The organism is Kutzneria sp. NPDC051319 (genome assembly GCF_040682195.1).
Lineage (GTDB): Bacteria > Actinomycetota > Actinomycetes > Mycobacteriales > Pseudonocardiaceae > Kutzneria.
On record NZ_JBFBAM010000079.1, the window covers coordinates 1 to 43,876 of the forward strand.

The following is a 43,876-nucleotide window of genomic DNA, read 5'->3' on the forward strand; positions in this document are numbered from 1 at the left end:
GGTGGCTTTCGCCACCGGGCCGCGGTTTTGTGCTGGTGTCTACGCTCAGACGGCGTTGACGGCCTGGGCCTGCGGGCCCTTCTGGCCCTGGCCGACCTCGAAGCGCACGCGCTGGTTCTCCTCGAGCGACTTGAAGCCGTTGCCCTGGATCTCCGAGTAGTGCACGAACAGGTCGGCGCCACCGTCGTCGGGGGAGATGAAGCCGAAGCCCTTCTCCGAGTTGAACCACTTCACGGTGCCCTCAGCCATGTTGTCTCCTCTACAGGGTGCCTATCGGTCCGCCGCGGCTGCCACGGACCGAGCCGCTTGCGGCGGGAAGCTCTTCCTGGAGGAAAACCAATATGCCCGCAACACTTGTTTCGCGAGCGCGTGGATGAACACGAACACAAAACCAACGACCATGGATATCCAACCACAGCCGCCGCCGCGCGCCAAACCGACACCCGCTCACGGCCGCCGCCGGCCGAAATCCGCTGGTGGTGGCTGGGAGCATGACCGTCATGGAGCTCTTCCGCACCGACCGCCGCGTCCGCATCTGGCTGCAGACCGTGACCCACGGGCAGCTGCTGCTGTCCGTCGTCGAGACGGGCGCGCCGACCCGGGTGGACCTGCTGTTCAAGGTCGTGGAGCGGCAGTGCGTCCGGTCCGAGTACGACGGCCTGGTGGTGCGGCGGCCGCACGAGAATGAGGACTTCCCGCCGGACGCCTTCGTGCTGGAGTCCGGCGACATCCGGGACTACGTGTGCGCCGCCGGCTTCGTCTGGCAGGAGGACGAGCAGACCGACTTCGGCCCGGCGGCGATGGTGGCCAAGATGATGCCGCTGCCCTTCGACCCGCCGTTCCCGGTCCGCGCGGCCTTCCCGGACTGGGCGCCGACCGGCCCCGCGATCCCCCTCGGCGACCTGATCGACGCCCTGTCCTCCGACACCCCCGAGCCGCCGGCCGGCTTCCGGCACCTGCACGCCGTCGTGGTGCGAATCACGCCCAGCGTCGGCCGCGAGATCACCGCCCCGGTCGCCGTCTACCTCACTCGCGGCGAGGCCGAGGCGGCGATCCGGGCCGAGGTCACCGCCAAGGCGGAGGTCATGGCCCGCGGCGCCGAGCACGACGCCCGCATCCAGGACCGGCTCATCGCCCAGACCCTGTCCGACACCAGCATCGAGCGCTGGATCGTCCCCGTGCCGGTCCGTCTCTGAGCGGCCATGTCCTCATTCGAGGGCATGGCGTCCAGATGTGGGATTGACTTCTATTCACCGAGGTCGACACGACATTCGGCGTGCACGGATAATTGCATCAACAGCCCGTGGCGCTGGATCGGAGCAAATACCGGAGCCTACGGTTCGACTTGTCCGCAACAATCGACAGGACTCGAACCCGGGAGTGAGCAGTGCAGGATCGAAGCGGTATCACATTGCCGGAAAACCACGCCCGTTCGCGCCGCCGACTGCTCGGCGCGGTCGGTGTGGTCGCGCTGGCACTGACCCTGTCCAGCGCGGTGACCACGGGGACGGCCACCGCGAGACCGGCGGGGTGCGCACGGTCCGCGACGTTCGACGGCACCGAAATCCAGGTCGACAACTGCGCGGGAAACGACGGCAAACACGGCTGGGTCTGGATCCACACCGGCAACGCGGCCAAGATCCATTGGGCCGATGTCACGGTGACACTGGACACCGGCGTGTTCAACAGCATTTCCGCCGATCGCAACAAAACCAACACGGACATCTTCGTTCAGCACATCACCAAGGCGAAGATCTGCAATTTCGTTTCGCCGCCCATCGGCTTTCCCCGGGTCCCGGTGCCGTCCTGCTCGGTCGACATCCCGTTCTAGCGCCGGATCACAGCACCTCGACGGCCTCGTCGAACTCCAGGCGGGGCAGTCGAGGGAACCAGGCGTCCGGGCCGGGCTTGCCGATGTTCACGATGACCAGGGGCTCCTGGGTGCCGTCGGCGAAGAACTCCTCGCGCACGCCCGCGGCGTCGAAGCCGGTCATGGGGCCGGCGGACAGGCCTGCGGCGCGGACGCCAAGGATGAAGTAGCCGACCTGGAGAAGGGCGTTGAAGCGGGCCATCTCCGCACGTTTGCCGGCGTCGGGGAAGCGGTCCTTGGCGTTGGGCACGTGCGGGAAGGTGCGGTGCAGGTGCTCGTGGAAGTCGCTGTCGGCGGACAGGATCGCCACCACGGGGGCGGTGCCGGTCTTGCCCCGGTTGCCCTCGGACATGTGCGGCAGCAGCCGCGCGCGGGCCTCGGCGGAGCGCACGAGGCTCACGCGCAGGGGCTGGATGTTCATGCTGGTCGGGGCCCACTTGACCAGGTCGTAGATGGCCCGCAGCTGCTCGTCGGAGACGGGCTCGTCGGCGAAGGTGTTGGCGGTTCGCGCCTCGTGGAACAGCAGCTCCTGGGCGGAGCGCTCGAGCTCGAGGACATCGGTCAGCGTCGCGGTCATGCCTCGGTCAACATAGTCAAGCGCTCAACTATTTCGGCTCTGATGGTTGAGTGTTCACCTTCACACCGTTGAAGAGCAGGTTGAGCAGCACGGCGGCGATGCTGCCGGCGCTGATGCCGGAGTTCATGACGGTCTGGAACCAGCCCGGGAACTGGGCGTACACGGTGGGCGCGGCCACCGGCACCAGGCCGATGCCCAGGGCGACGGCGACGACCATCAGGTTGGAGTTGCCGTCGAACGACACCTGCCGAAGCATCCTCACACCGCCGGCCGCCACGGAGCCGAACATGACGATCCCGGCGCCGCCCAGCACGGGCATCGGCACCGAGGCGACGATCTCCCCCAGCACCGGGAAAAGCCCCAGCAGCATCAGAATCCCGCCCGCGGTGGCCACCACGTACCGGCTGCGCACCCGGGTCAGCGCCACCAGGCCGACGTTCTGCCCGAAAGCCGTGTACGGGAACGTGTTGAACACACCGCCGAGCAGGCTGGACAGGCCGTCGGCCCGCAGCGCCCTGGTCAGGGTCACGCTGTCCACCGGCCGGTCCACGATGTCGCCGACGGCCAGCACGCTGCCGCTGGTCTCGGTCATCGTCACCAGCATGACGATCACGAACGCCACGATCGCGCCCGGCTCGAAGGTCGGCAGTCCGAAGTGGAACGGCGTGGTGATCTCCAGCACCGGTGAACCGCCCACACCCGAGAAATCGGCCAGCCCCAACGGAATCGCCGCCACCGTGCCGATCACGATGCCGACCAGCACGGCGATGCGGCCGATCAGCCCGGGCACGAACCGGTGCACCAGCACCACGAGCACCAGCACGCCGAAGGCCACCGCGAGATTGACCGGCTTGCCGAAACCGGGCGCCCCGACGCCGCCGGCGGCCCAGCCGACCGCGACCGGCAGCAGCGACACCCCGATCACCAGGATGATCGTGCCGGTGACCACCGGCGGGAAGAACCGTGTCAGCTTGGCGAAGTACGGCGCGATCAGCACCACCATCAGGCCGGACACGATGATCGCGCCGTAGCCGGCGGGCAGCCCGCCGCCGGTGGTGCCGATCATCACCATCGGCGTCACGGCCGCGAACGTGCACCCCTGCATGATCGGCAGCCGCGCGCCGAACACCCAGACTCCCAGGCACTGCAACAGGGTCGCCACGCCGGACACGAGCAGGTCGGCGTTGACCAGGTAGCCGATGTCCGCAGTGGACAGATGCATCGCGCCGCCGACGATGAGCGGCACGGCCACCGCGCCCGCGTACATGGCGAGCACGTGCTGGAGGCCGAACGTGAGCAGCTGACCGGCGGGGAGCCGCTGGTCGACAGGGTGCACGGTCATCGGCGGAGTCTAGGTCCGCCGCGTTACCGCGACGTCACGTCGTGTCCTATGCGGCTGGGGCGGTCTCGGCCATCTTCGCGGTCACGCGGTGCGTCACCTTGCGCTCGGCCACGAAGGACAGGAACGGGATGGTGCCGGCCAGCAGCACGCCGAGCGTGTACAGCGGCGCCCACTTCGACTTGAGCGACAGGTCGAAGGCGCAAACCAGGTAGATCATGTACAGGAAGCCGTGGATCGGACCGACCACCGCGACCAGCGTCGGCGCGTCCGCGGCGTACTTCAGGATCACGCCGACGGTCAGCACGAGCAGGCCGACACCGGTCAGGTAGGCCATGAACCGGAAGCGGGCGAGGGACCCCTTCATCGACTTACTCTCCGTCTCTCGCGCTCAACGCCGCGAGGTAGCTGTTGTACTGCGCCATCGCGTCGTCCGGGCCGTCGGCGGGCGCGGCGGTCCGCCACTCGGTCGGCGAGCGCCGCGGCTTGGCCTCCGGCACGTCCTCGACGGCCGGGGCCTGCGCCACCGACTGCTCCGACGCGCGGCGTTCCTTGTCCAGCTTCCACATCCGCCAGTACATGAACGGGATGAACAGGCCGAACAGGGGCCACTGCAGGGCGTAGCCGAGATTCTGGAGGGTGCCGGACGACTCCTGCGACCGGTCCCACTGCCACCAGCCGAGCCGGAAGCACACGAACACGGCCGCCAGGGCCAGCAGATGCACCAGCAGCCAGCGAGGGGCGAGCAGACCGCGAACCACGTCGTCGACGGTAACACTGGTGGGTCGGGGGCCGGTCAGGGCCTGGCACTGGCCTTGGCGGCCGCATCGGCCACCGAGAAGACCTTCTGTCCGTATTCCACCGAGTTGTTGTACGACAGCACGGCCGCCCACCAGCCGGCGGCGGTGGCCAGGTCGCGGCCGCCCGCGCACAGGTAGCGCGCCGCGGACACGGTGGCGTCGTCGATGTTCTGTGGGTTGGCGACCCCGTCGCCGTTGCCGTCCGAGGCCCAGTTCCGCCAGGTGGACGGGATGAACTGCATGGGGCCGACGGCACGGTCGTGCACCGGGTCGCCGTCGAGGCCGCCGCCGTCGGTGTCGGAGATGTCGGCCACGCCGGATCCGTTGAGCGGCACGCCGACGACGGGCCGGGTCTCGTCCCCGTTCGCGGCCAGCGTCGCGCCGCCGAAGCGCCCGTGGTCGGACTCGATGCGGCCGATGCCGGCCAGGAAGGTCCACGGGATGTGGCAGCCGGGCTGCACCTTGGCCATGGTGAGGTCGGCATTGGCGTACGCGCGCAGGGCGCGGGCCGGGATGCCGGTGGCGCCGGACACGCGCGCCAGCCAGACCTCGGCGGTCTCCTGCCTACCGGCGGCACTGGCCTGGGCCGAGGGCTGCGCGGCGTCGGCGGCCGGGGCCGCCGCACCGACCCGCACCGGTGCCGGCGCGACGTGCAGTGCGGGGAAGTCGACCGCCACGGGATGAGGCGTGGGCGTGCTGGCCCGATCGACCAGCCACAGCGCCGCGCCCGCCACCGCGAGCACAAGAAGGACAACCAGCAGCCGGAACACCACCTTCGGCGGGCGAGCGGACGGCTGCGCCGTCGGCTCGGACTGCTGGATCGCCATCACCACAGGCTACCCACAAGTAGCCACAAAACCACTGGCTGCCGGCGGCGACTCACCGCCGGTTCGCCTGATTCAGGGACGCTGCTGCCGGTTCAGCCGGGCCACGCACCACGCTGCCGCACTGCCCCGACGCAGATGCTCCAGCACGGTGAGCGGGCCGAGTCGGCGCGCAAGGTCGGACGGCGCGAGGCCGGCCGCACGGTAGTCCAGGGCACGCTGGTCGAGCGGGCTGATCCCCGCGTCCCACCAGGCCTCGGCCTCTTCGACGGCGCCGGCCAGCTGCCAGCACGTCGCGACCTCGGTGAGCAGCTCGTCGGGCACCCCGGGCAGCCGCTTGCGCATCGCGGCCAGATAGGCCGGATCCACCGCGTCCACCTCGAACATGCCCCGCGCACTGCCCCGCCCGCCCCGCTGCGCGGGAATTCCGGACCGCTGCCGCGGCACGGACGGTGTCTCGGCCAGCCACTGGGACTTGATCCGATTCACCTCTTGAAGCTCGGCGTCCTGCGACCGCTCGGCAGTCCACTGCCTGACGAGCTCGTCGACCCCGGAGTCTTCGACCATCCGTGCCTCCTCATGGCTGATGATCACCCAACGCCTGCGCACCGTATTGCGTTCCGCCGGAGCACCGCTAGACCCGATTCCCGTTACCAGGGCGTGATCGGGGTTAATGCACCCGGTCGGTGGAACTGTGCCCGGATCCGACTACTTTGCGCAATCGGCCGAGCAGGTGTCATGAGGGCACGAGTTCTCGCACGAACGTGATGATCGCCTGCGCTGCGTTACCAAGGCCGCCCACGATCTCCTTGACCCAGCCCGCGGATGCCGCCGGTTGGGCTATCAGCGCGAACAGGACCAGCGCCGCGCCGGCGATGATGAGTACCCTTTTCATCCCTCGTGCACCTTCTTCGTTCGCGGACCCGCCCTCGAGGCCCATGATCGACCATGCTGCGGCCGGCGTCGCCCAGCGCGACCGGTGTGTCGCCGGTTCCCGGTTCGGGGTAACACCGTCGGGGTCCCGGTGAACGTTAGCGTACACAGCGATGATCGCAGGTCAGACTGCGCAAAGGTGTCAACTCGGGCACGTGGCCAGCATGTTCGCCAGCGCGTCGTGCTCGGCCGTGGTCACGAACAACTGGTAGCTGTGCTTCACGATCACCCAGTTGGTGGCATAGGTGCACCAGAAGGCCTGGTTGGCCGGCTTCCAGCTGGCCGGGTCCTGGTCGCCCTTGCCGCGGTTGCTCGACGCCGAGACGGCCAGCAGCTGGGGCGCCGTGAGGTCGTTCGCGAACTGCGAACGCCGCTCGTCGGTCCACTTGTCGGCCCCGGTCCGCCACGCGTCGGCCAGCGGCACCATATGGTCGATGTCCAGGTCGGAGGCCTTGTTGATCTCCTTGTTGTCGTACGGGCTGGTCCAGTGCCCGCTGGTCGCCCGGCACGAGGCGTCCTTGCGCACGCCCTTGCCGTCGCGCGCGATGACCACCTCCCGGGTGTCGCACCCGTTACCCTGCGTGACCCAGTGCTTGAACCGGTCGCGGGAATAGCCGGCCATCGGATGCCAGGTCCCGATCGGCAGCTCCGCCAGCTGCACCTGAGCCGGTGAGGAACCACTGGCGGTGGTCGGTCCGGAGATGTCCTTGACGACGAACGCCGCTATCACGAGAACGACAACTCCGGCAAGGGTCAGCACCCATCGGCTAGCACGCATGGCGAGATCATTTCTTGTCGCCATGCAATTTCATGGCAACCTGGCCGCAGCGTCTTTGCCGCGCGTTCCGCGCGGGGCTCGGCCCCCGAGTAGCCGATGCAGTGTCTTTGGCGCCGCCTTCGGCGTCGCGGGCTCGGCCCCCGGGTAGCCGATGCCTCGCCCTTGCCGGATTTAGCCCGCCGCATCGGCGTCCGTAGGTGGGCGCGTCGGGTGGCGGCGACCGAAATCCGGCAACCGGGCGAAGCACCGGCGGGGCCTCGCACTCTCCTGCGCTGATGGCGCCAGCAACCGTCACCGCAGCGCCACCGTCAGCGGGCACGCCGTCGCAACGACCGCCTGTCGGCCCGGGACCAGCACGGACTGTCCGAAGTGGACTCCACTGCCCAGGAGTTCCGCTACGGCAAGGACTCCTGGGCCACGGACACCCTCGCCGCGGCCAGTTTGATGCAGGGAAGGACGCCTTACCCTCGTTGAACGCGGGTAAGGCGTCCTTCCCCGCATGGGGGAATGCGGTCAGCTGGACTGGGCGGTGGGCATGATGGTGACCTGCTCCAGGTTGACGTGGGCGGGCTGGGAGGCGAGGAAGCCGACCAGGCGGGCGACGTCCTCGGCGGCCAGCCACTCCAGGCTGTGCTTGACGCCGTCCAGCCAGTCGTTGGCGCCCTGGTCGGTGACGTGGTCCTGGAGCTCGGTGCGCACCAGCCCGGGCTCGACGGCCGACACCCGGACGCCCTTGGCCCCCAGCTCGGCCCGCAGGGTGCGGGACGTGTGCGTGACGAAGGCCTTGGTGCCGGCGTAGACGGCGAAGTTGGGGTAGATGTTCTTCGCGCCGATGGAGGACGTGTTGACCAGGTCGGCGACGCCCTTGTCAGCGGCCGAGGCGACGAGCTGGGGCACGAAGGCGCGGATGGCGTTCATCAGCCCGGTGATGTTGGTGTCGATCTCCCGCTGCCACAGGTCGGACCGCAGCGTGTCGACCGGCGCGGGCAGCATGACGCCGGCGTTGTTGAACAGGAGGTCGGCCCGGCCGAAGTCGGCGGCGACACGGTCGGCGGCGGCCTGCACGGAGGCGGCGTCGGACACGTCGGCGGCCAACGCCAGCGCCCGCCCGCCGTTCTTCTCGATGCGGGTGACGAGCTCGCTGAGCCGGTCGGTCCGACGGGCCAGCACGACGACCCGGGCGCCCAGCTCGGCCAAGTGCTCGGCGGTGGCCTCGCCGATGCCGCTGGACGCACCGGTGACCACGGCGACGCGACCTTCAAGAACCTTGGACATCTCGGTTTCCTTCGTCTGGAGTGGGATGCCTCAACATCACCACCGGCCGGAGGCCACAACCAGACCCGCCGCTGACTGGTACGCGGAGGGCCACCCTCGGCCGGCCGGGTTCGGCCACACTGGGACACATGGACCGCAGCGCCGAGATCGCCGACTTCCTGCGCACCCGCCGGGCCCGGATCAGCCCGGACGCCGCCGGGGTGCCGGCGGACGGCCGCGCCCGTCGTGTGCCGGGGCTGCGCCGGGACGAGGTGGCGCGGCTGGCCGGCATCAGCATCGAGTACTACACGCGCCTGGAACAGGGCCGTGGCGGCAATCCGTCGCCGGAGATCATCGACGCCGTCGCCGGCGCGCTGCGGCTGGATCCCACCGAGCACGAGCACCTGACCAACCTGCTCACCAAGCCCGGCGGGGCGGCCCGCCGCGCATCGGCGTCCGGCCCGCAACGGGTGCGGCCGGGCCTGTACATGCTGTTGCAGACCCTGGATCACGTGCCCGCCTTCGTGCTGGGCCGCCGCACCGACATCCTGGCCTCCAACGCGCTGGGCCGGGCGGTGCTCACCGACTTCGAGGCGCTGCCGCCGTCCGGCCGCAACCTCGCCCGCTTCCTCCTGCTGGATCCCGAGTCCCGCTCATGTAGCGACGAATGGGAGCGCTACGCCTCGGAAACCGTGGCCATGCTGCGCCTTGACGCCAGCCGCCACCCCAATGACAAACAGCTGGCCGACCTGATCGGCGAACTCACCGTGCGCTGCCCGGAGTTCTCCGGCTGGTGGCACGATCACAAGGTGCTGCAACGCACCCACGGCCTCAAGACCTACCGCAACGCGCTCGTCGGCGACCTAGAGTTCCACTACGAGGCTCTCACCCTCCCCGGCGACCCCGACCAGACCCTGTGCGTCTACAACGTGGAGCCGGGATCGCCAACAGCGGAGCGCGTCCAACTCCTACGCAACTGGACCGCCCCCAACCCAGCCCGCACCTCCGCCCGCACCGAAGTCTGACCCCCCAACCCAGCCTCACTGCCGCTCCAACTCAGCTTCACTGCCCCCCAACCCAGCCTCACTGCCCCTCCAACCCAGCTTCACTCCCCCCAACCCAGGTCGGCTGACCCTCCAACCCAGGAGAGCGCTCGGCCCCGCCCCTGCTTCGCCCGGTTGCTGGATTTTTCGAGGTCCGCCACCCAACTCGCCCACCATCCGAGCCAACGCGGGCCTCGAAAAATCCAGCAAGGGCGAGGCAGGGGCTTAAAAGGGGCCGAGCCGCGACGCCGAAGGCGGCGCCATCAAACACAGCACTACCGGCTGTAAGACTGCAAACCCGGCCGGATGGTCTTGTCGTCCAGGAACTGCTGCAGACCCTGCTGCCGCCCCTGGGTCTTGTCCAGGAACTGGGACTGCTCCAGCTTGGCGTACAGGTAGTCCAGCGCGCCGTCGGTGTCCATGTTGCGGGCGTTGCGGAAACCGACCTTGGCCGCACGCAGGACGACGGGGTTCTTGTCCAGCAGCTCGCGGGCCAGGGTCTCGACCTCCGAGCGGAGCTGGGCCAGGGGCACGCTCTGGTTGACCAGGCCCATGCGGGCGGCCTGCTGACCGTCGAACAGGCGGCCGGTCATGATGTAGAACAGCGCCTCCCGTGAGCCGACGGTCTCGGCCAGGGCCCGGGACACGAGGCCGCCGGGCGGGATGCCCCAGTTGATCTCGGACAGGCCGAACTGGGCCTCGTCGGCGGCGATGGCCAGGTCGCAGCCGATCAGCGGCACGAAGGCGCCGCCGAAGCACCAGCCGTTGACCATGGCGATGGTGGGCTTGGCGTAGGTGCGCAGCAGCCGCCAGTGCCATTCGAACGAGTCGCGGCGCACCCGGGCCTGCAGGGCCTCGTCGCCGGACTCGTCGACCTCGCGGAAGTACTCCTTGAGGTCCATGCCGGCCGACCACGCGTCGCCGGCGCCGGTCAGCACCACCACGCCGCACGAGCGGTCGGCCTCCAGCGTGTGCAGCACGTCGATCATCTCGGCGTTCAGCGTCGGGCTCATGGCGTTGCGCTTGTCGGGCCGGTTCAGCTCGACCCAGCCGATTCCGTCGACCACCTCGACATTGACCGTCGTCCATTCAGCCATTGCTACCTCCCGGGTAACGTCTGTTGTCGTGTTTTCCCAGCAAGCGCCGGAGCCGCGGCTGAGCTACCTCGTGGGGCGACTGGACCGCGCCCTGCGGCTGCTCATCGAGGACGCCGTGCGCCCGCATGGCCTGACCGTGCCGCAGTACACGACCCTGTCCGTGTTGCAGCGGCAGACCGGGCTGTCCAACGCGCAGCTGGCCCGGCGGGCGATGACCACGCCGCAGTCGATGAGCGAGGTGATCGCGGCGCTGACCAAGGCCGGCCTGATCCGGCGTGAGGCCGATCCGGCGCACGGCCGGATCATGCGCACCGAGCTCACCGCGGCCGGCGAGGCGGTGCTGGACAAGTGCGAGCCGCTGATCAACGAGATCGAGACGCGGATGCTGGCCGAGCTGTCCACCGGCGACCGCGACCGCCTGCCCCTGCTGCTGCGCAGCTGTGTGCGCATGCTCAGCTCCGGTTCGGAGAGCTGAGCCGGGCCCGCAGCGCCTTCTTGTCGTGCTTGCCGACGGTGGTCAGCGGCAGCGCCTCGACCAGCACGATCCGCTCCGGCAGCCACCACCTCGGCACGCGTTCGGCCAGGAACTCGGCCAGTTCCTCCTCGCACGGCGACGACCCGTCGGCCGCCACCACGGCCGCGGCCGGCCGCTCGCCCCACCGGTCGTCCGGTATCGCGACGACGGCGACGTCGGCGACGCCGGGATGGGCGGCCAGGGCCTGCTCAAGGGCCAGCGAGCTGATCCACTCACCACCCGACTTGATCACGTCCTTGACCCGGTCGACGATCTCCACCGTCGAATCCGGGTGGATCACCGCCAGGTCGCCGGTGCGCAGCCAGCCGTCGTGGAAGCGAGCGTCGTTGCTGTCGTCGTCCGGGTCGAGGTAGGCCCGGATGACCCACGGGCCGCTGGCCTCCAGCTCACCGGTGGTCCTGCCGTCCCAGGGCAGCACGGATCCGTCCGGGCCGACCAGCCGTACCCGCACGCCGGCGGACGGCTTGCCGACCCGGGTGATCGCCCCGGCCGGGCTGTCCAGGTCGAGTTCGGGCGGCTGGACCTGCATGGTGCCGCTGGGCAGCATCTCGGTCATGCCCCAGCCCTTGTGGAACGCCCAGCCGCGCCGGGCGATCGCGTCCAGCAGGGCGCGGGTCGCGGGGGCTCCGCCGCACAACACGCGGCGCATCGAGTTCATCTCGCGCGGCTGGCCGACCAGGTCCACCCACACTGTCGGCACGGCTGCGCCGACGGTCACGTGCTCCGCCTCGATCAACGCCGCGAGCGCGGCGCCGCTGGCGTCCCGGCCGGGCAGCACGAGCTTGGCGTTGGCCAGGGCGCTCGTATAGGCCAAGCCCCAGGCGTTGACGTGGAACAGGGGCGTGACCGCGAGCAGGACGTCCTCACGGGACACCGCGTGCGAGTCGACGGTCATGGACGACATGGAGTGCAGGACGCACGCGAGATGTGAGGACACCACGCCCTTGGGCATGCCGGTCGTGCCGCTCGTGTAGCAGATCCAGGCGGCATCGTCCGGCCGCGCGCGGTGGACCGGCTCGGCCTCGGGCACCGCTTCGAGCAGTGCTTCGTAACGGCGCGAGCCGGCGAACACCGGATTGACCGGTGCGCCGTCGTCGAGGACGACGACCTCCCGGACCGGCAGCCGATCGGCGAACTCGGCCAGCCGGTCGGTCAGCGAGGCGTCGACGAACAGCACCTCGTCCTGGGCGTTGCGCAACTGGTAGGCGATCTCGTCGGCGGTCAGCCGGACGTTGACGCCGTGCACGACCCGGCCCGCGCAGGGCACGCCCAGGAACAGCTCGACATGCCGGTGGGTGTTCCAGGCGAAGGTGGCCACCCGGCCGCCCGGCGCGACGTTCAGCACGTCCAGCACACCGGCCAGAGCGGTTGCCCTACGGCCGATCTCGCCCCAGGTCGTGCGCACCGTTCCGGCCGGTGTCACCGACACCACCTCGACGTTCGCCCCGGTCTCGCGGCAGCGGCGCAGCACCATGTCGAGCGTGAGCGGGACGTCCTGCATCAACGACTTCACGGCGGCCCTCCGGACTCGGCTACGACACCGACAATATCAGGTAACCTGATATTGTGGAAGGCGGCAACGGTGAACTCCCTGTGACGTCCACGCCGCTGCGCGCTCACCTGGTCGGAGGTTGTGGGACGATGGACGGCGCGATGCCCGCGACGCCTTCCATCCCCCGCTCCAGCGCCGACCCTGCACCGGTGCCGCTCGGCCCTACGCGCCTGACCCCGGTGGTCGCGGCCGAGCCGACGCCCGAGCCCGAGCGCGAGTGGCCGTTCCCGATCAGAACGGCCCTGCTCGGCCTGGCCGGCATGGTGCTCATCGCCGGCGGCGGCATGGGCGCCGGGGCCACCCTGATCCACGACCCGCTGCTGGCCAACGGGGCCTTCAACTGGATCCGCTACGGCCACGGCATGATGCTGGCCACCTGGCTGCTCTACATGGGCCTGGGCCTGGCCATCTGGGCCTGGATCCGGCTCGGCCGGCACGCCAGGGCCGGCCGCGTGAACCACGCGTACATGATCCGGGTCATCGTCATCTGGATCGCGCCGCTGCTGATCGCGCCGCCGCTGTTCAGCAAGGACGTCTACAGCTACCTCGCGCAGGGCGACCTGGCGCTGCACGGCCTCGACCCCTACGGCGTCGGCCCGTCGGCCCTGCCCAGCGCCCTGTCGGACAACGTCAGCATCGTCTGGCAGAACACGCCCTCGCCCTACGGGCCGCTGTTCGTGCTGCTGGCCAAGGGCATCGTCGCCATCACCGGCGACGGCCTGACCAGCCTCATCAGCGGCGTGCTGCTGATGCGCCTGGTGCTGGCCGTCGGCTTCGCCATGCTGTGGTGGGCGCTGCCGCGGCTGTGCGCCAAGCTCGGCGGCAACTCCTCCATCGCGCTGTGGCTGGTCGGGGCCAACCCGCTGCTGGTCGTGCACCTCATCGGCGGCGCGCACAACGACATGCTGATGATCGGCCTGATGGCCGTGGGCGTGGTGTTCGTGCTGGACCGCAAGCACGTCGCCGGCATCGCCCTGGTCGCCGTGGCCTTCTCGGTGAAGGCCACGGCCGTGATCGCGCTGCCGTTCCTGATCTGGATCTGGATGTCGCACATCCCCCTGGGCACCCGCAGCTACCGGTTCGTCCGGGCCGCGTTCCCGGCGGTCGGCGTGTTCGGCGGCGTGTTCGTGCTGTGCACCCTGGCCGCGGGCGTGGACCTGGGCTGGATCTCCGCGCTCGGCGGCTCCTCCATCGTGATCAACTGGCTGTCGCTGCCCTCGGGCGTCGGGCAGGCCTTCTTCACGGTGCTGAGCTGGTTCGTCGGCCTCGGCGACGTGCAGCCCTTCGTCACGGTCACCCGCACCCTGGGCTGGCTGCTGCTGATCTACATCCTGGTCCGGCAGTGGTGGCTGGCCCGCGAGGGCGGCAACGACGCCATCCGGCGGGCCGCGATCTGCATGGCCGCCTTCGCCCTGCTCGCGCCGGTGACGCTGCCCTGGTACTTCAGCTGGGCCCTCGTGCTGGCCGCCGGCTTCGCGTGGGGCACCGCCGGGCTGACGCTGGCCGCCTGCGGCTCCGTGTGGCTGCTGCTGATCACCTATCCGTCCGGCGGCACCGCGCTCTACGACTGGGGCTACCTGTTCGTCATCCTCGGTGTGTCCGTGCTGGCCGCCGTGTCGCTGCTCAAGCCCGATCCGCTCAAGCTGTCGCTGCGGTACATCAAGGACGCCCCGGAGAAGGCGCTGAGGCACCACTCGTGAGCCTGGAGGCCGCGTACGCCCAGTGCCGACAGCTCAACGCCCACCACGGCAAGACGTTCTACCTCGCCACCTTGCTGCTGCCGGCCGACCGGCGGCCCGCCGTGCACGCCCTGTACGGCTTCGCCCGGCTGGCCGACGAGGTCGTGGACAGCCCCGGCTCGGCGCCGGCCCGTGAGCTCGACGAGCTGGAACGGCAGCTCAAGGCCGCCCTGACCGGGGTTGTGGAGCATCCCGTGCTGGCCGCGCTGGCCGACACCGTCGCCCGCTACGGCATCGAGCCCACGCTGTTCGAGGACTTCCTGGCCTCGATGCGGATGGACCTGCACCAGCGCGAGTACGCCACGTACGGCGAGCTGCGGGCCTACATGCGGGGCTCGGCCGAGGTCATCGGCCTCCAGATGCTGCCCGTGCTCGGGGTCGTCGCCGAGGGGGCCGAGCCGTACGCCGCGGCCCTGGGCGAGGCCTTCCAGCTGACCAACTTCCTGCGCGACGTCGCCGAGGACCTCGACCGGGGCCGGGTGTACCTGCCGGCCGACGAGCTGGCCGCCTTCGGCGTCGACCGTGCGCTGCTGGAGTGGTGCCGGGCGTCGGGACGCCGGGACCGCCGGGTTCGGGCCGCCCTGGCCCATCTGGCGGCTCGCACGCGGGCCGTGTACCGCACCGCCGCCCTGGGGATCCCGCTGCTGGCCCCCGAGTCCCGGCCGTGCGTGTCCGTGGCCTTCACCCTCTACCAGGGCATCCTCGACGAGCTGGCGGTCCGCGACTACGACGTCTTCGGCCCGCGGGCGGTGGTGCCGACCAGCCGCCGGCTCGCCGTGGCGCTGCCGGGGCTGGTCAGGGCACTGCTGTCCCGCTAGTGCTCGCCGGCCAGCCGGCAGGCTTCCTTCGCGTCCGCCGCCGGCACGCCGTTGCTGGTCATGTCGCTCGCGCACGTCGCCTTGGCCAGCATCGCGCCGAACGCGCAGCCGACCACCACCTGCTGGTTCATGTGGTCGCTGTCGTGCGCCTGGAGGTACTGGAGGCAGTCCTGAGCCGCCGCCTGCGCCGGGGCCGCGGTCAGCAGCGGCACCGCCGTGCCGGCCAGCAGGGCCACCGCGATGCCGGCGGTACGGGCCATCCGTGACATGGGGATCCTTCCGATGGGGTGCGGCCACCCCACCGCTGCCCGCACCCCCGCTTCAAGCCCGCCCACCCCTTCGAGCGACCCCGGTCACCCGGTCGAGGGCCCCTTGACGCAGGGAAGGACGCCTTACCCTCGTTCAACGCGGGTAAGGCGTCCTTCCCTGCATGGGGGTCAGGTCAGAAGGCCGACGCCTGGGCGCGGCGCTTCACCTCGCGGCCCCGGTCGCCCCGCAGCGCGTCGACGGGCGTGCCGGGCAACGAGTCGTCCGCGGTGAACAACCAGGTCAGGATCTCGTCCTCGGCGTAGCCCGAGTCCTTGAGCACGGTGATGGTGCCGGACAGGCCCTTCACCACCTCGCCCTCATCCGACAGGAACAGGGCCGGCACGATCAGGATCCCGTCGCGTCGGCAGGCCAGCAGCAGGCCGTCGCGCAGCATCTGGTGCACGCGGGTGATCGGCACGCCGAGCCGCTCGGCGACGTCGGGCAGGGGCAGGACTTCCAGGTCGGGGCCGAGCACGTCGGCAGCGACAGGTATGGCACTCACGCGGTCACGATGCCACAGCACGGGCCCCTCTGCCGAGTCCGATACGCCGCCTTCACAGATCCTGTCGGGGGACTCCCCTACCATCGTGACCCGTGGGAACCCAGAGCGCGAACCTGATCGGGGGGCTGCTGGAGCAGCGGTACCGGGTCAACACCCTGCTGGCGCGCGGCGGGATGTCCACGGTCTACCGGGGTGTCGACACCCGACTGGAACGGCCGGTGGCCATCAAGGTGATGGATCCGAGGTTCTCCGACGACCAGTCGTTCATCGACCGCTTCGTCAGAGAGGCCCGCACCGCTGCCCAGCTGCACCACCCCGGCGTCGTCGGCGTCTACGACCAGGGCGTCGACCGGTCGCCGACCGGCGACAACGTCTTCCTGGTCATGGAGCTGGTCGACGGCGGAACCCTGCGTGACCTGCTGCGCGAGCGCGGGGCGCTGGAGCCGGCCCTGGCGCTGAGCGTGCTGGAGCAGGTGCTGTCGGCGCTGGGCGCCGCGCACCGGGCGGGCCTGGTGCACCGGGACGTGAAGCCGGAGAACGTGCTGATCGGCCGGGGCGGCGCGGTCAAGGTGGCCGACTTCGGCCTGGTGCGGGCCATGGCCAGCGCCAACACGACCAGCGACGACATGATCCTCGGCACCGTGGCCTACCTGTCGCCGGAGCAGGTGGCGACCGGGGCCTCGGACCCCCGCAGCGACGTCTACTCGGTCGGCATCCTGCTGTACGAGATGCTGACCGGCGTGCCGCCCTACACCGGCGACAACCCGATCTCGGTGGCGTACCGGCACGTGAACGACGACGTGCCGCCGCCGAGCGAGGCCGCCACCGGCAGCATCCCGCCCGCCCTGGACGACCTGGTGCTGCGCGCGACCCGGCGGGACCCGTCGCTGCGTCCGCTGGACGCCGACGGCCTGCTGCTGGAGGTGCAGCGCACGGCGGCGTCCCTGGGCCTGGCCACGGTGCCGGTGCCGATGGTGGCGGCCGGCCGGCTGCCGGACGCCACGATCCGGGTCCGCGACGACGGGCCGCCGACGGAGAAGTTCAGCCCGATCACGGCGGCCACCCCGCCGCCGCTGCTGTCGTCGTCGATGGCCGCCCCGATGGCGCCGCCGCTGAACCCGCACTCCCTGGGTCCCCAGCCGATGGGACCTCAGGGCACCAGGGCGATGTCGCGGGCCGACATCGACGCCAACGCCGTCACCGCGCGGCACGCCCCGATCCGGGCGCAGTCGCCGGCCGACCGCTACCAGCAGCAGCGCACCAAGAGCCGCCGCGCCTTCTACATCTGGATGGCGATCATCATCGTGCTGGCCGCGGCCATCGCCACCACGGCGTGGTGGCTGGGCTCGGGCCAGTGGGCGCAGGTGCCGACGGTGAAGGGCCTGCCGGCGGCCGCCGCCGAGCAGAAGCTCCAGGACGCCCATCTCCAGTTCACCGAGAAGAACGTGCACAGCAACGACGTGCCCAAGGGCACCGTGGCCGACGTGGCCCCCGGCGAGCAGCAGCAGGTCCGCCGCGGCTCCACGGTCGAGCTGAGCGTGTCGCAGGGCAAGCCGGTGGTGCCGACCGTGCCGCCGGGCGCCGACCAGGCCGTGGCCAACAAGCTGCTGGGCGACGAGGGCCTGCAGTCGCTGCGGGACGCCGGCAAGGACGACTTCAGCGACAACATCCCGGCCGGCAAGGTGCTCAAGCTGGTGCCCGACGCCGGCACCCAGGTCAACGTCGGCTCCGGGGTCGTCGTCGTGCTCAGCAAGGGCCCGGCCCCGAAGAAGGTGCCCTCGGTCGTCGGCCAGACGCACGACCAGGCCTTCCAGACGCTGCAACAGGCCGGCTTCGAGCCGGTGGACGGGCCCGGCGAGTCCAGCGACACCGTCGATCCCGGCAAGGTGATCCGCACCAACCCGCCGGCCGGCACCCAGATCGCCGGCGGCGGCAACAACCAGGTGACGGTCATCGTCTCCAACGCCGTGGTGGTGCCGGACCTGAAGGGCATGAGCGCCGACGACGCCCGCAACACGCTCAAGGCCCTCAATCTGGACATCGACGTGCAGGGCTTCTTCGGCGGTAAGAACGGCAAGGTCTTCGCCCAGGATCCGCCGCCCGGCACCCGGGTCAAGACCGGGACGAAGATCACCGTGCAGGTGTTCCCGTGACTAGACTCGGCTGATGATCGGGACTCGGGGACGCGTCACGGGGCGGATCGGCCCCGGGTTGGTCGGCGAGGTGATGATCGCCGTCCGAGGTGGGGCCGAGGCGTTCTACGCGCACCCGATCGAGCCGCAGGAGACGATCGAGCCGGGCGTTCAGGTGCTGGTGGTCGACTTCGACCCGCCCCGCACCGTCTACGTCGAACGCTGGCGCCCGCTGCTCGCCCCCTGACCGTCCTCCTGAAACGGTGCCCCCCTTTCGGGTGAAGGGTGCGCCGCGCTATTGCCGTTGGGCGGCAACAAGAACGCCCGTCTCCGGATCGATCCCTAAGTGTGTGTCAAGTGACATGTACGCGGAGGGAACCGAGGAATAGCGTGAGGCCTCCAAGGTGCGCCGGGAAGTCTGGTCGGCAACCACGACAAGGTCGTGGGGCGCACTGACACGCCCCGCGAGCAGAGGGGGCGTTTCAGAGAGATGAACGCGAACATATTGGCCATCATCGGCGCGGCTGTCGTCGCCGTCATCGTGCTGTTCATCATCCTGCGGGTGCTCTGGCGGGTGGCCGAGCCCAATGAGGCGATGATCATCTCCGGTCTTGGCGCCAAGAAGATCCAGGTCGGCGAGGACAGCCTCGGGTTCAAGATCGTCACCGGCAAGGGCACCCTGGTGCTGCCCGGCTTCCAGACCGCGCGCCGGCTGTCGCTGGACACGCGGTCGGCCGAGATCGTGGTGTCCTGCGTGACCAAGCAGGGCATTCCCGTCCGGGTGCAGGGCGCCGTGATCTACAAGGTGGGCGACGACTTCGTGTCCATCGCCAACGCCGCCCGCCGCTTCCTCGACCAGCAGAACGCCATGGACACCCGCATCCACAGCGTCTTCGCCGGCCACCTGCGCTCCATCATCGGCGCGCTGACCGTCGAGGAGCTCATCCGCGACCGCGAGCGGCTGACCGCCGAGGTGCGCAGCTCGTCGGCCAACGAGATGAGCAAGCTGGGTCTGGTCGTGGACTCGCTGCAGATCCAGGAGATCGACGACGCGTCCGGCTACATCGCCAACCTGGGCAAGCCGCACGCCGCCGCCGTCGCCGCGCAGGCCCGCATCGCCGAGGCGCAGCGGGACCAGGAGGCCACCGAGGCCGAGCAGGTCGCCGCGGCCAACAAGGCCTCGGCCTGGCGCGACAGCCAGATCAAGCAGTCCTCGTACCAGGCCGAGATCGACCAGGTGTCGGCCCGCACCAAGCAGGCCGGCCCGCTGGCCGAGGCGACCGCCCGCCAGGAGGTCGTCGTGCAGGAGACCAGGGCGGCCCAGCTGGAGGCCGACCTGTCCGAGCAGCGGCTGCAGTCGCAGGTCCGCAAGCCGGCGGACGCCAAGGCGTACGAGACCAGGACCCTGGCCGACGCCGACCGCGACGCGCAGATCGCCAAGGCCCAGGCGCACGCCAAGGAAACCGAGCTGCGGGCCGTGGCCGACGCGACCAGCGTCAAGGCGGCGGCGCTGGCCCAGGCCGAGGCGACCAAGGCCCGTGGTGAGGCCGAGGCGTCCGCGACCAAGGCCAACGGTGAGGCGCAGGCCGCATCGGCTCGGGCGCAGGGTCTGGCCGAGGCGGAGGCCGCGAAGGCCAAGGGCCTCGCCGAGGCCGAGGCGATCAAGGCCCGCGCGGCGGCGCTGGCCGAGAACCAGGAAGCCGTTGTGGCGCAGGAGCTCGCCGAGAACTGGCCGGCCATCGTGGCCGCCGGCGCGCAGGCGTTCTCCAACGTCGACAACATGGTGGTGCTCAACGGCGCCGAGGGCGTCACCGAGCTGTTCACCAAGGCCCTGTCGCTGGGCGGGGCGGGCTTCGGCATGGCCCGTCAGCTGATGGACTCCATGCAGCTGGCCAAGCCGGTGACCGACAAGGCGGCAACCAACGGGTCCGTGGACGACGACTTCGGGCTTTCCCTGCCGAAGGCGGAGAAGTAGCCGTAACGTCGGCTGTGTGAAGGGACTGGTACTGGGCGGCGGTCTGGCCGGCACGCTGGCCGCCGCCGCCCTCGCCTCGCACTGCGACAGCGTGGTCATCGTGGAACGGGACCGGATGCCCTCGGATCCCGAACCGCGCAAGGGAGTGCCGCAGGGCCGGCACGTGCACAACCTGATGTCCAGCGGCGCCCGGGCCATCGACGACCTGCTGCCCGGCACGATCGATGCGCTGGAGGCCGCCGGCGGGCAGCGCATCGACGTGCCTCGCCGCTTCGTCTCGTACGTGTTGGGCACGTGGAACCGGCGTTACCCCAGCAACCAGACCTTCGTGTCCGCCTCGCGGCCTCTGCTGGACTTCACCGTGCGGCAGCAGGCTTTCTCGTCCGGCCAGGTCGAACTCATCGAGGGCACCGATGTCGTCGGACTCACCGGCGGCGCCGACCGCGTCACCGGCGCCGTGGTCCGGGACCGCGAGTCTCGGCAGACTCTGGAGCTGACCGCCGACTTCGTCGTCGACGCCACCGGTCGTTCCACCGCGACACCCGGTTGGCTCACCGACCTGGGCCTGCCGGCCGTGCCCGAGGAGCGCTTCGGGGTCGGCGTCGGCTACGCCAGCCGCACCTTCCAGTCGCCGCCCGGCACCGATCCCTCGTTCCCCGTCGTCAACATCGCCTCCGAGCCCCGCCTCGACCGCTACTCCCGGGGCGGCGTCCTGATGCCCGTCGAGGACGGCAAGTGGATCGTCACCGTCGCCGGTCTGCCCGGCGGCGAGCCCCCGACCGACGAGGCCGGCTTCATGGCCTACGCCCGAAGCCTGAGCCATCCTCTCCTTGCCGATCTGATGGCCGGCGCTTCGCCACTGGGCCCGGTTTTCGGTCACCGCACCGCCGACAACCGTCGGCTGCGCTACGACCTCGTTCAGCCTTGGCCCGAGGGTTTCGTCGTGGTCGGCGACGCCGCCAGCGCCTTCAATCCCGTTTACGGGCACGGCATGTCCGTCGCCGCCCGTAACGCACTGTCCATTCGCAACGGTCTCCGCCGGCACGGTGACGCCGCCGGCGTCGCCCGCATCATCCAGGCCTCCGTCACCGCGGGTGGTCTCGACGCGTGGCAGCTCGCCGTCGGTCAGGACCTCCGGAGCCAGCAGCGCCTGGAGGGTCGGACTCCCGACCTCAAGTCCCGGCTGCTGTACGCCTACGGCGACCGCATGGCCCGGGTCGCCCGTGGGCGGCAGGACCTGTTCGCGTTGCAACTGGACGTCTACACGCTTTCCTCCCCGACCAGCCGGGTGTTCTCGCCTCGCGCCGTGTTGGCGACGCTGCTCGGGCCGGTCGATCCGCCGCTGGCGGAGCCGCCTTTCACGGCGGCGGAGCAGTCGGCACTGGCCTACTAGCTGCGGGCGTCGATGGCGGCCTGCAAGGACTGGGCGTAGGCCTCGCTGGTCGCGGTGGCGCCGGAGACCGTGTCGATGCGGGCGCTCTGGGACGTGAGGGCCTCCTGGCGGAGGGTGGGGGCGGCGGATTCGGCGATGCGCTGGCTCCGGCGGTCCGAAGGGGTCTCGACCATCTGGACGTCGGTGATGGTGCTGCCGTTGAAGGTCACCTGCACGCGGTAGGGGCCGAACTCGGTGTCGACCTCGGAGCCCGTGACGGTGCGGATGGCGGACCCCGACGGAGTCGAGCCAGTGGTTGGGGAACTGCCGCTACTAGCAGTGCTAGGTGTGCTGCCACCGCTAGAAGTGCTAGCGGCGCTAGGAACGGTGGCGGTACTCGGGTGATAGCGGAGCAGCGGCACAAGGCCGGCGGCGGTGAGCACCAGGGCTATGGCGGCGCGGCGCATGGAGGGGAATCCCTTCGGGTCAGGCGGCGAACGCGAAGCGCTCGGCGTGGCACTGGGCGGCTGGCACGTCCAAGGCCCGCAAGGTGGACAGGACGGCGTCGGTCATGCCGGGCGGACCGCAGACGAACACGTCCCGCTCCCGCACGTCCGGCACCAGCGAGACCAGGTGGGCGGCGCTGAGCAGGTTGGCGTCGACCGGGCCGACGACCATGTGCAGCTGGGCGCCGGTGTGCTGGGCCAAGTCACGGAGTTCCGTGGCGAGAACGGTGTCCTCCCACTGGTTGGCCCGGTACACGGCGACGACATCCCCGCGCAGCTCCTCCAGCAGCGCGCGGACGGGCGTGATGCCGACTCCCCCGCCGATCAACAGGGCGCCCCGGCGACCGCGCCGGCTCGACGTGAACGAGCCGTACGGGCCTTCGGCGAAAACCCTTGTGCCGGGCCGAATCGTGCGCATCCAGGCGCTGCCGTCGCCGAGAGCCTGCACGGTGATGCGCAGGGAACGACCGTCGGGCATCGCGGACAGCGAGTACGGATGCGCTTCCCACCAACGATCCTTGGTCAGGAAGCGCCACAGGAAGAACTGCCCGGCCCGGGCCGGCAGCTCGCCCAGACGCCGGCCGGTGACGTGCACCGACACGACGGTCGGCGACTCGGCGACCACCCGCTGGACCCTCAGCTGGTGGCGAGCGTTGCGCCACAACGGAAGCAGCACCCTGGCCACCAGAATCGCCGCCAGGGCAAGGCTGTAGAGGGTCCACCAGTAGGCCGTCGCGATAGGTGAGCCGATGAAGTCACGGCCGGTGGTGACCTGGTGCAGGAAGCCGAGAATCACCGCCAGGTAGGCGTACAGGTGCACAAAATGCCAGGTCTCGTACCGCATCCGGCGACGCGCCGCCCGCGCCGAGGTCACGGCCACTCCGACAAGCAGGATCATCGCCACCGTCGCCTTGAGCACGTCGTCGGTGTCGAACACCAACGTGCCCAGCTCACCCAACACCGGGCTGCCGTCACTCGCCGCGTAGCCCAGGGTGATGAACACGACGTGGGCCAGCAGCAGCCACAACACCCAGAAGCCCGTCCAGCGGTGCCACCGGGTCATCTGGTCCATGCCGAGGCCGCGTTCCAGCCAGGGCACGCGGGCGATCAGAAACAGCTGGAACACCAGCACAAGAGCCCCGTACAGGCCGGTCGCCCGGCCGACCACGGTCAACAGGTTGTCACTCAGGCCGCCGTCCATAATCAGGATGTCGGTCACCCACAGCGCGTTCAGCCCTAGCAGTGCTAGCAGCCATTGGGCCGTCGTCAGTCCACGGGCGCGGGCGGCGGTCGGAATCGCTGTCACGGATGCGAGTCTCGCCGCGCCAGGTCAAAGCTCTATCCGGGGAAGCTGTCGGTCAGCTGTGCGTGGAACTACTCATGCGCCGGCGGTCGCGCCCCCGCTACCGTCGGCAACATGCGGGGGCTCATCGTGAAGTTAGCCATCGTGGCGGCGGTCACCGGGTCGATCGTGTGGCTGGTGTGGCCTCGGGGCGCCGGCACCGACCAGACCGACCGTCAGGCCCGGGCCATCGCCGACGCCATCTCCTATCCGCGCCAGGCCGACGCCATGGGCTACGCCCACGCCGTGCTGGCTCTCAACCACGCCGGCGCGCAGGTCATGGAGGCCACCGACCTCCACCAGAAGGACCTGAAGGCGCCGCAGGTGCACCTGGTCATCCAGCTCCGCTACACCGACTGCGACAAGCCCACGATCTTCGGGTGCGGCGGCCGGGAGATCAACCGCACCGTCTGCTACGGCTTCGACCTGACCTACTACGCGGTGGTCAACGGCCCTTCGGTCGTCGACTGCCCGTAGCACGCCCCTATCGTCCCCGGCGCGGCTACCGATAAACGGAAACCGGCCACCACCCAAAGACGGTAATCACCCAGCAAGCGGGAATCGGGGGCTGCCTAGGGCCGGTGCTTCTCGGCGAGGGCCCGCACCGTGGACAGGTAGCGGGCGTAGAGGTCGTCGAAGCGTTGGGGGTCAACGGGACTGAACCGCCGGGCCACGCGGACGGTGGCGGCGAGGGCGGTGGGGAGGTCGGGCCAGACGGAGATGCCGAGGCCGGCGAGGAGGGCGGCGCCGAGGGCGCCGGACTCGGTGGTGTCGGTGATCTCGATATCCACGTCGAGGGCGTCGGCGAAGAGCTGGGGCCAGACGGAGCTGCGGGAGCCGCCGCCGGAGAGGCGGGCGGACGGGGCGGTGGGGAAAGCGGAGCGCAGGGCCTCGACGTGGGTGCGGTGGTTGCAGACGACGCCCTCGTACAGGGCGCGAAGCAGGTGGCCGCGGGAATGCCAACCGCGCATGCCGAGGAAGGCGGCCGAGGCGGCGGGGCCGTGGGGGGAGCCGTAGAGGAAGGGGTGGAAGACGACGTCCGAAGGATCACCAGCTACGGCAAGGATTTCGGCGTCGATCTGGTCGTGCGGGATGGGGCCGGTGACGGTGCGCAGGAGCCAGTCGAGGTTGGTGGCGGACGCGGGTGAGGTGGACATGTTGAGCCAGCGACCGGGCGTCAGGAATCCCCGCGCCTGCCAACGGGGATCGACGGCCACGGCGTCGGAGATGACCTGGTTGATGCTGAAAGTGCCGGCCATCAGGGAAAGCTGACCGGCGTGGAGGACGCCGTCGCCGATGGCGGCGCCGTCGACGTCGTGGGCGCCGACGACAACGGGGGTGCCGACGGCGAGGCCGGTGCGCTCGGCTGCGTCAGGGGTGACGGTGCCGGCAATGTCGGAGCAGCCGCGGATCGGGGGTAGCTTGTCCCGCAAGACGTTGAGCCCCAACAACTCCAGGGCACGGTCGCTGTACTCGCCGGTCTGCACGTCGCAGAACGACGCGCAGGCCTCGGTGCGGTCGGTGGCGATCTCGCCGGTCAAGCGGAGCCGAAGCCAGTCCTTGCAGAAGAGCAGCCAACGGGCGGATTCCATCACGGACGGCTCGTGGCGCAACAGGTGCGCGGAGAGGGCGGCGGGAGATCCGGCGAAGGGCACCAAACCGGTCAACGCCAACAGTTCGTCGAACAACGGGCGCCAACCGTCAACCTCGAAAGAAGCACGGGAATCCATGGCGGTGATGCCGGCCCGCACCGGACGGCCGGCGGCGTCGACGAGGTAGAGGCCGTCGTTGTGGCCGACGATGCCGACGGCCAGGATCGGACCGGGTGCGTCCACAGTGCACTGTCGGATCGCGTCGGCGGCGGCCGCCCACACGTCATCCATGTCCCGCTCCACCCAGTGCGGACGCGGATTCACTGTGGAACAACGGGTCGAGCCCGAAGCGACCGGACGGCCGGCGAGGTCGAACAGGACGGCCTTGGTCGCGGTCTGGCCGGCGTCGACGCCGAGAAGGAAGCCGGTCACAGCGAAGCGATCCGTTCGGCGACAAGCCGCACGGAGGTGCGGGTGGCGTCCAGGGTGTCACCGGCGTAGTACGGAGTCAAGGTGACGTTGTCGAGCTTGCGCCACGGCGAATCCACCGGCAGCGGCTCGTCGTCGTAGACATCGAGCGCGGCGCCGGCGATGCGGCCGTCGGCCAGCACCTGGAACCTTTTTCAACCTGAGCTGAGTGTGTTGGGAGGCAAGGGATGTAGGTCGGAAATCGAGGATCATCGGCGTGTCGGCGCGACAACGGATGAAGCCTCCGATAGGAGGGCTGTCGACCAAGACCAGTCCCTACCACCGAAGGCTTCGCATGCTGTTCTACCGCGCCGCGCTGCCGTTGTCACATCAGACTTTGACCTTCGTGTCCGACCTGATCCGTGCCCACCGCAAGCAGAGGGGCCTCGGTATGGCGCACCCTCAACTCTGGCCAGCAGGCGCTGCTGGTGCTGGTGTATCTACGCAAGGGTGAGCCGTTCGCCGGGTTCGCGGTGTCGACCACGACGTGCTGGCGGTATGTCAACGAGACCGTCGAGTTGCTCGCCCAACGGGCCCCGAAGCTTCGGGCGGCGCTACGGAAGGCGAAACGGCGGGGCATGGCCTACGTGATCGTCGACGGCACGCTGATCCCGATCAACCGTGTCGCCGTGGACCGGCCCTTCTACTCGGGCAAGCACAAGCGGCACGGGGTGAATCCGCAGGTGATCGCCTCGCCGGACGGCACGATCCTGTGGGTGTCCGGTCAGTTGCCGGGCAGCACCCACGACACCGCCGCCGCCCGGATCTGGAACATCCTGGCCGCGTTACGCGACGCCGGACTGATCGCGCTGGGCGACAAGGGCTACCACACGGTTACGACCAGACCGGCCAACAGGTCCGCACCCCGTACAAGGGCCGCAACAAACCCGAGTCCCGGAAAGAGGCAAACCGCGCCCATGCCCGCCTGCGCGGCCCCGGCGAACGCGCCAACGCCCAACTCAAGCCCTGGCGCGTGCTCCGCAAACTCCGGTGCAGCCCACACCGCGCCGGCCGCTTGGCCAAGGCCATCCACGTCCTACAGAACCGCGAGCTCGCCGCAGGATGAAAAAGGCTCATTGTGATCACCGGACGACCGCGACGTTTCAACACAACCTCAGACCAGAATATCCGGGTGGCGTCAACGAAACATAAACGTCCGCCGGTGCCGTGTCGGGGTGGAAAAACGATCGGGCCGAACGTCGACCTGGGCCTGCCCTTCCTGCCGGCGACCAGCTCCACGGCGAGGAAAGCTCAGGCTCCGCGAAGGAAGAGATGTCCATGTAGTCACGAAGTCGCTCACTTTCTCACCTAAGGACCATTACCGACGTTGGAAGCGTGGTAAAAACATCAAGGCACGCAAGAAAGTTCACGTGCCCACAAAAAGGAGATGAGATGCGCATCCTTCGATTTATCGTCTCACTGTCCGCGGCGGCCGCCATCCTGGGCGGAGGCGTTGCCTTTGCTGCGGCGCCGGCCGCGTCGGCCAGCCCGGCGTGCTTCTCCGGCAACTGCACTGTCGACTGGTGACCCCGTGACCGCACGACAACGGATCGAAACGTCGGCGGGCCCGAGCGTATGAGCACCGGCAGATGAACATCGAACAGGTGTGACCGAACTGCCCACAGCGCCGATGGTCCTGTGGTTGAGCGGAACACGAGCCGCCAGTTCATCTCGCCGCCATCGAGCTGGTGTCACCAATCCGGATGCCGCCCGGTCACGACCGGGCGACATCCGGGTCAACAATCAGAGAGGATCGCCGTGGTCGAGATCGGCATCATCCTGCGCGGCGCCGGCCCCGGCGAATCCGTCGCCGTCCGGGGCCACCACACCGCCGGCCAGGGCACCACGAGGGTCGTCGTTCCATGAGCCCGGACAGCGCGCTCGCGGGGGCCGTCCCGCGTCGAGTGTCGGATGGCAGCTACGCACTGGGAAAGTCGCCCGCCGAGACTCGACGTCTCATCCTGCAGGGCAAGCTGAATGAGGCGCACACCAGAAACCTGCTCGTGATGTCCGGGCTCACGCGCGGCCAGCGGGTGCTCGATATCGGTTGTGGCGCGGGCGACGTCACGATGCTTGCCGCCGACATCGTCGGCCCGACCGGCTCCGTCGTCGGGGTCGACGAGGACGCCGACATCCTCCGGGTGGCGAAGCAGCGCACGGAGCAAGCCGGCCTGGCCAACGTGTCGTTCAGGCAGGGCACGCTGCCGGATGTCGCCGTCGACGAGCCGGTCGACGCTCTGGTTGGCCGGCTGGTCCTGGTGCATCTGCCCGACCCGGCCGCCGCGCTGCGCGCCCTGGTCGAACGGGTTCGCCCCGGCGGCCTCGTATCGATGATCGAGTTCCGCACCGCCAGCACTAGGGCCGTGCCGGAGGTTCCGTTGGTGACCAGGTGCGTCGAATGGTGTTACGCGGGGTTTCGAGCAGCGGGCGTCGACCCGGACACCGGGGAGCGGTTGCCGCGAATCCTGCGGGATGCCGGCCTACGGCTGCAGGGCATATCGGTTGCCGGCACGGCAGGCCACGCCGACTCGGCGGTCGTGCGATACCTGGCCATGACCGTGGAGAGTCTGCTGCCGGTGATCGAGGCCCACGACATCGCCGACCGGCGGGAGATCGGCCTGGCCACCCTGGAGCAACGCCTGCGTGACGAGATGCGGGCCGAGAACGCCGTTCTCTACGCACCAGAACTGATCTGCGCATGGGCGAACGTCGACGCCGACCATTGACCCGATCTCTCCGCCAGAGCCGCATCGGCGACAGACGGCACAACCAGGGACGACTTCATGCCATCGAAAACGGGATTCACCTTCACCCGCTCCCAGTTTTTCCGCGACATCGCCACCACGGCCGAGGCTATAGGCGCCGAGTATTCGAGCTCGACCACGAAGATGGTGCTCGAAGCGTATATGGACAGTTTTCGTGACAGCGCAGTGCTGTGGCGGACCACGGACCGGCCTGGCGGGGCCCTCAACTACCGCTTCTACGAGCGGCGGCCGAGGGACACCGTCGCCGTCGCGGTCAAGGCCGGGCTGCTGGCCGCCGACGGCGATACGACGCGGCTGATCTCGTCCTGGAGCTCCCTGTACCGGGGCGTCTCGACCGAACTCTGCGACTTCGACGCCGCGAACGGACTCGCCAAGACCTGGGTCTTTCTGGGAGGTGTCCGGCCGGTCGACGAGGTTCTCCGCGCGCAGGTGGTGCCGGAGACGATCCGGAGGCACGCGCCGGCCTTTCACGATCTCGGCCTGGTCGGCGTGCGGCATGTGGCCGTCGACCATCAGCACGGCACGGCCAATCTTTATTTCCGGGTGTTCGACCCGATGACCGAGTCCCATGCCCAACGGCTCATGTCGCTCGTCGGTGGCGGCGTGATCCCTCGGTCGACCTACGACGATTTGACCAGGTTCACGTCGCCGAAGGGCTACACGTTCTCGGTGACGATGACGCCTGCGGACGGCGAGATCGAACGGATCGGCTTCTACGCTCTCCGACTGCCGGCCGGTCAGTTCCCGGCGATCAACGACCGGCTGGCCACGTTCTTCCGCGCGGCTCCGTCCTACGACGAAGAAGAGATGAACGCCGTCGCGTGGTCGTTCGGTCCGCTGGGGAAGAAGTACGTCAAGGCGGAGCGGAGCTACTGTGGCCGGCTTGTCTCCTTGATGCAGGAGTGGGGCAGCCCGATGACCACCGTCGGACAAGACGCATGACATCCACGCCCGGGCTTCGGTGAAGATCCGTCAGAAATGCGAGCTGTTCCACCTTCCGGCAGACCGAGTGCGGCCCTGATCCGGCGCACGGCGTCCGAGTGATCGGGCCCGTTCATTCGAAGGCGTGGTCATGCGCTCCCGTCCCATCGCTTCCCGCGGAGCAGCTGCCACCATTTATCACTACTGTCCTCACCGGCTGAGGAGGCCGTTTTGACCAGGATCGCCATCACCGCTGTGCCCGCGCCTGGCCATTTCGGGCCGATGAACTCCATCGCCGCCGACCTGGTGCGCCGTGGCCATCACGTCACGGTGCTTACCGGCGCGGAATTCGGCGATGCCGTCACCGCGACCGGCGCCATGTTCGCACCGCTCACCGGCGAGACGGACCGCAACACCGCGAAGTTGGTCACCTCGGCCGAGCGGCTCGCCGCACCGCCCGGTCTGCCCCGCCTGCAATGGGATCTCCGGCATCTGGTCGTCGGCGTCATCGCCGACCGCCACCATGATCTGTGTCGGCTGCTCGCCGACGCGGACGACCAGTCCACGGTTGTGCTGGGTGACGGCAGTTTCTACGGCACAACACCGCTCAGTTACGGCGCGCCGGGTCCGCGACCGGCCGGCATCATCGGCGTCGGCACCGTGCATTTCGCCCTCAGCAGCATCGACGCGGCGCCGATGGGCATGGGCCTGCCGCAGGACACCACACCCGCGGGCCGTGAGCGCAACCGCGAGGCGAACGCGTTTCTGCAGGGCGAAGTGCTGGGCGACGTGCAGGATGAGTTCGTCGCCACGATGCGTTCGCTCGGCGTGACGCGTGACCCGCTGCCGTTTTTCCTCGACGCGCCCATTCTCGGCGCGGACCGGTACCTCCAGCTGTCCATCGAGGAGCTCAGCTACCGGCGCAGCGACACGCCGGCCCACGTCGAGTTCATCGGCACGCTGCCCGCCGCGGGCCGGGCAGACGCCGCCCGGCCGACGTGGTGGCCGGACGTCGAGGCGGCGGAGCGGGTGGTCCTCGTGACCCAGGGGACCATCGCCAACCAGGACTTCGGCAGCCTGATCGAGCCCACGCTGGCGGCGCTGTCCGACCTGCCGGTGCTGGTCGTCGCGGCCACCGGACGCCAGGGCGCGGTGCGCGACGTGCCAGCCAACGCCCGGATCGCCGAGTACGTGCCGTTCGACGAACTGTTGCCGCACACCGACGTGCTCGTCACCAACGGGGGTTTCGCCGGCGTTCAGCAGGCGCTGCGGGAAGGCACGCCGATGGTGCTGGCCGGGCAGACCGAGGAGAAACTCGAAGGCAACGTGCGGGTCGCGGCCACCGGCGCCGCCATCAACCTCGCCACGGACACGCCCGCGGCCGCCGACATCCGGCGTGCCGTCCAAGCGGTGCTGACCGAGCCCGGTTACCGGGACAACGCCCGGCGGCTCGCCGTCGAGTACGCAACCCTCGACCCGCTCAGCAGCATCGCGAAGGCGGTCGAGGGGATTGCCACGGCGCGGGTTTGATCCGGGCGGTCGCCGAGCTGACGGACCCTCAGATAGCGCCCATCCGCATCGCATACGAGACGGCGTGCGCGCGGCTGTGCAGATTCAGCCGCGCCATCAGATCGTGGATGACCTTCTTTATCGTCCGTTCCGAGTAGCTCATCCGTTCGGCGATCACCGCGGTGGTCTCGCCGTTCGACAGCATCTGCAGGACCTCGATCTCACGGTTGGTCAGGCCGCCGGGCCCGAGACCCTGGTGCTCGAACGAGCTCATCAGCACCCGAACCTCGTCGACCAGCTGGCGGCACAGCCGTTCCGGCAGCATCGAGGTCCCGCGGCCGGCCCCTTCGACTGCCCGGACGACGGCCGCGTCCGTCGCGTCGCGGGTCGGCAGGACGCTGACCACACCGGTTTTGAGTACGCGAAACAGGTGGCGGCCGGGCAGCATCCTGGTCACGAGCACGACGCGCTGCGACGGATTCGCGGCGCCGGCAGCCATCGCGTCGAGGGCGTCGAGCAACGGCTCGTTCACGACGTCGGCCACCACGAGCAGGACATCCGCCTGCGGCCCCTGCCCATGGGGAAGCTGCCGAATGTTCGGCGAAAAAGTGAGCGCTGCCCTGACGTGCGCCGCGCGCGACTCGTCGTTGGCGCACACCATGACGGAGATCTGATGGTCCCGCGCGTCGACGTCGGCAGTACCGAGGTTCTTCCGCGCGACAGTCGGAGTCATTTCGATGGTCATCGCTCGCCGTCCCCGATGTTCTACGTTCTCTCGCAACCATTTACCCCGGGCTCTCCTTGAGCTTTCGTCGGAGCCGACGGGCGCGTGTCGCCGTTTGATTTCGACACGGTAGCCGACCGATGATCAGTCAGGTGTCAACGCGCTGTTACGCCATGTTTATGACGGCATCGTTAGTGTTCGTCGGGATTGCTTGGACGATGGATGCGGGTCGACATGTCTTCTTGCACGTTCACACGGGCAGGCGGCCGGTCGGCCGGTCGCGGCGGCCGATCGCGGTAACGTCACGCGCGTGTGCATGGGGTTTCGGTTCGCGCTCCTCGGCGATGTGCGGGCGTGGCTCGACGGCGTAGAACTCGATATCGGTTCTCCGCAGCAGCGGCTGACGCTGGCGTTTCTGCTGCTCAAACAAGGGAACGCCGTGACGCTGGACGATCTGCTTGGCGCGTTGTGGGGCGATGAGCACCCGCATACGGGGCGAGGGGCGGTGCGCAACTACCTTCATCGGCTGCGGCGGGTCCTCGGCGCGATCGCCGACGAACCGGCGATCGTGCTGCGGGGCGGGGGCTATGTCCTGCGGACGGATGAGTTGAGCTCGGATGTCGCCCGGTTCCGCCACCATGTCCGGTCGGCCCGCCGGATACGCCGATCGGGCGGCGCGGAGGAAGCCGCGTCGGAACTGCGGCTCGCGTTGGGGGAATGGCAGGGACAGCCGCTCGGCGGCGCGCGTGGGGCCGCGGTCGACGAACTCCGGGACGGGTTGGAGCGTGAACGGGTCGATGCCCTCGAACTGCTGGCCGAGATCGACCTGGAGCTGGGTCGGCACGCCGAGGCCATCGACCTGGTGACGGAGGGCGTGCGGCAGCAGCCGTTTCGGGAGCGGCTGCACGAGTTCCTCATGCTCGCGCTGTGCCGGTCGGGACGGCAGGCCGAGGCGTTGGTCGTGTACGACCGGCTTCGCCGCCTGCTCGCGGACGAACTCGGTGTCGAGCCGTCTTCCGGACTACGTGCGGTGTATGCCGACATATTGCGGGCGGACGGCGAACACGACGATTCCTCGAAGGTGCGGCCCGCTCAGCTTCCCATCGACCTTCCGGTTTTTGTCGGTCGGGAGACCGAACTGGCGGAGGGTGTGTCCGGGGCGGTCACTCTCGTCCACGGAATGCCCGGCGTGGGAAAGACCGCCTTCGCCGTGCATCTGTCCCATCAGGTGAGTGAGAAGTTCCCGGACGGCCAGCTGTACATCAATCTGCGCGGCTTCGGACCGGACGACATGGTCGTGTCGCCCGAGGAGGCGTTGCGAACGTTCCTCGAGGCGTTGGGCGTTTCCCCCGCGCACACCCCGGAAGACGTCGACGGCAGAAGCGCGCTCTACCGGAGCGTGCTGTCCGGCCGACGGCTGCTGGTGGTGCTCGACAATGCTCGTGACGCCGAGCAGGTGCTGCCGCTCCTGCCGGGCGGGTCGGGCTGTCACGTGCTGATCACCAGTCGCAACGAGCTGCTGGGACTGATCACCGCCACCGGCGCGAGGACCATGTGGCTGGACGTGCTGGATGACCGGCCGGCGCGAGAGCTCTTCACCAGGAGGATCGGTCCGGCACAGGCCAACGGCGAGCCGAACGCGGTGGCGGAGATCATCGCGCTGTGTGCCAGGCTGCCGCTGGCGCTCGCGGTGGTCAGCGCCCGGGCGGCGACCCACCCGCGGTTCTCCCTGTCCGACATCGCCGAGGAGCTGCGGCGCTCTCGCGGTGGTCTCGACGGGTTCCGCGGCGTGGACCCGATGACCGACGTGCGGTCGGTGCTGTCGTGGTCGTACCGCGCGCTCTCGACCTCGGCGGCGCGGTTGCTCCGGTTGCTTTCCCTACATCCGGGCACCGCCATCGGACTGGCGGCGGCCGCCAGCCTGGCCGGCGGGTCCACTCAGGACACCACCCCGGCGTTGCGCGAACTGACCTCCGCGAACCTCGTCGTCGAAGAGCGTCCCGGCCGTTACTCACTGCACGATCTCGTGCACACCTATGCGTCGGAGTTGCGGAAGGGCGAAGACGAGGAAGCCTCGGTCCGCCTGCGTGACCATTACCTGCAGACCGCCTACATCGCGGATGAGTTCTTCTCCAAGGCCGATGACAAACCGGCATGCCCGAATGCGTTGCCCGGCGTCTCGATTCATGCCGTCACTTCCCATGAAGCGGCGGTGGCGTGGTTCAACGACGAACGCGTCGCGATGTTGACGCTGATCGAACGGGCACCGTCCGACTGGGCCTGGCGGGCGGCCTGGACCATGCGTCGTCACCTCGACTGGGGCGGGTACTGGGAGGACCTCGGCGCCGTGAGCCGGATCGCGGAGCGCCAGGGTTCCGCCGAGGGCAGGGCGTATGCGCTACGCGGTCTGGCCAGGGTGGCGAGCCAGCGCGGAAACCACGACGCGGCGGTGGACCAGCTGGCCGACGCGCTGCACCTGTTCCGACAGACCGGCAACGAGACAGCGATGGCCTACACCCACCGGCAGCTCGCGGGCGTGCTCCAGTTGGCCGGCCGGGACGACGAAGCCATCGACCACTCCACGTCGGCGCTCGAACTGTTCCACGCAACCGGCGGCCGGGCCGGCGAGGGCGGCGCGTTGGTCGCCCTCGCCTGGGCATTGACGAGGGCGGGGCGCTCGCAGGAAGCCATCGATGTCGGTCTGCGGGCGCTGCCGCTCGTCGAGAACTCCGGCGAGACGTATTCGACCAACCTGGTGTATCAGGCGATCGGCCGCGCCAGTCACCAGTTGGGGCAGTTCGACAACGCGATCTCGTATCGCGAGAAAGGCATGGAGCTCATGCACGCCGTCATCAACACGATGCGACCGGCAGCGTCCTTGCTGCTGAGGACGAACACCACTCTCACTCAGATCAACCTCAGCGCCGCGTACCGCTCAGCCGGCCGGCTCACCGAGTCGGAGAACGTGCTGCGCGAGGCGCTGGGCAATTTTCGTGGGCAATTGGTCGAGCTGCAACGCGCCGTTGGACCGTACGACACTTCGGACCAGACCCGGACAGCCGCGTTGTGGCAGGTGGCCGACCAGTTGCACCCATTCGTGACCGAGAAGTCCGGCCCGGGATGGTATGACCGGGCCCGGACACTCATGGTCGAGACCATCCAGGTGGCCAGGGAGGCCGGGATCGAGGTGCAGACCCTTGACGCCATCTGACGCGTCGACCAGGCACGACGCCGAACTCGCGTGGTCGCCATCGCTCATTACCAGCGGGTCGGAGCAACCCGACCACGGCTCTTGCAATAACTAACGGAGGATGACGTGATTCACCTATCAGTGCTTCGGCTACGCCCCGACAAGCTCGACCGGCTCACGGACTGGTTCTCGGAAGCGAACGAGCGCGGCGACGAAGTTCGACAGACCTTCGCCCAGGAAGGCGTCCGACACGAGCAGGCGTATCTACTTCACACGGCGGATGGACCGCTGGTGATCTACGTAGAAGAGGTCAAGGACATCGTTGCGGCAGAGGCCGCCTTTCGGAGTTCCACCATCCCTATCGACGCCGAGCACAAAGCCGTGATGGCCGAGGTCATCGACGGCAAGGTGGACACCACCCTCCTGTTCGACATGACAGCCGACGGCGGCCGAACGCAGCCCGGGCCCGATGTCCAGGGAATCACGGTTCCGGACACCAGCGGACATAGCCGCCCGCGGTGATGGCCGGCGCATCGGGATCGTGGTCAGGTGGACCGCGGAGATCCCGTCTAGGAGGCAAGAGTGGCTATCGTGGAGTTCTCCGAGGAGAACCTCGTCGACGTGGTCGTCGACAGCTGGTCGAAGACGCCGGACGACCGGCTGCGCGAGGTCATGACCAGTTTCACCAGGCACCTGCACGCATTCGTCAGGGAGGTCGAACCGACGTCCGACGAGTGGCGACGCGGCATCGACTTCCTGGGCCAGATCGGGCAGCGGACGGGCGACCACGGGTTCATGATCCTGTCCGACGCCATGGGTGTCTCGTCGCTGGTCGACGCCATCAACAACCGGAAGCCCGCGGGCGCCACCGAGTCCAGCGTTCTCGGTCCGGTCTACGTCCCCGGAGCGCCGGCCTACGAACTCGGCGCGGACATCTCGCTCAACCACGAGGGCGAGCCCTGCGTGGTGGCCGGGACAGTGCGGGACACCGACGGGAACCCGGTGTCCGGCGCGCAGATCGACGTCTGGCAGGCGGACGACCAGGGCCGCTACGACACGTGGGCGCCCGACGCGCTGCCGAAGTTCAACCTCCGTGGCCTGTTCACCACCGATGAGGACGGCAGGTACTGGTTCCGCAGCGTCGTCCCGCACTCCTACGGTGGGCTGGTGGAGCCGCCCGTCAACGACCTGTTGGAGGCCACGGGACGGCCGGTGATCCGGCCCGCCCACATCCACCTGATCGCGGGCGCCGCCGGCTACCAGCCGCTGACCACCCAGGTGTACATCGAGGGCGACCCGGACCTGGACAACGACTTCGCCTTCGGCGTCAAACCGTCGCTCGTCCGCCCGGTGCTCGACATCCAGGACGCCGGGCGCGCGGCGGAGTTCGGCGTCGAGGCGCCGTTCCGGCTGATCGACTTCGACATCGTGCTGGCCCGTGTCGCCACGGCGTAGCCGCGGGCTAGATGTTGTCGAGGCTCTGCACCACGATCCCAGCCGCCACAGCCGCGCGCACGGTCGCCGTCATGAGTTCCCGGGCCCGTTCGTACCACCCGGGCCCGGACTCGTCGGTCACGAACGTGTGCAGCTCATCGATCGCCCGCGAGAGCGTAGCCGAGCGGTCCTCGTCGAACGCGTCGTGCCGGCCAACGGCCCGTTGCATCTCGGTCACCAGCCCGCGGAACGCGCCGAGTGCCTCGCCCAGCGAACTGTCCGCCTCAGCGAAGCGGCCCGCCGCGTGGCACGACTCGCTGAGATGGATCTGGCAGAGCACGATGTTGGATCGCAGCAGCACGGTCGCCGCCGGCCGCATCACCGCCACGATCGCTCGGTACACCTCGATGCCCTTGCGGCGGTAGGAGGCCGCGTCGTCGTACCGGCCCAGGTTGTGGCTGGCCCGGCCGATCGCCAGGTACGCCAACGCTGTCGAGTACCGGTCACCGGAGTCCTCCACGAGCGGCAGCGCCTGCATGCCGACGTCGATGGCCTCCGGCAGGCGTCCCGCCCGGGTCAGTGCCCACGCGAGCGCGACGAGCGCCCCGCCCGCACCCGCTTTGCCGTCCGCCTCGCGGAACAGCTCCAGCGCCGCTTCCGCGTGGCCGATGGATTCGACGTCTCGGTGCGCCAGCTGAAGGACACCGGTCAGCTGGCGGTGGGTGTACGCCATCGACGTGTTGTCCTGGATCTGCCGGAACAGCGCGAGCGCTTGGTCGAGCAGGTCCACCGCCTCGTTCTGATCACCACGCTGACTGGCCACCCTGGCCAGACCGCGAAGTCCGTACGCCCTGCCCCGCGGGCTGCCACGCTGCTCGGCGATCCGGCTCACCGCGGCCAGGTCGTCCCAGTACCCGCCCCAGTCGAGGTGGTGGCGCATGACCCAGGCCGCCTGCCACGACCACTCGGCGGGAGCGTGCTCGATCAGCGCCATCAACGCGGCGTGCTCGTCGTTGAACCAGGCCACGGCGTCTTCGTAGGAGATGACGGGATGGACCGAGACACCGGGCGCCGTGTCCGGTCGCGGCGGTCGCTCGCCGGCCTTGACGAAGAACTCGTCCGCGACGTACGCGGTCTGCAGGTAGTGGTCGCGCAGCCGGACCACCGCCTCCTCGTCGGCTTCCTCGCGCAGCTCGGCGGCGTAGGCGTGGACGAGGTCGTGCATCGAGTACCGGCCGGGAAGCTCTTCGACGACAAGACTGGCCGAGGCCAGTTCACGCAGCGTCGTGACGGTGTGGTCAACCGACGCGCCCGCCGTGCTGGCGGCGGCGGTCAGTCCGACGGTTGTGCCCGGGTGCAGGGACAGCAGCCGGAGCATCCGCTTCGCTGAAGACGAAAGCGCGTGGTACGACCACGAAAGCACCGACCGTACGTCGGCCATCGGGTCCGGGCCGGTGAATCCCACGAGGCTGCCGCGGCACCGTCGCAACTCGACGGCGAGGTCCGACAGGGCGAACCGCTGGTGGGTCGCCGCGCGGGCACTGACGACCGCGAGCGCGAGCGGCAGCCGGCCACACAGGGCGACGATCTCGGCGACCGCGTCGGGCTCGTCGTCCACCCGTGCCCCGCCGATCCGCCTGGCGATGAGCTCGCGCGCGCCGGCCTCGTCGAGCACGTCCAGGCACACGGTCCGCGCGCCCGTGGCGGTGACCAGGCCGAGCAGCTCGTTGCGGCTGGTGACGACCGCCTGGCTGGTGGCATCCCCCGGCAGCAGCGGCATCACCTGGCAGGCGTCCCGTGCGTTGTCGAGCACCACGAGGTACCGCTTGCCGGCGAGGAGGCTCCGGTAGAGCGCGCTCCTGCCTTCGAGGTCCTCTGGGGTGTGCGCGGGTGACACCCCCAGTGCCTCAAGGAACACGCGCAACGCGTCATCCGGCGACAAGGCGGTTTCGTCCGGTCCGAAACCCCGGAGGTTCACGTACAGCTGGCCGTCGGGATACCGCTCGCTCAACTGGTGGCACAGGTGCACGGCGAACGCGGTCTTCCCCACCCCGGGCATCCCGTGCACGAGCGTGACACTCCCGCTTGCCACCTCCGCCAGTTCGGTTTCCCGACCGACGAAAACAGGGAGGTCGATCGGAAGTTGCGCGGGCTTCGTCCTCGTGCCGGCTTCGGGTCGCTCGGCGTCCGCGCGCAGGAGCTCCTCGTACCGGTCACGCAGTCGGACACCTGGGTCCACGCCCAGTTCGTCGGCGAGGAGTCGTCGGATGCGGTCGTACGCGACCAGTGCCTCCGCCGGTCGGCCCGCTCGCCACAGCGCCAGGATCAACAGCTCGTGCAGCCGTTCCCGGAACGGCTCCTGCCGCGCCGCCTCGGTCAGCAGGTCAATGGCCTCGGCGTGCTCACCCAGCTCGACCGCGAGGTCGCCGAGCAGTTCGACCGCGTCGACGCGTTCCCGCTCCAGCCCCTCCCGCAGGTCGTCCGCGGAGGCGCCCCGAGCGCCGGCAAGCGCCGGCCCGGTCCACTCCGCCAACGCGCGCCGCAACTCCGCCGCGGCGCCCGCGGGGTCGGCCTGGCGCAGCTGGTGGGCGACGTTGACGTGGTCGCGAAACCTCGTGACGTCGGAGCGCTTCGGGTCGACCTGCAGCACGTAACGGCCGCCTCGGTTCACGATCGCCGTCTCGTCCAGGGCTCGGCGGAGGCGGTGGACGTAGTTACGTGCGGCGCTGCGCGCCGCCCGGGGTTGGTCGTCGCCCCACAACGCGTCCACCAGATCGTCCGTGGACACCCCCCGGCCCGGCTGGAGCAACAGGACCGCCAGGGTGAGCCGCTGTTGCGGGGAGCCGAGGTCGAGTTCGATGTCGTCGAGCCGCGCCCGCACGTCACCGAGTAGCTCGAACCGCAGTCCCTTCCGCACGGGCTTGACGGTACCGGGGCGCGCCCGCCACGGCACGGGCCACGACCGGTGTGGACAAGTTGGTGACACTTCGTTTACGCGTTACCGAATACGGTGGTTGAGGTCAGGCGAAAACCGAACCGCCGCGATTCCCGGAGAGGGAAGCCATGTCGACACTTGAAGACGAGAACGAGATCAGGAAACTGATCCAGAAGTTCACCGACTGCACGAACCAGCGGGACACGGACGCGTTCGTCACGGTCTACGCCGACAACGCGAGCTGGCAGCTGGACCCGCCCAACGGCGTGGCTTTCTCCGGAACGCCCGCGGAGATAGCGGCACAGGCCGGCGAGGCGCTCAGCTATTTCAAGGCGCTTTACCAGATCGTCAACTCGACGACCGTGACGGTGACCGGCGACACCGCCACCGCCCGTTCGTACATCACCGAGGTCGGCCTGCCGCCTGACCAGGAAGGCTACTTCAACTACGGCCTCTCCCTGGACAGTCTCGTCCGCACGGCGAAGGGCTGGCGATTCCTCCGTCGCGAGTACCACACGCTCTACGTGGACAACTCCGCGTTGGCGGGCACGTTCAAACCGTTCCCCGTTTTCAAGTAGCGGCGAAGGCGGCGAAAACCGATGAGCATGACGACACCCCAGTTCGCACCGAACGCGACACGGAAACCGGAGTGGATTTCCGTCGTGGTGTACAGCAAGGACGAATCATGCGAGTCGGACGTGCGGGCGGCGCTCGCGTTTTCGTCGGACGTTCGACCGTTGTCCCGGGCGCACGGGCCGCAGGCGGACATCCTGCTTGTCGTGGCCGATGTGGTGGACGAGGAACTGATCGATTTTCTCAACGAGATGGCGGACGCCGCGGTCAATCCCACCCAACGTGTTGTCCTGGTGACTCGGATGATCCCGGCCCGCCATCTCCTCCGGGCGTTCGAGGCCGGCGTGGTCAGCGTGTTGCCGCGCCGGGACCTCACGGACACCACCGTCGCCCGGGTGGTGCGGGCGAGCAGCCAACAGGCCGCCGTGCTGCCCGAACAGCTGTGCCGCCATCTGGTCGACGAGGTCCGGCTGCTGATGGGCACGTTCCAATGCCAGGGACTCGCCCCCGGTGGCCTCACCCCCCGTGAGGTCGAAGTCCTTCGGCTGCTGGCCGCCGGCGAGGACACCGCCGAGATCGCCCGGCGGATGAACTACGCGGAGCGAACGATCAAGAAGGTGATCCACGACCTGATGGCCCGCCTGAACCTGCGCAACCGCACGCATGCCGTCTCGTACGCGATGCGGATGGGCGCGTTCTAGCGTCGCGGGACCCTACGGTTTCGGCAGGTGCGGGAACGTCCCGACCGGCTTCGAGGTCACGGACTCCTTGCCGATGCCGAGCGACACCGGGGAGTTCGCGGCGATCGTGAACATCACGTTCGGCGCGTTGTCGGTCAGCGCCCGTCCGTTCCACTCCGCGAAACCGAAGGACGCCGGGGTGCCGACCCGGTAGGGCAGGGCGTTCGGCAGGAACCGCCGGGCCACGCTTCGCGCGTACGCGTCCGGGTCCGCCGCGGTGCCGTACGCGCGAACCACCCCGGCGATCTTCGCCACGACAACCTCGCCGAAGACGTCCGGGTCGTCCTGCGGGTGGCCCAGGTTGAGCCGGTCGCCCAGGTCCTCGTCGAACTGCGTGAACAGCGGGTGGATCATCGGCAGCCCGATGCGGTTGACCGACCGCCAGCCGCCGGCGTCAGTGGCGAGGCTCGCCCGCGCCCACACGTGGATATCCCGCCGGCCGCCCGTGTGCGCGAGTAGTTCGACGTCGGGGACCTCCATGACAACGGAGTACACCGAGTGTCCGGCGAAAAGGTTGTGCGCGCCTTCGGGATTCCAGCCGCTGAGGTCCACTGTGGTGCCGTCCTGGAACGCGTGTCCGACCGCGTGCAGCACGTCCGGCTCGATCCAGAACGGGTCACCCGCTCGTCCCGCCCAGACCCGGCTGCCGTCCGCGGTGTGGACCACCTCGTCCGTGGTCCCCTCGGCCAGGCCGTGCCCGCCGTGGTCCGATCCGCCCCGAACACCGTGCACGGAGAACCGCTGCCGGCCGTCCCCGTCGCGTTCGGCGAACGTGAACCGGTACGTCAGCGCCGGCTCGACCCCGAGGTTCACCTCGTACTTGCCTTCCGGGTGGAAACCCGGCTCCGGGATGTCGCCCGCGATCGAGTGGCACACGTTGAAGGCGAAGACGGTTCCGATCTCGCCGCGGAACACGTAGAGATCGGTGATGTCGAGCCGCACGTCCTGCCGGGCCAGCGGGGAATCCAGATGGTGAGACATGGCTGCACGTCCTTCGGCATGGGATCGTGGCCCCGACGCTAACCAGACGGTGTCCGAACCACGATCCGCACACGACCGTCTACGTCGGACGGGACACGGATCCGTGACCCCGCGGGCAATCCCCCATCGTGCTGTCCTGGCGCCGTGATCGGCCCGAAGTCCGGGCCGCACACCTGCCGCAGCGCCGTGACGTAGTGCTCGGCAGGAATGAAGTGGTCGCCTACCACCACTGTGCGCAACGAAGTCCTCCTTCACTCCACTCGCCGGCCGCCGTCGATGTCCTGGTGGACGCGTACCGCGGCCCGGTCCGCCGGCGTCACGGCCGGGGCATGGGTGCCGACATGGCGTACGGCCGCGGCGGCGTAGGCCAGGGCCTCGGTCAGGCCGCCGGCCAGGAAGCCGGCCAACAGGGCGTCGCCGGCGCCGACGGTGTTGCGTGGGCGATCGACAACGGCCTCGCCATGACGAGCCCCGGTGCCGTCAACCAGGACGGCGCCGTCGCCACCGAGGCTGACCAACACCGCTTGCGGACCCTTGGACCGGAGGGCCTGAGCCGCGGCGACCACGTCGGCAAGCGTTTGCGGCCGCTGGCCCACCAGCTCCGCCAGCTCGTCCAGGTTGGGCTTGATCAGCCAGGGCCGAGCGCCGATGACGGCCTTCAACGCCAGGCCCGAGGTGTCGACGGCGACCGGCCCGTCCGAACGCTCGACCAGCTCGGCGTAGAAGTCGGCGGGCAGCCCGGGCGGCAGACTGCCGCTCGCGGCGATCACGGAGCCGCCGGCGGCCAGGGTCATCGCCAACAGCCGCCGCCGATCCTCCGAGGACAGTGGCGGCCCGGGCTCGTTCACCTTGGTCACAGTGCCGTCCGGCTCCAGCAGGCTGACGTTGGTGCGCACCGCGCCGCCGATCCGCGCCACCTCGCACGGCACGCCGGCCGCCCGCAGCAGCTCCAGGAGCAGGTCGTCCGCCGGCAAGACCGCCTTGGCGGCGTGACCGTTCACCAGGAGCGCCTTCGCGACGTTCACGCCCTTGCCGCTCGCCTCCACCATCGGCGCCGCGGCACGGAGCACCTCGCCGCGGACGAGGGCCGGGACAGCGAGGGTCCGGTCGATGGCCGGATTGGGCGTGAGGGTGACGATCACAAGGTCACCCTTGTGCCAGCACAGGCCCGGCGTCCAGCGCGCCGAGATCCAGGTACGCGGCGAAGGTGCCGAGCCAGTGGTCGGCGCCGTAGCCGTTGCCGAAGACGTAGCTCCACCCGGCGGTGCGGTGCAGCGCAGCTGACGACAGGGCAAGCGACTTGTGCTGAACGGGCAGAGAATCGGCCAGGTCGCGCCAGCACCACGAGCGGCTCAAGGCCAAGCCGGCCAGGTGCGACTGGTACGGGTCGGTGGGGTCGTCGACGACGATCGGCTCCCGCAGCGACGCCCAGCGAGGGGAGTCCAGGTCGGGCAGGAAGGCCGAGAACCACGCCTCGAACTCGGAAGCCGGCAGAACCCGGCGCATGAGGTCGGCCTCGACCAGCGCCGGCGACAGGAAGTCGTAGGCATCGGGCTCGTACGCCCCATAGGCGACGTCGCCGGCGTACCAGCGCCGAGCAGCGGAAACGCAGCTGGCGGCCAGCTCCTCGTCACCGACGGCGCGGGCGGCATCCAGGACCATGGCGGCGGCGTAGGCGGTGTTCTGGTGGGTGCCGACGCGCAGGGGTAGTCGGGCGTTGGAGATCCACTCGATCCAGCGACGCCGCAGCACTTCGGCCAGCGGACGCAGGGCCGAGGCCCACGGGAAGTCGGCCTGGCGAAGCTCCGCGTCGAGGGTCAGCAGCCACGCCCAGCCATAGGGACGCTCCCAGTGCCGACCGGCGTCGGAGGCGAAGAAGTCGGCCTCGACCTGGCAGTTCGCCGGGGTCAGCAGCTCATCGAGCACGGCCCCGCCGTCGATCGGCAGCGACGGCAGCACGCGCCGTAACCGGACGATGAGCCAGGTCTGGTGCACGCACGAGTGCCAGTCGAACGAGCCGGCGAAGGCGGGATGCAGGACCCGCTGGGGCACGAGCTCCTCGTCGCCGGAGATCACGTGCGTCCAGTGCACCGGATGGTCCCGCCGCACGTTGTCGACGGCGGTCCGGAGCAGGGCGAGCGCGTCGTGGGCGCTCAGGTCCGACACGGGTGCGGAGGTCATCGCCACATCCTTCCCGACGACGGCCGTGACCGACCCCACCGAGAACGGCGGATCCCGACCGATCATCGAACGTCACCCCTTACCCTGGGGTCCGTGAACTGGACCGTGGACGTCCCGGTGGACACGCTGCCCGAGCTGCCCCCGCTGCCCCCCAAGCTGCGCCGGAAGCTGGACGACGCGCTGGCCCGGCCGGCCGCCCAGCAGCCCGACTGGCCCAACCCCGAACAAACCAAGATGGCCCGCACCGTGCTCGAAAGCGTGCCGCCCATCACCGTGCCCGCCGAGGTCGACCTGCTGCGCAGCCGCCTGGCCGAGGTCGCCCGCGGGGAGGCCTTCCTGCTCCAGGGCGGCGACTGCGCCGAGACCTTCGCCAGCAACACCGAGCCCCACATCCGCGCCAACGTCCGCACCCTGCTGCAGATGGCCGTCGTGCTCACCTACGGCGCGAGCCTGCCCGTGGTCAAGGTCGCGCGCATCGCCGGCCAGTACGCCAAGCCCCGCTCCCAGGGCCTGGACTCACTGGGCCTGCCGGTCTACCGCGGCGACATCGTCAACTCGCTGATCGC

45 protein-coding genes and 1 pseudogene are annotated in these 43,876 nt (G+C 69.5%); 22 read left to right on the top strand and 24 right to left on the bottom strand.

Going from position 1 to position 43,876, the window contains the following annotated elements:
* Positions 1 to 45: 45 nt before the first annotated feature.
* Positions 46 to 249: a cold-shock protein gene (locus AB0M73_RS42175; protein WP_043717514.1), complete on the bottom strand. Its 204-nt coding sequence runs from the start codon at positions 247 to 249 to the stop codon at positions 46 to 48.
* 242 nt (positions 250 to 491) lie between these two features.
* On the opposite strand from AB0M73_RS42175, the gene AB0M73_RS42180 reads away from it, so the two are divergent.
* Positions 492 to 1,196, top strand: coding sequence for a hypothetical protein (locus AB0M73_RS42180; protein WP_363904036.1), 705 nt, complete (start codon positions 492 to 494; stop codon positions 1,194 to 1,196).
* 191 nt (positions 1,197 to 1,387) lie between these two features.
* Positions 1,388 to 1,831 carry a hypothetical protein gene (locus tag AB0M73_RS42185; protein ID WP_363904039.1) on the top strand — a complete coding sequence of 148 codons (444 nt, stop codon included), beginning with the start codon at positions 1,388 to 1,390 and terminating at the stop codon, positions 1,829 to 1,831.
* Between the two features lie 7 nt (positions 1,832 to 1,838).
* Here the strand turns inward: AB0M73_RS42185 and AB0M73_RS42190 are convergent, their stop codons facing one another.
* The 9 genes from AB0M73_RS42190 to AB0M73_RS42230 all read right to left on the bottom strand — a co-directional run bounded on the left by AB0M73_RS42190 (position 1,839) and on the right by AB0M73_RS42230 (position 8,396).
* The gene (locus AB0M73_RS42190) at positions 1,839 to 2,447 is read right to left on the bottom strand and encodes a malonic semialdehyde reductase (protein WP_363904042.1); all 609 of its coding nucleotides are present in this window, start codon (positions 2,445 to 2,447) and stop codon (positions 1,839 to 1,841) included.
* Between the two features lie 28 nt (positions 2,448 to 2,475).
* Positions 2,476 to 3,789, bottom strand: coding sequence for a nucleobase:cation symporter-2 family protein (locus AB0M73_RS42195; RefSeq protein WP_363904045.1), 1,314 nt, complete (start codon positions 3,787 to 3,789; stop codon positions 2,476 to 2,478).
* Between the two features lie 46 nt (positions 3,790 to 3,835).
* Entirely contained in the window at positions 3,836 to 4,153 is a 318-nt protein-coding gene (locus AB0M73_RS42200) for a DUF3817 domain-containing protein (protein ID WP_363904048.1), read from the bottom strand.
* Positions 4,154 to 4,157: 4 nt separating this feature from the next.
* The gene (locus AB0M73_RS42205; protein WP_043717519.1) at positions 4,158 to 4,547 is read right to left on the bottom strand and encodes a hypothetical protein; all 390 of its coding nucleotides are present in this window, start codon (positions 4,545 to 4,547) and stop codon (positions 4,158 to 4,160) included.
* 35 nt (positions 4,548 to 4,582) lie between these two features.
* Positions 4,583 to 5,413, bottom strand: a complete 831-nt coding sequence (locus tag AB0M73_RS42210; RefSeq protein ID WP_363904052.1) for a lytic murein transglycosylase — start codon at positions 5,411 to 5,413, stop codon at positions 4,583 to 4,585.
* 72 nt (positions 5,414 to 5,485) lie between these two features.
* Positions 5,486 to 5,977 carry a hypothetical protein gene (locus tag AB0M73_RS42215; protein ID WP_043717521.1) on the bottom strand — a complete coding sequence of 164 codons (492 nt, stop codon included), beginning with the start codon at positions 5,975 to 5,977 and terminating at the stop codon, positions 5,486 to 5,488.
* Between the two features lie 169 nt (positions 5,978 to 6,146).
* Entirely contained in the window at positions 6,147 to 6,305 is a 159-nt protein-coding gene (locus AB0M73_RS42220) for a hypothetical protein (protein WP_198047173.1), read from the bottom strand.
* A gap of 180 nt (positions 6,306 to 6,485) precedes the next feature.
* Positions 6,486 to 7,121: an HNH endonuclease family protein gene (locus AB0M73_RS42225; RefSeq protein WP_363904057.1), complete on the bottom strand. Its 636-nt coding sequence runs from the start codon at positions 7,119 to 7,121 to the stop codon at positions 6,486 to 6,488.
* A 513-nt stretch (positions 7,122 to 7,634) separates the two neighbouring features.
* Positions 7,635 to 8,396, bottom strand: coding sequence for an SDR family oxidoreductase (locus AB0M73_RS42230; protein WP_363904060.1), 762 nt, complete (start codon positions 8,394 to 8,396; stop codon positions 7,635 to 7,637).
* 128 nt (positions 8,397 to 8,524) lie between these two features.
* Between AB0M73_RS42230 and AB0M73_RS42235 the strand changes: the two genes are divergently transcribed.
* Positions 8,525 to 9,400: a helix-turn-helix transcriptional regulator gene (locus AB0M73_RS42235; RefSeq protein WP_363904063.1), complete on the top strand. Its 876-nt coding sequence runs from the start codon at positions 8,525 to 8,527 to the stop codon at positions 9,398 to 9,400.
* A 293-nt stretch (positions 9,401 to 9,693) separates the two neighbouring features.
* Here AB0M73_RS42235 and AB0M73_RS42240 read toward each other — a convergent pair whose 3' ends face one another.
* Complete coding sequence (locus AB0M73_RS42240; protein ID WP_363904066.1) at positions 9,694 to 10,515, bottom strand: p-hydroxycinnamoyl CoA hydratase/lyase; 822 nt, start codon at positions 10,513 to 10,515, stop codon at positions 9,694 to 9,696.
* Between the two features lie 28 nt (positions 10,516 to 10,543).
* Here AB0M73_RS42240 and AB0M73_RS42245 point away from each other — a divergent pair, with 28 nt between their 5' ends.
* Complete coding sequence (locus tag AB0M73_RS42245) at positions 10,544 to 10,990, top strand: MarR family transcriptional regulator (protein ID WP_043717525.1); 447 nt, start codon at positions 10,544 to 10,546, stop codon at positions 10,988 to 10,990.
* Here AB0M73_RS42245 and AB0M73_RS42250 read toward each other — a convergent pair.
* Positions 10,968 to 12,563: a long-chain-fatty-acid--CoA ligase gene (locus tag AB0M73_RS42250; RefSeq protein ID WP_363904069.1), complete on the bottom strand. Its 1,596-nt coding sequence runs from the start codon at positions 12,561 to 12,563 to the stop codon at positions 10,968 to 10,970. The two genes, AB0M73_RS42245 and AB0M73_RS42250, sit on opposite strands and share 23 nt — an antisense overlap.
* Before the next feature lie 188 nt (positions 12,564 to 12,751).
* On the opposite strand from AB0M73_RS42250, the gene mptB reads away from it, so the two are divergent.
* Together mptB and AB0M73_RS42260 are read left to right on the top strand one after the other, a co-directional pair.
* Positions 12,752 to 14,302, top strand: coding sequence for a polyprenol phosphomannose-dependent alpha 1,6 mannosyltransferase MptB (gene mptB, locus AB0M73_RS42255; protein ID WP_363904072.1), 1,551 nt, complete (start codon positions 12,752 to 12,754; stop codon positions 14,300 to 14,302).
* Complete coding sequence (locus AB0M73_RS42260) at positions 14,299 to 15,159, top strand: phytoene/squalene synthase family protein (RefSeq protein WP_363904075.1); 861 nt, start codon at positions 14,299 to 14,301, stop codon at positions 15,157 to 15,159. The genes mptB and AB0M73_RS42260 overlap by 4 nt, the downstream gene beginning before the upstream one ends.
* On the opposite strand, the gene AB0M73_RS42265 is transcribed toward AB0M73_RS42260, so the two are convergent.
* Together AB0M73_RS42265 and AB0M73_RS42270 are read right to left on the bottom strand one after the other, a co-directional pair.
* Positions 15,156 to 15,428: a hypothetical protein gene (locus AB0M73_RS42265; RefSeq protein WP_157494548.1), complete on the bottom strand. Its 273-nt coding sequence runs from the start codon at positions 15,426 to 15,428 to the stop codon at positions 15,156 to 15,158. The genes AB0M73_RS42260 and AB0M73_RS42265 overlap by 4 nt on opposite strands.
* A 173-nt stretch (positions 15,429 to 15,601) precedes the next feature.
* Positions 15,602 to 15,970 (bottom strand): Rv2175c family DNA-binding protein, encoded by a 369-nt coding sequence (locus AB0M73_RS42270; protein ID WP_363904079.1) that lies wholly within the window; start codon positions 15,968 to 15,970, stop codon positions 15,602 to 15,604.
* Between the two features lie 92 nt (positions 15,971 to 16,062).
* Between AB0M73_RS42270 and pknB the strand changes: the two genes are divergently transcribed.
* The 4 genes from pknB (at position 16,063) to AB0M73_RS42290 (ending at position 21,470) form a co-directional block, all read left to right on the top strand.
* On the top strand, positions 16,063 to 18,123 hold the full coding sequence (gene pknB / locus AB0M73_RS42275) for a Stk1 family PASTA domain-containing Ser/Thr kinase (RefSeq protein ID WP_363904082.1): 2,061 nt from the start codon (positions 16,063 to 16,065) through the stop codon (positions 18,121 to 18,123).
* A 13-nt stretch (positions 18,124 to 18,136) separates the two neighbouring features.
* Positions 18,137 to 18,349 carry a hypothetical protein gene (locus AB0M73_RS42280; protein WP_043717528.1) on the top strand — a complete coding sequence of 71 codons (213 nt, stop codon included), beginning with the start codon at positions 18,137 to 18,139 and terminating at the stop codon, positions 18,347 to 18,349.
* Positions 18,350 to 18,592: 243 nt separating this feature from the next.
* Positions 18,593 to 20,077, top strand: a complete 1,485-nt coding sequence (locus AB0M73_RS42285) for an SPFH domain-containing protein (RefSeq protein ID WP_363904086.1) — start codon at positions 18,593 to 18,595, stop codon at positions 20,075 to 20,077.
* A gap of 16 nt (positions 20,078 to 20,093) precedes the next feature.
* Positions 20,094 to 21,470 carry an FAD-dependent monooxygenase gene (locus AB0M73_RS42290; protein WP_363904089.1) on the top strand — a complete coding sequence of 459 codons (1,377 nt, stop codon included), beginning with the start codon at positions 20,094 to 20,096 and terminating at the stop codon, positions 21,468 to 21,470.
* On the opposite strand, the gene AB0M73_RS42295 is transcribed toward AB0M73_RS42290, so the two are convergent.
* Together AB0M73_RS42295 and AB0M73_RS42300 are read right to left on the bottom strand one after the other, a co-directional pair.
* A complete protein-coding gene (locus AB0M73_RS42295) occupies positions 21,467 to 21,916 on the bottom strand; it encodes an FMN-binding protein (protein WP_363904092.1) in 450 nt (149 codons plus the stop codon). The genes AB0M73_RS42290 and AB0M73_RS42295 overlap by 4 nt on opposite strands.
* A 19-nt stretch (positions 21,917 to 21,935) precedes the next feature.
* On the bottom strand, positions 21,936 to 23,261 hold the full coding sequence (locus tag AB0M73_RS42300) for a ferredoxin reductase family protein (RefSeq protein WP_363904095.1): 1,326 nt from the start codon (positions 23,259 to 23,261) through the stop codon (positions 21,936 to 21,938).
* A gap of 111 nt (positions 23,262 to 23,372) precedes the next feature.
* Between AB0M73_RS42300 and AB0M73_RS42305 the strand changes: the two genes are divergently transcribed.
* Positions 23,373 to 23,774, top strand: a complete 402-nt coding sequence (locus AB0M73_RS42305) for a hypothetical protein (RefSeq protein ID WP_363904098.1) — start codon at positions 23,373 to 23,375, stop codon at positions 23,772 to 23,774.
* A 95-nt stretch (positions 23,775 to 23,869) separates the two neighbouring features.
* Here AB0M73_RS42305 and AB0M73_RS42310 read toward each other — a convergent pair whose 3' ends face one another.
* Together AB0M73_RS42310 and AB0M73_RS42315 are read right to left on the bottom strand one after the other, a co-directional pair.
* Positions 23,870 to 25,321, bottom strand: coding sequence for an FGGY-family carbohydrate kinase (locus AB0M73_RS42310; RefSeq protein ID WP_363904101.1), 1,452 nt, complete (start codon positions 25,319 to 25,321; stop codon positions 23,870 to 23,872).
* The gene (locus tag AB0M73_RS42315; protein ID WP_363904104.1) at positions 25,318 to 25,500 is read right to left on the bottom strand and encodes an NAD(P)-dependent oxidoreductase; all 183 of its coding nucleotides are present in this window, start codon (positions 25,498 to 25,500) and stop codon (positions 25,318 to 25,320) included. The genes AB0M73_RS42310 and AB0M73_RS42315 overlap by 4 nt, the downstream gene beginning before the upstream one ends.
* A gap of 152 nt (positions 25,501 to 25,652) precedes the next feature.
* On the opposite strand from AB0M73_RS42315, the pseudogene AB0M73_RS42320 reads away from it, so the two are divergent.
* From AB0M73_RS42320 to AB0M73_RS42340, 5 genes and pseudogenes are all read left to right on the top strand, one after another.
* Positions 25,653 to 26,423 (top strand): annotated as a pseudogene (locus AB0M73_RS42320) (transposase family protein).
* Between the two features lie 326 nt (positions 26,424 to 26,749).
* The gene (locus AB0M73_RS42325; RefSeq protein WP_363904107.1) at positions 26,750 to 26,884 is read left to right on the top strand and encodes a hypothetical protein; all 135 of its coding nucleotides are present in this window, start codon (positions 26,750 to 26,752) and stop codon (positions 26,882 to 26,884) included.
* 335 nt (positions 26,885 to 27,219) lie between these two features.
* Positions 27,220 to 28,083: a class I SAM-dependent methyltransferase gene (locus tag AB0M73_RS42330; protein WP_363904110.1), complete on the top strand. Its 864-nt coding sequence runs from the start codon at positions 27,220 to 27,222 to the stop codon at positions 28,081 to 28,083.
* A gap of 57 nt (positions 28,084 to 28,140) precedes the next feature.
* Positions 28,141 to 29,064 carry an aromatic prenyltransferase gene (locus AB0M73_RS42335; protein WP_363904113.1) on the top strand — a complete coding sequence of 308 codons (924 nt, stop codon included), beginning with the start codon at positions 28,141 to 28,143 and terminating at the stop codon, positions 29,062 to 29,064.
* Positions 29,065 to 29,274: 210 nt separating this feature from the next.
* On the top strand, positions 29,275 to 30,573 hold the full coding sequence (locus tag AB0M73_RS42340) for a nucleotide disphospho-sugar-binding domain-containing protein (RefSeq protein WP_363904116.1): 1,299 nt from the start codon (positions 29,275 to 29,277) through the stop codon (positions 30,571 to 30,573).
* A gap of 28 nt (positions 30,574 to 30,601) precedes the next feature.
* On the opposite strand, the gene AB0M73_RS42345 is transcribed toward AB0M73_RS42340, so the two are convergent.
* Both AB0M73_RS42345 and AB0M73_RS42350 read right to left on the bottom strand, forming a co-directional pair.
* A complete protein-coding gene (locus tag AB0M73_RS42345) occupies positions 30,602 to 31,297 on the bottom strand; it encodes a response regulator transcription factor (protein WP_363904119.1) in 696 nt (231 codons plus the stop codon).
* 229 nt (positions 31,298 to 31,526) lie between these two features.
* Positions 31,527 to 31,766 (bottom strand): hypothetical protein, encoded by a 240-nt coding sequence (locus tag AB0M73_RS42350; RefSeq protein ID WP_363904149.1) that lies wholly within the window; start codon positions 31,764 to 31,766, stop codon positions 31,527 to 31,529.
* Here AB0M73_RS42350 and AB0M73_RS42355 point away from each other — a divergent pair.
* From AB0M73_RS42355 to AB0M73_RS42365, 3 genes are all read left to right on the top strand, one after another.
* The gene (locus AB0M73_RS42355; protein WP_363904146.1) at positions 31,716 to 34,487 is read left to right on the top strand and encodes a BTAD domain-containing putative transcriptional regulator; all 2,772 of its coding nucleotides are present in this window, start codon (positions 31,716 to 31,718) and stop codon (positions 34,485 to 34,487) included. The genes AB0M73_RS42350 and AB0M73_RS42355 overlap by 51 nt on opposite strands.
* A gap of 105 nt (positions 34,488 to 34,592) precedes the next feature.
* Positions 34,593 to 34,988 (top strand): DUF6176 family protein, encoded by a 396-nt coding sequence (locus tag AB0M73_RS42360; RefSeq protein WP_363904122.1) that lies wholly within the window; start codon positions 34,593 to 34,595, stop codon positions 34,986 to 34,988.
* A 60-nt stretch (positions 34,989 to 35,048) separates the two neighbouring features.
* Positions 35,049 to 35,921 carry a dioxygenase gene (locus AB0M73_RS42365; RefSeq protein WP_363904125.1) on the top strand — a complete coding sequence of 291 codons (873 nt, stop codon included), beginning with the start codon at positions 35,049 to 35,051 and terminating at the stop codon, positions 35,919 to 35,921.
* Between the two features lie 7 nt (positions 35,922 to 35,928).
* On the opposite strand, the gene AB0M73_RS42370 is transcribed toward AB0M73_RS42365, so the two are convergent.
* Entirely contained in the window at positions 35,929 to 38,817 is a 2,889-nt protein-coding gene (locus tag AB0M73_RS42370; protein WP_363904127.1) for a BTAD domain-containing putative transcriptional regulator, read from the bottom strand.
* Positions 38,818 to 38,963: 146 nt separating this feature from the next.
* Here AB0M73_RS42370 and AB0M73_RS42375 point away from each other — a divergent pair, with 146 nt between their 5' ends.
* Together AB0M73_RS42375 and AB0M73_RS42380 are read left to right on the top strand one after the other, a co-directional pair.
* Complete coding sequence (locus AB0M73_RS42375; RefSeq protein WP_363904130.1) at positions 38,964 to 39,413, top strand: nuclear transport factor 2 family protein; 450 nt, start codon at positions 38,964 to 38,966, stop codon at positions 39,411 to 39,413.
* A gap of 84 nt (positions 39,414 to 39,497) precedes the next feature.
* Complete coding sequence (locus AB0M73_RS42380) at positions 39,498 to 40,109, top strand: response regulator transcription factor (protein WP_363904133.1); 612 nt, start codon at positions 39,498 to 39,500, stop codon at positions 40,107 to 40,109.
* Between the two features lie 12 nt (positions 40,110 to 40,121).
* Here the strand turns inward: AB0M73_RS42380 and AB0M73_RS42385 are convergent, their stop codons facing one another.
* From AB0M73_RS42385 to AB0M73_RS42395, 3 genes are all read right to left on the bottom strand, one after another.
* On the bottom strand, positions 40,122 to 41,129 hold the full coding sequence (locus AB0M73_RS42385; protein WP_363904136.1) for a DUF4331 family protein: 1,008 nt from the start codon (positions 41,127 to 41,129) through the stop codon (positions 40,122 to 40,124).
* A 251-nt stretch (positions 41,130 to 41,380) separates the two neighbouring features.
* On the bottom strand, positions 41,381 to 42,271 hold the full coding sequence (locus tag AB0M73_RS42390) for a 1-phosphofructokinase family hexose kinase (RefSeq protein WP_363904138.1): 891 nt from the start codon (positions 42,269 to 42,271) through the stop codon (positions 41,381 to 41,383).
* A 4-nt stretch (positions 42,272 to 42,275) separates the two neighbouring features.
* Positions 42,276 to 43,310, bottom strand: a complete 1,035-nt coding sequence (locus AB0M73_RS42395) for a DUF2891 domain-containing protein (RefSeq protein WP_363904141.1) — start codon at positions 43,308 to 43,310, stop codon at positions 42,276 to 42,278.
* 93 nt (positions 43,311 to 43,403) lie between these two features.
* Here AB0M73_RS42395 and AB0M73_RS42400 point away from each other — a divergent pair.
* The coding region (locus tag AB0M73_RS42400) for a 3-deoxy-7-phosphoheptulonate synthase (protein ID WP_363904144.1) at positions 43,404 to 43,876 on the top strand (473 nt) is incomplete at its 3' end.

Coding starts and splice junctions, on each gene's coding strand:
- AB0M73_RS42175 (WP_043717514.1), bottom strand. CDS start 249: ATGGCTGAGGGCACCGTGAAGTGGTTCAACTCGGAGAAGGGCTTCGGC.
- AB0M73_RS42180 (WP_363904036.1), top strand. CDS start 492: ATGACCGTCATGGAGCTCTTCCGCACCGACCGCCGCGTCCGCATCTGG.
- AB0M73_RS42190 (WP_363904042.1), bottom strand. CDS start 2,447: ATGACCGCGACGCTGACCGATGTCCTCGAGCTCGAGCGCTCCGCCCAG.
- AB0M73_RS42195 (WP_363904045.1), bottom strand. CDS start 3,789: ATGACCGTGCACCCTGTCGACCAGCGGCTCCCCGCCGGTCAGCTGCTC.
- AB0M73_RS42200 (WP_363904048.1), bottom strand. CDS start 4,153: ATGAAGGGGTCCCTCGCCCGCTTCCGGTTCATGGCCTACCTGACCGGT.
- AB0M73_RS42210 (WP_363904052.1), bottom strand. CDS start 5,413: ATGGCGATCCAGCAGTCCGAGCCGACGGCGCAGCCGTCCGCTCGCCCG.
- AB0M73_RS42215 (WP_043717521.1), bottom strand. CDS start 5,977: ATGGTCGAAGACTCCGGGGTCGACGAGCTCGTCAGGCAGTGGACTGCC.
- AB0M73_RS42220 (WP_198047173.1), bottom strand. CDS start 6,305: ATGAAAAGGGTACTCATCATCGCCGGCGCGGCGCTGGTCCTGTTCGCG.
- AB0M73_RS42225 (WP_363904057.1), bottom strand. CDS start 7,121: ATGCGTGCTAGCCGATGGGTGCTGACCCTTGCCGGAGTTGTCGTTCTC.
- AB0M73_RS42230 (WP_363904060.1), bottom strand. CDS start 8,396: ATGTCCAAGGTTCTTGAAGGTCGCGTCGCCGTGGTCACCGGTGCGTCC.
- AB0M73_RS42235 (WP_363904063.1), top strand. CDS start 8,525: ATGGACCGCAGCGCCGAGATCGCCGACTTCCTGCGCACCCGCCGGGCC.
- AB0M73_RS42240 (WP_363904066.1), bottom strand. CDS start 10,515: ATGGCTGAATGGACGACGGTCAATGTCGAGGTGGTCGACGGAATCGGC.
- AB0M73_RS42265 (WP_157494548.1), bottom strand. CDS start 15,428: ATGTCACGGATGGCCCGTACCGCCGGCATCGCGGTGGCCCTGCTGGCC.
- AB0M73_RS42280 (WP_043717528.1), top strand. CDS start 18,137: ATGATCGGGACTCGGGGACGCGTCACGGGGCGGATCGGCCCCGGGTTG.
- AB0M73_RS42285 (WP_363904086.1), top strand. CDS start 18,593: ATGAACGCGAACATATTGGCCATCATCGGCGCGGCTGTCGTCGCCGTC.
- AB0M73_RS42295 (WP_363904092.1), bottom strand. CDS start 21,916: ATGCGCCGCGCCGCCATAGCCCTGGTGCTCACCGCCGCCGGCCTTGTG.
- AB0M73_RS42305 (WP_363904098.1), top strand. CDS start 23,373: ATGCGGGGGCTCATCGTGAAGTTAGCCATCGTGGCGGCGGTCACCGGG.
- AB0M73_RS42325 (WP_363904107.1), top strand. CDS start 26,750: ATGCGCATCCTTCGATTTATCGTCTCACTGTCCGCGGCGGCCGCCATC.
- AB0M73_RS42330 (WP_363904110.1), top strand. CDS start 27,220: ATGAGCCCGGACAGCGCGCTCGCGGGGGCCGTCCCGCGTCGAGTGTCG.
- AB0M73_RS42335 (WP_363904113.1), top strand. CDS start 28,141: ATGCCATCGAAAACGGGATTCACCTTCACCCGCTCCCAGTTTTTCCGC.
- AB0M73_RS42345 (WP_363904119.1), bottom strand. CDS start 31,297: ATGACCATCGAAATGACTCCGACTGTCGCGCGGAAGAACCTCGGTACT.
- AB0M73_RS42350 (WP_363904149.1), bottom strand. CDS start 31,766: ATGCGGGTGCTCATCGCCCCACAACGCGCCAAGCAGATCGTCCAGCGT.
- AB0M73_RS42375 (WP_363904130.1), top strand. CDS start 38,964: ATGTCGACACTTGAAGACGAGAACGAGATCAGGAAACTGATCCAGAAG.
- AB0M73_RS42385 (WP_363904136.1), bottom strand. CDS start 41,129: ATGTCTCACCATCTGGATTCCCCGCTGGCCCGGCAGGACGTGCGGCTC.
- AB0M73_RS42395 (WP_363904141.1), bottom strand. CDS start 43,310: ATGACCTCCGCACCCGTGTCGGACCTGAGCGCCCACGACGCGCTCGCC.